This is a genomic window from Amphritea opalescens, from assembly GCF_003957515.1.
GTDB lineage: Bacteria > Pseudomonadota > Gammaproteobacteria > Pseudomonadales > Balneatricaceae > Amphritea > Amphritea opalescens.
The window spans coordinates 173,014-230,684 of the sequence record NZ_RQXW01000006.1; the positions used below are offsets into that span (position 1 = coordinate 173,014).

Below are 57,671 nucleotides of genomic sequence, written 5' to 3' on the forward strand. Positions count from 1 at the left end.
TCTTTGAGTATCTAGGCGAGGATAAATATGAGCTTGATTATGCCGCCGATGGTCTGACAGCACTCCACTTACTGGCGAGTCATACTTATGATGTGATCATTCTGGATATTATGCTGCCAGGGGTAAACGGATTAACGATTTGTCGCCGAATCAGAGAAGATTTGAACTCTTCGGTTCCCGTATTGATGCTCACGGCGAGAGACTCGATTGAGGATAAAACACAAGCCTTTGATAACGGCGCCGATGACTATTTGATCAAACCCTTTCATATGAAAGAGCTGGAACTGCGCATACAAGCGCTATGTCGTCGCCGGCAAACGAATAACGATTGTATAACCGCTAACAATATTCGCTATTACCCCGGCACCTTAACCGTCAAACGGCAGGATCAAAGCGAGCTACAGTTAATCGGTTATGCCGCAACCATCTTTGAAGCATTAATCAGAAAGTATCCCGACTATGTGACTTATCAACACCTCAGTACAGATATCTGGGGGCATCCAGATGGGGACATTAATGTCATTCGCACCCATATCTATGTGTTACGAAAAACGTTAAAAAATACTTATGGTCAAGACATGATCAAAACACTCCACGGACGCGGGTACTGCCTTGATCCCGCCTAGCACATAGGAAGTTATATGGAACGTTCGATCTCTAGCCGCATTAAAAAGCTGTTTTTCTGGACCTATACACTCAGCGTCCTAGTGGTACTCTTCTCAACGTGGCTCTTTCTGGAATTGATGGAAGATACCATGATGAGAATGGACAAGCAGTCGGAAATAGAGCACCTACTGAGCCGCCACGATACCGATCAAGTGATACACATTAAATCGGCGCTGTTAACCCTCACCTATCTACCAACCCATACTTCTGAAATAGAAAACCTCCCCATCATTTTTCGTAACCTATCCATCCCTTATGAAGGTGAAGTCGAATTTTTAGACAAAGAGTATATGGTTATTATCGATAAAGTCCCTGGAGGCACCTTCTTTCTTGCAAAAGACCAATCGTTATTTGGGCAATATGAAGAAATCATGTTAGGTGTATTATCGGCTCTGGTGGTCATCGCTATCCTATTGGGTTACGGACTATCGATATTGATTAGCCGCATGGTCTCGAGTCCCGTCACTCAACTGACAAAAGACATTCAGTCTATCGATAACCTCACCTGCCTGCCGGAAACCTATAAAGATGCAGAATTAAACCGTATCTCCGCTTGTTTCAATGCCTTCCTGAGCAAGATCGACGCTCTGATCAAGCGAGAGCGCTCCCTCATTACGATGGCCAGCCACGAGCTAAGAACCCCCGTCGCGGTTATTCTGGGGGCTGCTGAGGTCATTGAACATAGACAGCAGCTACAGGCTGACGACAAAAAGACACTGCAGAGAATCATCAGTTCAGCAGAGATAATGTCTGACAATATCAAAGCGCTATTAACTATCGTACGCCAAACAAAAGACACCTCAGCACATGAGCCTTTCTCGCTGCTAGCCATTGCGAAAGAGGTGACCACCAGTATCGTTGAGGCCACACCCGACGCACAAGAACGAATAGAGATTCAATCCCTGAAGGGTGAAATTTTAATCGAAGCCGACAGCAGTATTGTGAGGATTTTACTGAGTAACCTCATCAATAATGGGCTGAACCATAATGAAGGGAAAGTTATTGTCGTCATCTCTGACCGATTCATTGAGGTGTGGGATCAGGCAGAAAAACCAGCCGACAAACTAGATAGAGCGTTAGTGAGCGACGCCAAAGAAAGCCATGGATTGGGGTTATATATTGTCACACTGATCTGCGAACAACTGGAATGGACATTCACGCTGGAGCACACACCGACTCGAGGCACCTACGCCCGCATCTTATTTCAAGCACCAAATAAAGATTAAGTAACACGATACAAGCTGTACAGAGACAATCGACACAAAACAGATGATGTTAGAAAAATACAACGAGACACTTCTAACAATGGTTTCCCGTCTACATTTAGTCTGCAAAGAACGGCGAATATGGGTCTGAGGTATCAAGTGTCGTACTTGATCTGGAACACGAATACGGAAGTAATAAATTGAGTGTCGGGAGAGCGGCAAATAAGCTGAAGATCTAGCCATGTGTTCCACCTTATGTATCGTTTAGGCGAACAACAGAAAATCATGATAAAAAATCTTTAAAAAAATGAGATAAAACAAGATGCGATATTGGGTGGTAGCTCCACCAGCCGCATCCCGGCACACGAATCCACCGCTGTGGCTGCTCCCTTCCAGGCCTGACCAGGTTCACGGTTTATCGTTGCGGGAGGACCAATGGAGCCACCATAACGTGACCATTAAGGTCGTCTCGAACGAGACAGGCGGGCAGTATAACAGCCTGTTCAGAAGATGCAATAGATTACCGGCGTGACTAAAAACTAATGCGCCACTCGGGCACTCGTCCGTCAAAAGTGCGCAGAAAACAATCGGCAACAAGCCTGCAGAAACGCGCCGGTCAACGCTTCTCTCCTTTGCGAACCTCCCCGAACCTCATCGAAAAAATGCTTACACCAAACCATAAATACTTTGCATCGAGACTTAACATAGGCATTTCACTTAGGAATTTAACATAGGTATTTAACATAGAGACTTAGATAACCTTTCCGTCATTTGTCCGGTTTAATAAAACAGCATGCTAGAATCAACCAACAGCGGCAAACCAAGCCCGATTGATCAGAAACCTAAAGTGTCGTCCCAACAACAGGAGCATTATGAAACAGGATAACAGCCGACGCTTTATCGCTCGACTCTTCACCCACCTCACCTGGATTATCATACTGGGTCTGTTTTATCTCTTTTTTCAGGATAAGTGGCTACAGCAGAATGATCCGAATCATAGCTTGATGACCGCCTCGAGTAATGCCCCTGTTGTGTTACAGCGTAATCGTCAAGGGCACTACATTGCCCCCGGCACCATTAACGGTCTGCCGGTACGTTTTTTATTAGATACCGGCGCGACCGATATCAGTATCCCCGGCAGTCTCGCGGACAAATTACAGCTATCCCCAGGCAGAGCCTCCTACGCCAGCACCGCCAATGGCACGATCAAAGTCTATGCAACCCAGCTCGATTCAGTTGCGCTCGGCGGGCTTTCACTTAATCAGGTGGCAGCCCACATCAACCCTCATATGGCGGGTGATACGGTATTGCTGGGCATGAGCTTTTTGCAACACCTCGAATTGACCCAACGGGGCGACACTCTGACACTCAAACGCTAAAAATTTGCTTAATACTCCCGATCTTTTCCGGGGGTTCCTTGCGCCTAACGAACCATTACCTTAAACTTGTTGCTAAGTTCGTTTTTATACATTATTTCAACATCAAGAGAAGGGCTGACGTCCTCGCCAACCTGCCTGCCTGGTAAGGTGGCTGTTTTGCTGCTGATTATCGCAAAACGATGTGGTCATTACCGACAAAATCAGGGAACCCCCACGCACAACGTCAGCTCTCATGAAAATGGGAGCAGATCCATGTTTGAAGCACATATTTATACAGAAGCGGCAAGTCCCGAGGCAGACTTGAACCAGCGTTCTGTAAAACCGAACACTCCAGCAAATTGTTGGCACAATATTTACCAGTGTAATGTTCGTTACTGGATGGCTGAAGGTAAACGTCAGTCACGGGATACACTGTTTCTCTATATTGAATATTGCAATAAAGATAACAGTCACGGCTATAAGCTGATTGAGATCCCGCAAACCGCGTTAACGGTAGAGAGCGCTCAGAGCATTATTTCTCAAGCGTTACTCAGCCAAAAGCTCGATCCCATTAAAACGGAACAATGGTGTAAAACACTTTAACACCTAACAACTGCGCTGCCTGAATCATCCAACGGGCAGCCTTCTTGTTCATTTCCCGACGTCTCATCGCCACAAAAATAACTTTATAATCAACCCCTTTTGCCGATACTATTGATTATTCGCACAATAATTATCAGGCTGCCCATGCGCTCTATACGTAAACTGACGTACGCAATTCTCGAGATCGGTAGTAACCTCAACCGCCTTGGCGCAGCCATCCAAATTTTCCTGATCGCCCTGATATCACTCAATGTTCTCTGTGTCATTTTAGAATCGATGCCATCCAACAATATCCAAGAACACCGCTGGTTTAATCAGTTTGAAGTGTTCTCCGTCATCATATTCAGCATTGAATACCTCGCCCGAGTGTGGAGCAGCATCGAAAACGAAAATATTAAGCATGGCCACCCGGTGTGGAGCAGGATACGTTATATGCTGACGCCGCTAGCTTTGATCGATCTATTAGTGATCCTACCCTTTTATCTCAGCATGATGATGGTCGTTGATCTGCGCTTTATGCGAGTGCTGCGGCTACTACGGGTGTTCAAATTAACCCGTTATTCCTCCTCTATGTCCCTGCTGTTACAGGTATTACGTCGGGAAGCGCGCTCGATAGGGGCCGCCCTATTTATGATTTTGATGCTGATCATTCTCGCCTCCAGTCTGATCTTTTATGCCGAGCATCGCGCCCAGCCAGAGGCATTTAATAGCATCCCCGCCGCTATGTGGTGGGCCATTGTCACCATGACGACGCTAGGTTATGGCGATGTGATTCCCATCACCATTATGGGCAAGATCATGGCATCCATTATTAGCATTATGAGCCTCGGTATTGTCGCTCTCCCCGCCGGTATACTGGCATCCGGTTTTAACGAAGCGATCAGAGAACGGCGCAGAACCTACGAAAAGATGGTGCATATGGCCATTCAAGATGGTGTGGTTGATTCGATTGAGCAAAAGGCTCTGAATCAGATGCGTGAGACCTTAGGTATCAGCAAGGAAGATGCGGCTAATATTATGCATAATAGCGTTAACCGGAGTATGGAAAAGCATCTGGAACGGGATATGGATAAATTACGTAATGAGATCGATTCGGTGCTTCACGATCGCTGCCCCCACTGCCACTACAATGTGAAATGGTTGGAACGGCGTAAATCCAAAGACGACTCAAACGACAGCTCAGATCAATAAACGTTAAAACGGAGACAGGGCTCCGTTTTAACATCCTCTGCACCCGCTTAATCGAGCCCGTTAAACTCCGCCTCATGCAGCCATGCCGCATGCTGGGGTGCTTTTTTGGTCCGCGACCACTCCTCCAGCATCAGCGGCGCCACTCGTTTAAGCTCGGCCATCTGTGCATCGCTGCCTTTGGTATGGGTTAATTCAAGACGATGGCCATTGGGATCAAAAAAGTAGATTGAGCGAATAATGCCATGCTCTGTCGGCCCAATAACATCGATCCCTTTGGCTTCGATATCGGCTTTAGCCGCCAATAATGCCGCCTCGTCCTTCACGCGAAAGGCGATGTGTTGCACCCACGCAGGGGTATTATGATCACGGTCCATTTTTGGCTTAGTCGGCAGTTCAAAGAACGCTAGAATATTGCCATTACCCGCATCTAGAAATAGATGCATATAAGGATCGGGCTCTTTAGTCGAAGGCACACGATCTTCAGCAATCGCAACCAAAAACTCCATATTCAGAACGTCTTTATAAAACTCAACCGTTTCTTTGGCATCGTTGCAACGGTATGCAACGTGATGTATCTGTTCAATCTCGATCATGGGTTCGCCTATAGAATAACCATTATTATTGTTATCTTGCTGTTATCCCCAAAGTATCACTTCAATTTCATGTCGGCTATATCGGTCATATTCGTAAAGATGGCGACAAAAAATATATTACCTATAAGCTATTGTTTTAATTAATATATTTATAAAAATATCGATTATAAGGCAACTGGAAATTGTCTTTTTCACCCAGAAACGGATGACCTATAAATCATTTAATACAATATCACCCCAGTAAACGGGCGCCGTCATAGCAAAAAAACCGGATAACCCCAACCACAAAGGTGGAGCATCCGGTCAGTTCAGTTAATAGTGATACCTAATCTAAACTAAGCCTCGCTAAGCCAAGCTAAACAATTACTCGGTTAAACGCGTGACGATATTAATCTCGCCTTCCAAGGTTCTGTGCACAGGGCAGCGGTCGGCGATTTCCATTAAGCGTTGACGCTGGGCTTCGGTTAATTCGCCGATAAGGGTAATTCGGCGCTCAAACTGATCAACTTTACCGTTCTGCTGCTCGCAGGTCGCGCAATCTTGGGCATGTATTTTGTCATGGGTCACATCCACCTGCACATGCTCTAAAGGTAGCTTTTTCAGTCGCGCGTACATTCTAATCGTCATCGATGTACAGGCACCGAGTCCAGCAGCCACATATTGGTATGGGCTAGGACCTAGATTGCTACCACCGTAACTGACCATTTCATCGGCAATCAGGTGATGCCCTGCGGCGCTAATATCCTGAGTAAAGCTGTCGGGATCAGCCTCACTCACCCTAATCACCCCTTCGGGGGCATTCATGTATTTTGGTAAGAGCTGCACGTCGATATACCGTTGGGCCCAGGTCGATATCACTTCAGCGGCATAATCGGCATCCTCCTGTCGACTCAGTAAATGATCGGCAGAGTCGAGGGTTACAAAGCTCTTAGGGTGTTTAGCCATCTGAAAGATACGCGCGGCATTCTCCAATGGCACGGTGTCGTCCAACGGTGCATGCATCACCAATAAGGCCTTGCGCAGCCCTTTCACCGCTTTTTCCAGTGATGCCGACGAGATATCCTCAAGGAACTCACGCTTAATGGTAAACGCCCTTCCACCTAGGCTCACGCTAGCTTCACCATCGGCACAGATCGTATCGAGATGCTCATCAAATTTATGCAGTAGGTGTTTCGGATCAGCGGGCGCGCCAATGGTCACCACCGCTTTGGCCTCAGCCACCTGACCGGCAATGGCGAGCACCGCTGCACCACCTAATGAGTGACCAATTAACAATTGAGGGGCTGAATAATGTTCGCGCAGAAAATCCGCCGCCAGTAGCAGATCCTGCATATTCGAGCTAAAGCCGGTATTAGCAAACTCGCCCTGAGAATGCCCCAAGCCGGTAAAATCAAAACGCAACACGGCAATCCCTAAGGACGCTAGACGTTGCGCAATACGCCGTGAAGCCTGTAGGTCTTTTGAACAGGTAAAGCAGTGGGCAAACAGGGCATACGCCGCGGGCTTACCAACCGGCAGATCTAATCTCGCCGCTAATAGTGAACCATCATGGCCAGTAAACTCTAAACGTTCAGTTTTCATCCGATCCTCCTGACTTATATTCAGTACTGAGTATTGATCAGACGATGGTGATAGGCTATTTATTTTTGACTATGGGATGGATTGTTAGGCTAAATCAGACAAACAGTTGATCAGCGAATGAAGTCTTGCTGTGGAACAGAGTAAAACTCACACTCACACTCACACTTTCCCTTTCCCTTTTCGCTAGATCTAACAACTTAAGATACTTGAGCCTGCCAGCCATTCGGTTTCTACGGGAGCAAGGCTCCCTAGCTGTCCAAATGAGGCTGGCGTTTCTCGTTGATACTTAATGCTGGTGATTAATGGTGGTGACCACCTGCGCCGTGGGCATGACCATGGGCCACTTCTTCCGCGCTCGCGTCTCTGATATCCATAATTTCGATATCAAAGGTTAGCACCTTGCCCGCTAGAGGATGGTTGTTATCCACGGTGACCATAAACCGGCCAACCTTAACCACGGTTACCTGTCGCTGCCCTTGTTCAGTATGAACCGTACCCACCATACCCGGACGCCATTTTTTCGCCCCCTGCAGGTGTTTAACAGGAATACGCTGCTCAGAGTCAGGCAAGTATTCACCATAGGCGTCTTTTGCTTCTAGTGTAACGGAAAAAGTATCGCCCACGGCTTTGCCTTCCATCGCCTGTTCGAGACCTGCAATCATATTTTGATGGCCATGCAGATACGCCATCGGCGAACCGCCGCGAGTGGTTTCTTCGACGGTTTTATCGGCATCATGCAAAGCATAATGAAACTGAACAACCTTATCTTTGGTAATACTCATGCTTATTCCTTAGTTAACGGAGCGATTATCAGCTCTAAAGCGATGGCCGCAGATTATACGTCATCAACTAAGATCCGTAATCTCAAATCGTCCTTGGGGCAGCTCGATCTGATCACCCAGAAAGCGGCCTATCAGTGCAGCACCCAACGGCGCTTCCGGCGTAATAACGATAACGGTATAATCTTCTTCGACGATTTGCAGGCCACCGATAAACAGTCGTTTCTCCTGACCCTGGTTATCTTCAAGGGTGACCAAGGCCGATAACCCCACCGGTGCATCCTCATCAAACAGCTTCAGAGGCATCTGCTGGTACGCTGCGATATCCCCCTCTAACGCCTGTACCCGCATAGACTGGCCATGGGCGAGATAAGAGGCTTCTAACCCGAGGGTGTCGTATTGATTCTCTGCCACACTCTCTTCATGGGTCGCCGCCTCGTGCGCTTCGTTAGCCGCCGCCACGTTCACATTAAGATCCGCTTGAAGTCGGCCAATAATCTGCGCCACTAGCTGTTGTTTATCCATATATCCACCTGTTACTTAACCGCTGCAGTATCTCCATTTAATTACTAAAAAGAAACACTCGATTAGCACACTTTAATGCCGATTTGTGGGACAATATGCGGCTTATTTTTCACCTTAACATTTATACTGATGGATTCCTGTTTTGCTGACTACCGCTAATATCACTATGCAGTTTGGTGCCAAACCACTGTTCGAAAATATCTCTGTCAAGTTTGGTGAGGGTAACCGCTATGGCCTGATCGGAGCGAATGGTTGCGGCAAATCGACCCTGATGAAAATTCTCGGGGGCGACTTAGAACCCTCCGCAGGCAACGTCAGCAAAGACCCGAACGAGCGGATCGGTAAACTGCGGCAGGACCAGTTCGCTTTTGAAGCGTTCAGTGTTATCGATACGGTCATCATGGGCCATGCTGAACTCTGGGAGATCAAACAGGAACGGGATCGGATTTACAGCCTCCCCGATATGACCGAAGAGGAAGGCATTAAAGTCGCTGAACTGGAAGTGGAATTTGCCGAACTCGACGGCTATACCGCCGAATCCCGTGCCGGTGAACTGCTACTCGGCCTCGACATTCCTACCGCGCAACATTTTGGCCCTATGAGCGAGGTCGCACCCGGCTGGAAACTACGGGTACTACTAGCGCAGGCGCTGTTTGCCGATCCTGATATTCTGTTGTTGGACGAACCGACCAACAACCTCGATATCAACACCATCCGCTGGCTGGAAGGCGTGTTAAACGACCGTAACAGCACCATGGTTATCATCTCCCATGACCGTCACTTCCTGAATTCGGTCTGTACCCATATGGCCGACCTAGATTACGGTGAGCTGCGGCTTTATCCCGGCAACTATGACGATTACATGATCGCCTCGACCGCCTTGCAAGAACGCCTGCAATCGGACAATGCCAAGAAAAAGGCCCAAATTGCTGAACTTCGCAGCTTTGTCAGCCGCTTCTCGGCCAATGCTTCTAAAGCTAAGCAAGCAACGTCTCGGGCACGACAGATTGAAAAAATCGAACTTAACGATATCAAACCCTCTAGTCGCCAAAGCCCCTATATCCGCTTCGATCAAGAGAAAAAACTGCATCGCTTAGCGCTGGAAGTGGAAGGCCTGACCAAGGGTTATGACGCCGAGCCATTGATCAAAGACCTCAACATGATGGTTGAAGTCGGCGAGCGCATCGCCATTATCGGCCCTAACGGTATCGGTAAAACCACCCTACTGAAATGCCTGCAAGGTGAACTTGAACTCGACAGTGGTGAAGTTAAGTGGTCTGAAAATAGTAATATTGGTTACTACGCTCAGGACCATGCCCACGACTTTGCCGATGAGAGCAACCTGTTTGACTGGATGTCCCAGTGGACTAAATCCGGCTCAGATGAACAGGTGATCCGCGCTTCTTTGGGCCGTATGCTGTTTTCACAAAACGAGATCAAGAAATCCGTTAAAGTGCTTTCCGGTGGTGAAAAAGGTCGTATGTTGCTGGGTAAATTGATTCTGCAACAGCCGAATATTCTGCTGATGGATGAACCGACCAACCATATGGATATGGAGTCTATCGAAGCGTTGAACCTTGCGTTGGAAAACTTTGATGGCACGCTGATCTTTGTCAGCCATGACCGTGAGTTTGTCTCCTCGCTGGCCACTCGCATTATCGATATGAAAGAAGACGGCCTGACCGACTTCCATGGTGGTTATGAAGAGTATCTTAAGAAACAGGGTATTGCGGGCTGATCAACCGCTCGATTAGCTAAACATATGCCTCAGAGCTTAACCTCGAAGCCAGCCCCTAACAAGGCTGGCTTTTTTGGTTAAAGCCTGCCAAACACACTGATCGGTCTCACTCACAAGAGGCATCAGTCTTGGTCTATTAGGTGACTCGGTATCAACCACTGGTCGGAGAACTCCTTAGCAGGCATTGGTCGACCAAACAGATACCCTTGACAGTAATCACACTCAATCGCGGTTAATAGCTGTCGCTGCTCTTCGGTTTCCACGCCCTCGGCGATCACTCTAATACCCAGCTTGTGCGCCATCACAATGATCGCTTCGCAGAGCACGAGATCTTGAGAGGCCGGAGATAAGTTCGATACAAAACTTTGATCAATCTTAAGGTAATCAATATCAAACTGTTTCAGGTAGGAGAGCGACGAATAACCGGTACCAAAGTCATCCAACGCCACCTCGATGCCATGATCCCGAAACTGTAGCAACTTATCGGTGATACTACTGCCAGCCTCCATTAACAGGCTCTCGGTAATCTCGATACACAGGTTTGCCGGATTCAGACCGCTCGCTAAACCGTTACCCATAATATTGCCAAACCAATCCGGTTCGCAGAAGTTTTCATCCAGATACTGAGCCGGTGAGGTGTTAATACCCACCTGTAAATCGGTATCAAAATATCCCTTCCAAACGGATACCTGACGCACCACTTCGGCAAACACCCAGTTACCAATATCAACAATTAAACCGGTTTCTTCGGCTAAAGGGATAAAATCCAGCGGCGGCACCTGCCCCTTAGGGTGATTCCAGCGTAATAACGCTTCCGCTTTAACAATCTTGCCCGTACTCAGGTCAATAATCGGCTGATAATAGACTTCAAACTGCTGCAGTTTGATCGCCTCGCGCAGTTCATTCAGCATTCGCCTACGCCGTTGAGCCGCCGCCTCCATTTCAGGGGTAAAGTAATGGAACCGGTTACGCCCCTCAGCTTTAGCGGCATACATCGCCTGATCTGCATTTTTCATCAGCATTTCAAGCGACATCGCATCCACCGGATACAGCGTAATACCGATACTCGCTGACACAAAGGCGATATGATCATTTAACTCATAAGGATCGCTTAACTGTTTTAATATGGTTCTCGCCACCCGCTCAATCACGGCTATATCGCTGATATGGCCCAGAATCACAAGAAACTCATCGCCCCCTAAACGGGCAACCGTATCGGATTCTCGAATACAGGCGGTTAAACGATTCGCCGCTTCTTTAAGCAGCAAATCACCATAATCATGACCGAGGGTATCATTCACCTCTTTGAAGCGGTCGAGATCGATCATCATCACCGCCACCTGTTCACCCTCACGTTTGGAGCTTTGCATCATCTGCTGCAAACGATCCGTAAAGGTGCGCCGGTTCGGCAGCAGCGTCAGAGGATCATAGTGCGCCATCTGGGTTAATTCCGCACGGGCCTGCTTCTGCTCTATCAGGTTAACATCGATACAATACATATTCTGACTGCCATCAGCCGCTGTCAGCATCACATGACTAGAGAAAACCGGCACCATCGAACCATCTTTCCGTTGCAACTCCAACTCCGCAGCAGGAATAGGCACCCCCTCGTCCAACCAAGCCCGATGAAATTCAATGAGCCCTTCGCGCATCTGCCCGGGAATAATAAGATCTTCTAAACGCCGCCCCTGTACATCCTCACGGGTATAACCATAGAGGGTTTCACTGGCGTCGTTCCAATAGATCACGCGACGCTCTTCATCGTAGCCCTGCACCGCAATCGCCGGCAGACTTTCAATCAATTCACGGAACCGAGATTCACTTTCCTGCATCAGCAGCTCGGCCTTTTTCTGGTCGGTGATATCCAGCATTAACCCACGCAACCAACGGGGTTTGCCTTTTTCGGTGACCACCCTAACCATATCCCGAATCCAAACCGCATCACCGTTGACCGTTAAAAAACGGTACTCAGACAGGTAATCTCGCATCGCGGCCGCTTCTTTAGTGGCATAATTAACCACTCTATTACGATCATCGGGATGGATATGGTCTGGCCAAAAGCCTGGCTGCAACCAACTGTCGATCGGGTAGCCCAGAATCCTGACCGCGTTTTCGCTCATATAGATAATGTTATTGGTATGGTAATCGACCTCCCAAACCATACCATCGGAGGACTCGACTAGGTTTTTAAACCGCTGTTCACTGCGACGATAAGCCTCCTCTGAGCGGCGTAAGCGAAAATTCCAATAGATAAAAAACAACAAGATCAGCGTAATCACCACGCTAATCTTAACGATCTTAGCCAGTGCGATACTTTGAGGAAACTCCAAACCACTCCAGTGATCCAGGATTTGATTACGCTCACTTTCAGAAATATCATCCAGCGCTTTCTGAATAATGCCTGTCAGTAGTGTATTCTCCCGATAAACACCGATACGATAATCACTCTTATAATCGGTATGTCCCGAAAAACTAAGATTAAGAATCGATTCCTTTTTCATCACATAACTCGCCGCCGTCGCATCGCCGACAAACGCATCGGCTTGCCCCTCGGACACCAGGTGTAATGCAGAGCCTATATCGGCCGTATTGATGATATTGATGCCCGGATAATCGCGACGTAAAAGCTCATCGGTAAAATGCCCTTTGTGAATAGCAACGGTTTTTCCCTTGAGTTTATCCAAGGTGCCAACATAGGGGCCTTGTTGGCTCACAATCACCGCGGTACTAGCAAGATAAGATTGGCTAAATTCTAAATATACCTCCCGCTCATCGGTTTTAACTAAGCAGGAAATGAGGTCATATTCACCATCACGAGCGGCGTTAAGCACGGCGCTCCATGAGGTTTTGTCAGTGACAGGCTCAAAAGAAACCCCCAAGCGCTGTTCCAGCAAATGGAAGTAATCGGCGGCAATCCCTGTATAAACGCCCTCACTATCTATCCACTCGTAAGGGGCGAACTTAGAATCAATTCCCAACTTAAGAACAGGATGCTGCGCCAGCCAAGCGATCTCATCTGACGAAAGATGCTGTTCCTGCCAAGCAGCAGAGGTCTCTGCTAGTGCGTCATCGGCATAGACAGACACAGATGCAAAAGCACTGCAAACAAAGCTCATTACAAGGGCTAGCCACGGGGCTATTCTGAGCATCCAATTCTCCAACAGCAAAGACGATTCAACCTGTATTCCTAGACGAGTGATTAAGCCGATCACATGATCATACTTTATGTTCTTTCACCCAACCCATACGCTAGATTAAGAGTGTGCGTTTAAGATTTAGGCCAATACCGTTAAGCATAGATCTATTTTGCATAAAATGAGCCATCACACCGTTAATTTTTCATTAATCGCAGACATCTCAGCCGAGTTAAACGTTTAGGCTTAACAGAGTCGGTACTCTAGTTTTAACAGGGGGTCTCATGTATTACAAAGCGATCAGTCATCACTTTGAGAGGTCAAGGTTAATAAGGTACCGGCTCATCACTAAGCGATAACAACCAACTACCTGAAATCAAAACAAAAAAACCAGCACATGGCTGGTTTTTATGATGCGACAAGGCGTTAATCCGTTTTTTTCTTTTTCAACGGTGCCATACCGTCGTCAGAAACAATCTCTCGATTCGCCTGACGGCGATTTTTACGATCCTGAGGCGCTTTAACCACCCGCTTAGGACGACGTTCAGTCACCACTTTCTCAGACTTAGGCTTAGCAGCAGGCGCATCTTTAATGCCCTTAAACTTACCTTTCAGGCCATCCAGTTCACTGAAATTAACCGACTGCTGCAGAAAGCTCTCAACCCGTCGAAATGCATCCCAATCTTTCGGCCCCACCAATGAGACAGCTACCCCTTTCGCGCCGGCTCTGCCCGTACGGCCGATTCGATGAACATACTCTTCAGCCTGTTTAGGCATATCAAAGTTAATCACCAAGGAGACCTGTAACAGATCGAGCCCACGGGATGCCACATCGGTGGTAATTAGCACCTGTTGCTGCCCTCGGCTGAAGCTGTCCATAATCTTATTGCGATCAGACTGGCTCATATCGCCGCTCAAAGCAGCCGTTTTCAACCCTTTTGCCGACAGCAACTGCGACAAGCGCTCAGTATCTGTGCGGGTTGCGGTGAAGATAATCACCTGCTGATAGGTTTCAGTCTCGAGAATACGTTCAAGCAAGGCCTGCTTATGATCGAGGTGATCCGCGAGATAAAAGCGCTTTTCAATATCCGCATGTTCAGCATTCGCCGCACCGATTGCGATCCGCTTAGGCGCTTTCAGCAAGGTTTTAGCCATGCTATTCACTGCCGCGTGTTCCAGCGTGGCGGAAAACATCAGCGTCTGTCTGAGACGATGGCTAGCGGTTTGGTTGATCCGATTGAGCTGTTCGGTGAACCCTAGATCGAGCATCCGATCGGCTTCATCCAAAATCAACAGTTCTAAACCATCCAAAAACAGCGACCGTTCATCCAGATGGTTCACCAAGCGACCGGGAGTCGCCACCACCACATGGGGATTTTTCGCTAAGGCTTTAGCCTGATCGTTGAAGTTCTCACCACCTAGCACCAACGCCGCTTTATAGGGCGTACCGCTGATCAGGCTGCGTAACTGAGCATAAACCTGTTTCGCCAGTTCGCGCGTGGGCGCCAGAACCAGCGCCCGAGGATCCTTTTTACTCAGCGCTTTCTGCCGCATCAACCGCTGCATCGTCGGCAACAGGTAAGCCAGCGTTTTTCCAGAGCCGGTTTTCGATGAGGCGATTAGATCATGCCCCGTAATCGCCGTCGGTACTGCTCGCGCCTGAATTTCAGTGGGCTCGGAGATCCCCTGATGATCAAGAATAGTGCTGAGCCGAGGATCAAGCCCCAGATCGGTAAAGTTTTCAGCGTTGGACAAAGTCTGCTCCGGTTAGGCTAAATTCATCTGCATATCGTTAGCAATATTAGCAGACATCAAGTGGCAACAATCACACGGATTGCATCAAGCTTCAGTGAAGCACTCTCCAGATGATGCTCTAATGCCGCACGGTTCTCGGCCAGATAATCGATCTCTTCCTGCCGAATATTAGGATTCACCGCCGCCAGTGCAGTCAGGCGTTCCTGTTCTGCACCGAGGAGTTTCTCAACATTCTGCTTCGCCTCAAGCAACATCGCCGGCAACTGGGTTTCAGAAATACCCTCTACCCGCTTCACCATCTTATCGATATCAGGCCGTGTATGCTTCACAATTTCAACCGCCTGACGCCGCCCGACTCGCTCGGCCAGATTATTGATATGTGCTTCAGTTAAGATAGCGCTGAGGTCCGTACCATTGGTATCGACCACAATCCGACTCAGAGTCTGCGGCAGATAACGCTGCACCTGTAGCGGTTTTGGCGCGGCGCAGTGCAAGGTATAGATCGCTTCTAGCAACAGCGTACCGGGCTTCAACGGTGGCAGTTTGATCGAGCAAACCGCCGTATTACCAAAATCACCATTGACCACGATATCCATCGTGCCTAGCACCAGCGGGTGCTCCCAGGTCATAAACTGGATATCTTCCCGTCCTAGCGCCAAAGCACGGCTATAGGTCGCGGTCATTCCATCTTCAGGTAACCCCGGCAGGCTTTCATAGTGCATATGCTCGCCCGGACTCAGGATAATACTCTGACTACTGTGTACCTGTTGCTCGACGCCAAACTGATCGAACATCCGTTCCATATAACGGCTCAGCTCAATGCTATTGCCGGTGACTTCCATACTTTCGGCAATCGCTTGGGCTTTTTCCGGATGGCAGGAGTTCAGTTCTAACAATTGATCCCGGCCCTGCTGCAACTGTTCTAACAGACGATCGGCTTCTAAACGGGTACTGGCGATTAACGTTTCGATATTTGTTTCATCGTATTCATCAAACAGTGCGGGAATCAGCTGTTCAAGGAATTGATCGAATAATACTTGCCCTACCGGACAGGCACGCTCGAAACAGTTTAAGCCACGGTGGAACCAATCCAACAAGGTCGATTGAGCACTGAATTCATAGTGCGGTACATGGATCTGCACATCGTTACGCTGGCCAATCCGGTCCAGACGACCAATACGCTGCTCTAACAGATCAGGGTTGAGTGGCAGATCAAACAATACCAGATGGCTAGCAAACTGGAAGTTACGCCCTTCACTACCAATTTCGGAACAGATCAACACCTGAGCGCTTTCATCTTCATCGGCGAAATAGGCCGCCGCACGGTCGCGGTTAACCAGACTCATGCCTTCATGGAAGACCGATGAGCGAATCCCTTCATATAACCGCAGATGCGCTTCCAGCGATTTAGCCGTATTCGCATAGGCACAGATAACCAATGCTTTCTGGTCTCGGTTCTCTTTTAACCAATCCACCAGCCACTGCACTCGAGGGTCGGCTTCGAGCCAGCGATCGGCCAATATCAGTTCGGGATGCAGTCGCTCTTCCAGATCCGCTTGCGCCATCAACTGACGCTCGCTTTCCAGATAGAAATCCGGCTCGGACAGTGGATAGCTGTGCAGAATCCGTTTAGGGAAACCACTAACCCCATCACGGGTGTTCCGGAACAGGACTCGGCCCGTGCCATGCTGATCCAGCAGACTAGCCACCGCATCTTGAATAGCCTGATCGAGAGAATCGTTATACAGTTCATCCTGCAACTGCTGAACAATCTCATCACCCAGATAATGCCGCAACTGTGCAAAGACTTCCGGCGCATCCTTCAATTGTTCTCGGGCATCTTCGGCCAATAGTTGTGCCACCAGCTTGCTCACCGGCTGATAGCTCTCCTCTTCTGCACGGAACTGCTCGAGACTGTAGTAACGATCCGGATCGAGCAGACGCAGCCGAGCAAAGTGACTATCAACACCCAGCTGTTCGGGGGTTGCCGTCAGCAGCAATAATCCTTTGACCTCACGGGCCAGCGCTTCGATACAGATATATTCTGGGCTAGATAGCTCTTCTGACCACACCAGATGATGGGCTTCATCCACCACCAGCATATCCCAGCCGGCATCCAATGCTTGTACTAAGCGATCGGGGCTCGATTTAAGGAAGGATAGATTACATAACACCAACTGAGCCGTATCGAAGGGATTAACACCCTCATCGGACAGTTCTAACGCTTCACAACGTAGCTCATCGAGAATCGTGAAACGCAGGTTAAAGCGGCGAAGCATCTCGATCAGCCATTGATGCACTAAGCTGTCAGGCACCACAATCAAGGCACGGGAGGCCTTACCACTGATCAACTGCTGATGCAGGATCAATCCCGCTTCAATGGTTTTACCCAGCCCCACTTCATCGGCCAGCAATACCCTAGGGGCAAACCGCTGCGCTACCTGATGGGCAATATAGAGCTGATGGGGTAAAAGCTGCACCCGTGGGCCCAGCAAACCGTAGCTTTCTGATTGCAGGTGATTAAACTGATTTTTAAGGGTCTCAACCCGCAGCCTAAACTGCGACAGCTTATCAACCTGTCCAGCAAAGAGACGATCGTGGGGTTTACTGAAGTGTACCGCACTATCGAGATCGCGCTCTTCTAGCACCAGCACTTCACCCTGCGCATCTTCGGCCTGATAGACCATATAGCCATTCAGTTCCTGCTGGGCGGTAATCGTGACGTTAATACCCGCGGCATTACGTACTTTCTCACCAACCGGATAGACCACGCGACTCAGCGGTGCATTATCAACCGCATAGGTGCGTTCCTCTTCAACCGCAGGAAACAACATTTCAACACGACGATTCGATACGCTGGTTACCAACCCCAGCCCCAGATTTGATTCGGTATTACTGATCCAGCGTTGGCCGGGAATAAATTCAGACAAAAGACAGCTCTCAAACAGAAAACGATAGAAACGACACCCGTAAACGACGCTAGTGGAAATATAAATACCTATTTCACAACCATGGCCATTTTTAACCGGTCAGCGCGGAATGATAGGCGTTGTGGAGGCCTACCTCAAGGCGCAATCTCAATCACTGGCCAATATAGGAAAATATTCGTTAAATAGTCCCCATAAAGGCACTATTCACCATGCTGCCAAATATCAGAATTGACAAAAATAAGGTATGCTTGCGCCTTTAAATCTGTGAGTACTCTTCGATGTTCTTTATCGACCTAAACCTGGATCTTGAAATTCTGGGTCCACTGGCTGACAACAACTTCCTCAGCCCCCGTCCAATTCAGCAACAGGCGATCCCTGTCGCATTGGAAGGCTTCGATCTGTTGGCCTCTGCCCCCACAGGAACAGGTAAAACCCTTGCCTTTGTGTTGCCAGCACTACAGAAAGTGTTCGATTGTGATCAGGATCGCAGCAGTGCGCCACAGATATTGATTCTGGCTCCGACTCGAGAGCTGGCAAAACAGATCTATCAGGTGATTCAGCTACAAACCCAAACCAACCGTATCAAAAGCTGCCTGATTGTCGGTGGCGTACCCTTTGGTATGCAAAAAGGGATGCTGGCTGAACCGATCGATATCATGGTCGCCACTCCCGGGCGCCTTCTAGAGCTTAATGCTCAAGAATGGCTAGATCTCTCGTTGGTCGATATGTTGATCATCGATGAAGCCGACCGGATGTTAGATCTAGGCTTTATCCACGATATCAAACAGATTGCCGATGTTCTGCCTCTTGAACGTCAAACCCTGATGTTCTCGGCCACCCTCGAGGGTGAAAAGATTCAACAGTTCGCCGCCGATCTGCTCAATGAAGACTCCCAGATAGTCGCGGTTGAACAACCTCGGCAAATCCCGACCAATATCGAACAAACGGTCTACCGAGCCGATAACGAAAAACATAAAGAATACCTGCTGAAGGCACTGGTTCATCAGCCAGAACTGAAGCAAGGCATCATCTTTGTTAACAGCCGCAAACAGGTTGAACAGTGGGTGACCATTATCCGTAATGCGGGAATACTCTGCTACGGGTTGCATGGTGATATGCGTCAGAGCGAACGTAACCAACGCATCAAAGAGATGCGTCGCGGCCGGATCAAGCTGATCATCGCCACCGATGTGGTTGGCCGTGGCCTAGATCTGCCCGATCTCACCCATGTGATCAACCTCTATCTACCGATGAAAGCCGACAGCTATGTTCACCGCGCCGGACGCTCCGGTCGCGATGGCGCTAAAGGCACCGTCTGGTCGATTGTAGAACCACTCGACTGGGCAACACTTGGCAAGATCGAGCGTTTCATCGGCGATCAGATAACCCGCGCAACCTTCCCCGGCTTGGCACCGAAAAACCCTGAGCCCGGCAAAGGTAGCGGCAAAGCCAAACCGAAAAAGCCTAAAGTGAAGAACAAAAAAGCGGTGGCTAAAGCCGCTGCTAAAAAAGCCGCTTCGCAGAAGAAATCACCGAAGAAACGGGTTGGGCGCGGGCCGAAAAAGCCTAAGTCTTAAACCACATAAGACTTAAACCTCTTAAGGCTTAAACCACATAAGTCTTAAGCCATTTGAGTCTTAAGTCACTTAAGCCTTAACAGTGAACAATTCCTGCATGAAAAAGCCACCCGACGGTGGCTTTTGTCTATCTGGTGCTCTTTGACTCACGGATACCAGAGGCCAATAGATTAACCGCTTTGTCACTCTGCCCCACCACTTAGCTTGCCGCAGCGGCCACCTGATCATCCTCTTCATCCTGCTCGCGAATAATATGCGCCATCATCGAATCGATTTCGGTACGTTCAAGGTCATCGGCACCATCGACCAGCGCATCTAGCAGCATCGCATTGATCCGCTCTTTACGCAGCACAAAGAGATCACGCAATGAATAGGCGATCGCCAACCGATCATCCGGAAACAGCTGCACTAAGATGGTGATCAGTTCACCGGAGCGCTTCGGTAAGGCCAACACCATATGAATCGCTACGTCTTGCGGTTTCAAGGAAGAGCCTTCCAACGCGGTACTAATAAGAATGCCGGGATCTCTAGGCTGCTGCCCCAAGGCCACCAGCAGCAACTTAAGTTCCGGATCACCGATTTCAGCGAGGTTATAATTGAGTTGCGGTTCAAGCACCGAGGTACCAACCGAGTTCTGCATACTGATCTGATATTTTGAATGACTCTCGAGGGTTTCTGTTCGCACATAGAGCTTACGCACAATCAAGAACACACCCACTAACAGGTGCACCCCTACGAGATAGTAGTACAGCCAAATGCTGTCGAACTCTGTCATTAAGAACCCCGCAATGATGGGGCCCAACACACCGCCACAGCCCAATAAAATCTGCATGGTACTGGTGGCTGACATCGCCTCTTTAAGATCGATATGATCAAACACCTGAGTCACGGCCAACGGAAAGAGCGCTACCCCCGAGCCGCCGGAGATCAAAAAGAGTACCACCAGTATTTCGATCGGCATCGCGACAAAATTTTCGGCAATAATCAGTAAATTACTCACCACGCCCATCACCATTAAGCCCGCGGCGACCAAACGCTTATCATAGCGGTCCGCCAACCAGCCGACGGGATACTGCGTCAGCAACCCCCCTAGCTGATAAGAACCCAATACCAATGATAGCCAGATACCGGTAATGCCGTGATCGTAGGCGTAAAGCGAGATCAATGAGACACTCGCCGCACTGATTAATCCGGCACAAAAACAGGACAGGGTACCCGATGGCGAATAGCGCCATAAGCGTTTTGGCGACATTGCTCGGGGCCGACTCGGTAACTCGGGCAAAGGTAAGCGACTCATTGACATAATAATCAATGAAATACAGAGAAATACGCCGATCAAACCAAACAGGCGGGGGTCGTGTTCACTGGAGAGACTAAACAGAAAAGGCGCTGAACCAAAGCCAATGGCAAAACAGATCTGATAGGTACTAAACACCGTTCCTCGGTTGCGTTTATCGCTGAGGACATTTAGCCAACTTTCCAATGTGATAAAGCTTGTGACAAAACAAAATCCGGCCACCATCCGTAAAGCACCGGTAACCCAGATATTAAGAAAATAACTGTGACACACCGACACTATCGCTAACATCGCCGCCATTGAGGAAAACGCCCGAATATGCCCCGCTCTCAGCACCGCCCGTGAGCCAAAGATGCCCGCCATAATGGCTCCAACGGCAAACATACTCATCGCCATACCGATATCGGACGATGCAAAGCCTCCCTCTTTAAGCCGGATGGGTAACATCACAAAGAATAGATTATGACTCACCGCTACCGCAAAAATAGAAAAGAGAATCGGTTGAATCCGAAGCAAAATATTGGTTTGCATTACCCTATTAACCCCATATCATCCAACCATCCGAAAAGAGCTACGGTGGCTCCACTAAAATCAATCCACTACCGATAAGCTCAGTCTTAAAACTTACTATTAGAACTTACTATTAGAGCTTACTATTAAAACTTAGCCTTAAATCCAGCCTACCTAATTTGAACTGAATTTGAACTGACGCCAACATAGGCGAAGCCTTCGGCAGCGTTAAAATCTGTATCTACCCTATCAAAGAATTCGGGGGTCGGTGAAGTGGAAAAACACAACAAGGGTTCAGATTGGCTGAAAAAGTAAAAAAAGCGGCAAAATGAGAGGAGTATAGCGGGGAAAGGATAACAGCAGCATCGGCAAATAGTACTCAAATAATCGACCGTTGCCGCCGAGCATACGGCTAATACAACAAAGCCTGACGATCACCGCCAGGCTTTGCAATCAAACGAGAGCGAACATCACCTCAAGCGGCTTGCACCGCTTCAAGACCGGTACGACTAAAGGCCGTTAACATCGCTTGCAAGGTTGCCGCCGATGTATCGCCGGCCACCGCAACCGCAAAATAGGCTTCACCATTGATCTTAACGGCGATCGACGCCTGTGCCTTAGCATCCGTGCCACCGCTGATCGCATGCTGATCAAACTGCACCACTTCAATAGAGCAGTGAAACGCCGTGGTCAGTGCCGAGCACAAAGCCTCCAACGCTCCGGCCCCCTCACCGTTAAACGACTGATCGCCTATGCGAAAACGGGCGCTAACATGGTGCTCGTCGGTGTGCAGATCGTAGTCGTCCAACTGCCACTGTGTTGGCACCGCGATAAAGTGTTCATCAAACAGACGCTTAATATTGCTCGGTGATACCTCGACCCCGCTCTCTTCGGCGGCCGATTGCACCACGGTGCTCAGTGAAGTATGCATCCACTTCGGCAGATTAATGGCGTAATCACGCTCCAATACCAGTGCGACACCACCCTTACCACTCTGAGAGTTGATGCGCACGATCTCTTCATATTCGCGGCCAATATCACGAGGGTCAATCGGCAGATAAGCCACATCCCAATGCTGTTTATTATGCTCGCTGTGATAGTTCACTGATTTACGAATCGCATCCTGATGGCTACCGGAAAAAGCGGTATAGACCAATTCGCCAGCCCAAGGGTGACGCACCCCTACCGGAATCTCAGTGCAACTCTCTACCACCTCATTAATCTCCATGATATTGGAGAAATCCAGTTTTGGATCAATCCCCTGAGAATACAGGTTCATGCCCATGGTAATAACATCCATATTACCGGTACGTTCACCATTACCCATCAACGTGCCTTCAACACGATCGGCCCCAGCCAATACACCCAGCTCGGCAGCAGCAACGGCACAGCCCCGATCATTATGGGTATGCAAACTAATACGCACATAGGGACGATTGACTAAATGGCGGCAGAAATATTCCACCTGATCAGCAAAACGGTTAGGCGTCGACATCTCTACGGTTGCCGGCAAATTAATAATAATGTCGCGGCCGCTCTTAGGCTGCCACTGTTCAATCACCGCATCACAGACCTCTATGGCATAATCCATCTCAGTACCGCTAAAACTTTCCGGCGAATACTGAAACGACCACTGGGTATCGGGATGTTGCTCGGCATACTGCTGTACCCATTGGGCACCCTGTACCGCAATCGCCTTGATCCCTTCTCGTGACTGACCAAAAACCTGTTCACGCTGCACCGTTGAGGTAGAGTTATACACATGGATAACCGCTTTTTTAACACCGGCCATCGCCTCATAGGTACGCTTAATCAGCTCTTCCCGCGCCTGTGTCAGCACCTGAATGGTGACATCATCGGGAATCCGCTGTTCATCCACCAATTTACGCACAAAATCAAAATCGGGCTTCGAGGCCGATGGAAATCCCACCTCAATCTCTTTAAAACCCAGTTTAACCAGCAGGTCAAACAGGCGCGTTTTCTGTTCAACACTCATCGGATTCACAAGTGCCTGATTACCATCCCGAAGATCAACACTGCACCAGTCGGGTGCCTGTGTGAGCGTATTGTCCGGCCAAGTACGGTCAGTCAAATGGATCGGTTCAAATGCCTTGTATTTACGATGATCGAACATAGTCTCGTCCTGCTAAGTCTCTGCCAGCGGCAGTATCGGTTTATAATCGTTATGGGTCATTCATCTTTGATCTGGATTGAAGTCCCGCGCAACAAGGCGCGGGATCACATCACTCATTCGCATACTTTTGGTACGCCTCAATCAGTCCGGTAGACTGGCGCTTAAACCTGATTAAACACTTTTGATGTTGTCATCCACATCCGCTGATAACGGCATGCTTTGGTGGCTCTCAGCAAGCATTGATCACCTCAGCGATCAATAGAGCAAAGTTTAAAGCCTTTGTTGCGCAATAACCGATCTAAATAACAAAAAATAAACTCAATTGCGCAATTAAAATAAATAAAATACACTAAATCATTACATAAAATTGCGCCAAGCGAGCCAAGCATGGAATCAAACCATCATATTGATCATTTTGACTTAAAAATATTGCGCGAATTACAACGCGACGGCGGACTATCCAATCAAGATCTTGCCGAAAAAGTCGGCCTCACCGCCGCGCCCTGCTCCCGTCGAGTCAAAGCATTAGAAGATGACGGCATTATTCGTGAGCGAGTAGTGCGGCTGGACGAACGGGCAGTCGATCTCAACCTCATGGCGATCCTACATATCAGTATGGATAAGCATATTCCAGAACGGTTTGAGACCTTTGAAAACACCATCACGGGTTTTCCAGAAGTCATGGAGTGCTATTTGGTGACGGGGCACGATGCGGACTATCAACTTAAAGTCGCCGTGCCGGATATGGATCGTTATCACGATATTTTGTTGGGGAAAATCACCCGCATACACGGGGTTACCGGCGTTAAATCATCATTTATTATGCGTAAGATTGTTGATACGACCGCGGTGCCGCTCAATTATATCGAGGCATAAAGATCACTTTCATTGAAGCAACAATAATCCCCACTATAATGAACCGATCACCCGTTACCTATTCTAGGAAAGGATACACCCATGAAATACGCATTTATATTCGGCCTTACGTTGTTAACTGGCTGCAGCAGCCTCTTCAACCAGCCAGAATATCAACTGTCATATGACCTGTCAGATAAGATTATTCATCCCCTCTCCTGCAATCAGTATGATATCTGCAGCGCGCTCTATATTGATCACGACCGTCCAAAAACATTGAAGCTAGCAGTTAGCGGTGAATATCATTCAATCAACAGCGCCACCTTGTGGATCGACAATGCAGCTTACGCTCTGACACCGACCATCGCTTACACCCGTAACGGCCGGACCCATTCGGGTAACCGTATCGCCATGCGCCCGTTCACGTCAGAACAACCGTTGAAAGAAAAACTACAACAAGCGAACAAGGTTTTTCTCGAGATTCGCCAACAAAGCAACTCATTTACCACTCTCATGAAAGATGAAGGTGTTCTGCATACGGAATGGAAAGAGTTGCTAGCAGGCTTTAATTAAAAGCGGACTCAAGACCTGTTTTTCAGCCTACCATCAACCGCTCAATGGTTGCTGGTAGGCCGACCGCTAAACCACCATGACCGCTGATACGGCACTAAGACCGACGCCTTCACTTCAACGATCTCTGCTTAAAGAGTTCTGCTTAAAGATCTCTACTTAAAGATCACTGCTTAACGACATCAGGGTTTAAACAACACCGTTATCCTGTTTTTCTAATAACAATGCCATCTCTGCCGCCGGTAGTGGACGACTAAAATAGTAACCCTGTGCATAACGACACCCCATCGCGGTTAACATCGCTGCCTGTTCAGCATCTTCGATGCCTTCCGCAATGACATTAAGATTCAAGTTATTCGCTAGGGCGATAATTGATTTTGTAATCGCCTGATCGTTCTTGTCATTCACCAAATCGTTGATAAAGGCACGATCGATTTTCAAGGCATCTGTCGGCAGATGCTTCAGATAACTCAGACTTGAATACCCCGTACCAAAATCATCTATACTGATCGATACCCCCAAGGCTCTCAGCTGCGCTAACATCCGAATAGCCGCTTCAACATCCCCCATAATCATACTTTCTGTTATCTCAAAGTCGATTTTACAGCTAGCAATGTTCTGCTCACGTATCACTCCTTCGATCTGTCGGCAAAAATCTTTCTGCTGAAACTGCTTAACGGAGAGGTTAATGGCCATACTCCGTAACCAAGGAAACCGCCCTGACCATTGCTTCATCTGCCAGCAGGCTTCCTCTATGACCCAGGCTCCGATATCCATAATCAGCCCGGTTTCTTCCGCTAAGGGTATAAATTCAAGCGGTGATACGATCCCCATCTCAGGATGCTGCCAGCGAATCAAAGCTTCCATGCCATATATTTCGCCGGTGTTAAGATTCACCTTCGGCTGGTAGTAAAGTACAAACTGCTGCTCATCAAGCGCCTTACGTAACGCCTCTTCGAGCTGCAGCTTACGTAGCACTTGATCTCGAATATCTTTGGTATGAAACTGAAACGCGTTGCGCCCCAGCTTTTTAGACTCATACATCGCACTATCCGCATTTTGAATGAGAATTTCGGCCACATCTGAATCTTCAGGACAAACGCTGATGCCGATACTGCTGGTAATACTCAGATCATAACCGTCAATCATGTAAGGCTGTTTGATTATAAATAATAGTTTTTCCGCAATATTCGACAGATCAAGCATATGTTCGAAGTCGGAGATAACCACCACAAACTCATCACCGCCAAAGCGAGACACCACATCATCTTCTCTCAGCTGAAAAGAGATACGATCGGCGACCATCTGGAGTAACTTATCCCCCGTTGAGTGGCCCAGAGAATCATTAATAATCTTAAACTGATCTAAATCGAGAAACAGCACCGCCGCTTTGGTTTGATACCGCCGGGTATCCTGAATCACCTGTTCAAGACGATCATTCAGCAGGCTTCGATTAGGCAGTCCGGTCAAGTCATCATGGGTTGCCATAAAGGCCAATCGATTCGTTTCTCGCTCTAAATCATCATTCATCATATCGACCGCCAGCGCGAGCTCGGTTATTTCATAGCTCCCCCAATTGGCGATAGGCTCAGGCTTCTGACCAATGGCAAACAGGCGCGTGCGCAACACTAACTGCTCAATCGGTTTGGAAATCACTTTTCGCACAGCACTATTAATGACGATACTGATCGCTAGCGCCGTCAGCAGAAAAAATAGGGCCGCGACATAAACTACTTTCTGTAAGTTCTTTAACATCTCATCGGTAGGAATCAGATGTAAGTATTCCCAACCCATTGGCTGCAGTGATAAACCGATCGCCTGATAGGACTTTCCCTGCAGTGTCACCTCCCCCATTAGGCTTGCCGAATCGGTCATCGGCCGGGACAGCAAGGCTAACAACGCGGTTTCTTTGGGATCGATGGAGAACTGTTCCGCCATCCCCTCAAGCTCCTGTTGCCAGGGCCCCGCTAAAATAAAGCCTCCCTGACTATCCCTTAATATGTGTTGCTCTTCCGCAAACGGATCACCTATCCCCTGAATCAGTCTAAATAGCCGGTTTAACTGTACATCCTGCCCCAAAGTACCGACCCACTCCCCATCAACATCCAAAGGATGAATAGCACTCACTATCCAAGACCCCGGCACAGGATCAAACATAGGCGAAGTCCATCTTATATTTCGTTCAGGATTAAGTTCAGGGGATGCCAGTGTCATCCACTCGGTCTCGGTATAATCGGTTTCGGGACTCATCAAATAGATAAAATTTTGATAATACTGATCAAAAATCAGCTCACTACGCCCATGCCCTAAAAACCAGATATTACTGAAGGTTTTTTCACTGTGCGTCGCCACGCCGAAAGACTCGAAAATATCGAACAACCGGCCATAAAAACGCTTAGCTTCATCGGTCAGAGGGTAATTCGGTGGTAAAAAAAGCCCCGCATCGATACTGCCGTCGTAGGTTTCTTTGTTATTGCGCCACGCACCGTCGGCTGAAATAACCATGCGTTTATCGAATCGGGCGATATCTCTATTACCCGTCTCGACTAATTGTCGATTGATCAGTAGATCAAGTTTTTCCAAATTAGTCGCAAACATCGACAAATCAGAGGCAAAACCATCGGCGGCTACTTGAATATAGTCACGGTGTTCAGCCAATTCTGTGGCTAGTAGTTCTTTTTTAGCCGCATAATAAAAGATAATTAAGGCGGGCAGTAATACCGCTAATGAGCTTAAGACAACAATCCAGCTCATCTTTCTGGAGACATTCATTACTAGCGGTACTCTATTAGGTGTGAACCTTTCATCATAGACTAACATCCCCATGTTAGCGCATAAGAGATGCCCAATATGGTACCCGTACTTAAACTAAGCCCTGAATAAGCCAAGGGTTAATCTTCACGAGGTTGCTCAAACCCTAAAACGAGCGATCCTTAAAATGAGTCTGCAATCGCTAGGACGATAATAGCCAGAGCGATCATTCCATTATTCGCAATACAGTGATGTATATATATCAATATACGCAAGAACACTTTTTCTATAGAGTAACGCTATTAAATTTCAGTCGGGCTGTCTGTATAATGTTCGCCTGCCTGATTTTATGCCTTGCCGGAGATGTTGTACCTGCTAGGTAAATGAACAGAATTTTCAGTCATCGACCCTAGGCCGTGACTTAATTAACCGGAACTATCAGATATGTCTAATAACTACTTCAACACGTTGCCACTGCGTGAGCAACTGGAACAACTGGGTAAATGCCGCTTCATGTCGATGGACGAGTTCAGCGATGGCGTTGAAGCGCTGAAAGGTAAAAAAATAGTTGTTATCGGTTGTGGTGCTCAGGGCCTAAACCAAGGTCTAAACCTACGCGACAGTGGTCTAGATGTTTCTTACACATTGCGTGCTGAAGCCATTGCTGAAAAGCGTCAGTCTTGGAAAAATGCGACTGAAAACGGTTTTGTTGTGGGCACTTATGAAGAACTGATCCCTACCGCTGATGTAGTTCTTAACCTGACACCTGATAAGCAGCACACGCCGGTTGTTAACGCAGTGATGCCGTTGATGAAAGAAGGCGCTTGCCTGTCTTACTCTCACGGTTTCAACATCGTTGAAGAAGGCATGAAAATTCGTGAAGACCTGACCGTTATCATGGTTGCACCTAAATGCCCAGGTTCAGAAGTACGTGCTGAATACGTCCGTGGCTTCGGTGTTCCAACACTGATCGCTGTTCACGAAGATAACGATCCTCAAGGCGAAGGTTTGGCTCTAGCTAAAGCCTATGCCGTCGGTACCGGTGGTCATAAAGCGGGCGTATTGATGTCTTCTTTCATCGCTGAAGTTAAATCTGACCTGATGGGCGAGCAGACTATCCTATGCGGTATGCTGCAGACCGGTTCTCTACTGTGCTTCGACAAGATGGTTGCTGAAGGAATTGATGCCGGTTATGCCTCTAAGCTGATTCAGTACGGTTGGGAAACCATCACTGAAGCGCTGAAATACGGCGGCGTGACTAACATGCTGGATCGTCTTTCTAACCCAGCTAAAATCAAAGCATTCGATCTAGCTGAAGAGATGAAGCAGATCATGCGTCCGCTGTACAACAAGCATCAAGATGACATCATCGATGGCACCTTCTCTCGCACCATGATGGAAGACTGGGCTAATGATGATAAAAACCTGCTGGGCTGGCGTGCAGAAACCGCTGAAACAGCGTTCGAAAAAACCCCTGCTGGCGATGTAGAGATCTCTGAACAGGAATACTTCGATAACGGTATCCTAATGGTTGCCATGGTTAAAGCCGGTGTAGAACTCGCTTTTGAAACGATGACCGCTGCGGGCATCATCCCTGATTCTGCTTACTACGAATCACTGCATGAAACACCGTTGATCGCGAACACTATCGCCCGTAAGAAACTGTACGAGATGAATGCCACTATCTCTGATACAGCGGAATACGGCTGCTATCTGTACAACCACGCATGCTTGCCACTGCTGGCCGACTTCATGAAAGACATTAAAACCGACGTTATCGGTAAAGGTCTCGAACTGGACGACACTGGCGTCGACAACGCTCGCCTGATCGAAGTTAACGCTGCCCTGCGTTCTCATCCGGTTGAAGCGATCGGTGCGGTTCTACGTGGTCACATGGCTGACATGAAGAAGATCGTTTAATAACGCTCTCACCTGTGATGAATCATAGGTAGATGAAGGCCAGGACTCACCTCCTGGCCTTTTTTTTAGCATTCAAAAACAACCTAACACAGACTTCGGATCGCTATGAATATTCGCCTCGAAAACCTCACCGTCAACTTCGATGATCGCTTTCAGCTAGATGAGATCAACTGGCAACTGGATGATACCCAACACTGGGTGATTACCGGCACAAACGGTGCGGGTAAATCAGCGTTGGCTGCTATTTTGGCGGGGGCTGGCGACATTGTTAGCGGTTCGATGAGCGGCGTTCCAGCGAAGGTAGGCTTAGTATCCTTTGAAGCGCAGGCTGAACTCATTGAGCGGGAACGGAAAAAAGACGATGCCGATATTATGGATGTTATCTCCGAAGGCACTCCTGTGCATGAGATACTCCATGAGGGCGATCGCAATCCCGTACTGATCCAACAGCTGGTTTCAATGTTTAAATTGGAATCCCTGCTCGACCGTGCATTCCGTAAGTTATCCACCGGTGAATCTCGCAAGGTAATGCTGATCCGAGCATTAGCCAGTGAGCCAGACCTATTAGTGCTTGATGAGCCCTTCGATGGACTCGACGCCCATACCCTAGAGATGCTGCAACAGTATCTACTCAGCTTAGTCGAAACCGTCCCGATGATCTTGGTGCTTAACCGTTTCGATGAGTTTCCCGATTTCATTACCCATATCGCCTATGTCGATCAGGGCCGTTTACAACACCAGATCGACCGGCATGATTCACAGGCCTATAACGAGCTATATCATCTGTTACACCTGAAAACCACCGAACTTCAAGTGCCGCCCACTGACAGTGATACCGCCCTGCCACCGCTTGATCCAACCCAGCCCTTAGTACGACTGAATAAGATCAATGTGACTTACGATGGTCATCGCATTATCGATTCACTCGACTGGACCATCGAGCCCAATCAACATTGGCAACTCAGCGGCCCTAACGGCAGCGGTAAAACCTGCCTGCTGTCACTCATTACTGGCGACCATCCGCAGTGTTATGTGAATGATATTTTTGTCTTCGGTTTTCAGCGGGGTAACGGTGAAAGCATCTGGCAGATTAAACAATTTATTGGCTATGTGTCTACCGCTTTGCAATGGGAATACAAAGTGGGCACCGGCCTACGAAATGTCATTATTTCGGGTTTTTATGACAGCATTGGTCTATACACCAAAGCCACCGATCGACAGAAGCAGATCGCCGATCAGTGGCTGGCGCTGTTAGGCATGTCTGACCGAGCCGATACCCCGTTCAACAAACTATCCTATGGTGACCAGCGCCTATTGCTGATCGCTAGAGCCATGGTAAAACATCCTCCCTTGTTAATTTTGGATGAACCCTGCCTTGGACTAGATGATATGAACCGCCAACTGGTGCTCGCTTTGATCGAAAAGATCTGCGCTGCCAGCGAAACCGCCGTGCTCTATGTGAACCATCATGCGGAAGATAAAATCAAAGGGATCGATCACTATTTAGCATTGGAAAAACGCGAGCCTGACAGTAGCCAATAGCCTTTAGCCTGAGCACCCATAAACAATCAGTATAAAAAAGCCCAGCAACTAGCTGGGCTTTTAATGGCATAACATTCCCACACTAGAAAATGATCAATACAGTTGTAAGAAGAGTGTATCTTCTCTTCATCAATAAAGACTTGGTCAATAAAGACTGGGGATAAGAAAAACCTTATTCATACCCAACAACCTTCACCATCTTAATCCTCAATGACTCGATTATCATCTAACTGTAAATAATCGACTATTTTACCGATAGGTTCAGGCGTTTGGAAAAAGAACCCTTGAACGAAATCGCAGTTATGTTTCGCGACAAAATCAAACTGCTCTTTTGTTTCGACCCCTTCAGCCACCGTTTTTAAGCCTAATGCTCTAGCAATGGAAATAGTTGCCTTCACAACCTCTTCCGATTTATCGACCTCTCCGATTCTAGAAATAAACGAACGATCTATTTTCAATATATCGAAAGGCTTATTAATCAAATAACCTAAGTTTGAATACCCCGTACCAAAGTCATCCATTGAAAAAGCTACGTTTAACTTTTTATAGCGGTCTAAATGCTTCTGGTTTTTATCATTCGACAGAATAACCTTTCTTTCGGTAATCTCTAACGAAATACAACTACCATCAATTTTGAACTGCTGCAGATAATTTTTAAACGTATAAAACAACGAATCTGATTCTAAATCCTTCAAAGAAAAGTTAATCGCAATTTTACATTGATAATGATTAATCATTTTCAAATCATTAATGGTCGTCATCACTTTAAAGACGACATACTTGGTAATCTCAGTAATCAGATCAGATTCTTCAGCCAGAGGAATAAACTTATTCGGCAGTACTAAGCCAAGTTTAGGGTGATTCCATCTAATTAACGCTTCAAGGTGTGAAACCTTCATCGTTTCTAAATCGATAATTGGCTGATAATACACTTCAAACTCATCATTGCTTAAGCCTTCTCTGATGGAGCTTTCCATAGAAGCCTTTTCAAACGCAAAAGAGGAAAGCTCTTGCGAAATATAGCGATACATATTTCGACCATTCTCTTTTGCATCATACATGGCAATATCAGCTTGACGAATCAATTCGTCGGCGGAATGACCATCGTTGGGATAGATGCTGATACCAATACTCGCACCAATGGTAATTTTATGTTCGTCGACAGTGATCTCTTCTTTCACCGACTGAATGAGATTAAGCGCCACTTTCGAGGCATTCAAGGCAGAATCTAAATCCTGAATAACAATAATGAATTCATCCCCACCCACTCGAGCAACGGTGTCCCCTGAACGTAAAACACTCGACAATCGCTTAGAGACTTCGATTAAGACCGAATCACCAACATTATGGCCCATGCCGTCGTTAACCACCTTGAAACGATCCAAATCAACAAACAAAACCGCAATTTGCTTTTTAGAGCGACGCGACTCCTGCAATGCATGCTCAAGCCGATCAGCTAATAGCGTACGATTAGGTAAGCCCGTGAGCGAGTCATGATTAGCGAGATACTGTATCTTATCCTGTGATTGCTTGATGACCGAGATATCGGTGATGACACCAATATATTGGACGATATACCCTCTTTCGTCCTTAACGGCGCTGATATTGAGAAAAACAGGAAACAGATCACCGTTTTTAGCTTTATTAATGACTTCGCCGGACCAAAACCCACTCTGCTTGTATGACCGTTCCATCTCACTATAGAACTCGGAACTGTGTTGATCAGATTTTAATAGGCCAATTTTTTTCCCTTTTACTTCATCAAAGGTATAGCCTGTAATATTTTCAAATGCAGGGTTAACATTAATAATTCTTGTTGTTTTATCGGTGATAACAATACTTTCTTGAGTGGTATTGAAAACCATTCTGGCTTGAGCACTATCTAAGGTTGATTGCTTCTGACTGTTAATATCCTCGATCACTGAGATAAAATATAAGGGTTCGTTTTTATCTCTAACAATAGCGACATACAGCATTGCCCAGAAAAGCTCACCATCTTTTTTGTAATAGCGCTTTTCCATTTTATATGAATTACGTTTACCACTGATCAACTCTTTCACGAGTTCTAAATCTTGTTTTAGATCTTCGGCATACGTAATATCTTGGAAAGTGAGAGGCAACAACTCTTCCTGGGTATATCCCAACATGTGAGATAACGCGTTGTTGACGGAAATCCAGGTACCATCTAAAGAAACATGACCGATACCAATATTGGCATTATCGAAGGTTGCTTTATACTTCTGCTGACTCAATGATAGTTCAGCAAGCGCTTGTCTCTCTTTCGATATATCTGAGGCAAAAGACCATATTTGCGTATGACCTAATTCATCACGACTGAGATAATCTTCTACATTGAGTATCGTCGTAACGCCTTCATCAGATGTGAGTTCTATAATGTAAGGGCCAAAGGTGCCCTTCTCAGTCAGCTCCTTCTGCCGATTTAAAAAGCGGGTACTATCTTCAATAGGGTATAAATCAAACCAGTTTTTAACTAACAGTTGTTCTCTTGTGAGTCCGGTATAGGTTTGCATCGCATGATTCGTTTTCAGAATCATACCCTGTAAGTTAGTGATAATGACACCGTCATGTATATTTTCTAAAACAGATTCATAACGACGATTGAGAGCACCGTGTTTCTCTTTAATGGTGGTATTCTCATTAAACATCTCTTTAAGCTCTGCGTATGCCGTCTGAAGTTCTTCATTGGTCGATTGAAGCTCTTCATTACTGGTTTCCATCTCTTCATTGGTCGCCTGTAACTCTTCATTGGCACTTTGTAGCTCTTCGTTGGATGATTGCAGCTCTTCGTTTGAAGTTTCTAACTCCTCAACCAACGTCTGCATATGTTCTTTGGTACGTTGCAATTCAAACTCTAACTCGTGGGTTGAGGAAGACACCACGACATCATCAGTATTTGAATTAATTAATGGCAAATCTAGAACCGAAATACTCTGAAAATAAAACAGGTACATCTGGTTACGCCCATTTAAAATAGGCACTAAATGAACCTTGATCAATCTTGCCTCGCCATTTTTTTGCGGCAACGGTATATAGCTACTCGAGTTAACACCCGAGCCTCGTTTAGCTTCACTAAACAGTTTTCTTAAATCGATCGCTAAACGAGAATCCACTATTTTGTATAGGTTATATGAAACATAGCCTTCGGGAATCGATACAAAATCAAGGTTGCCCTTTTTATACACCACATCCAATTGCTCATTAGTCACAATGATGTTGGGCATTAAAAGCTTTGCAGCTTCCGTAACAATGGTTTCTTGTAACGGGGTATCTTCCGATGTCTTAGACTGCTCTTCGGCAGGGTAATTAACATATTTAGGAGGCCTAACCGTAATAGCAGAATAGTTTTTCTTTGAATAGGAGACTGTTTTGAAAATCTTATTAGGCTTATCGACCGGCGCGAACAGATGCTCAAAGTTAGTCGCGTTTTCAGATTTCCCTAAAAATAACAACGCATTTTCTTTGAGAGCATAATGGAATGCGGGCATAATCCATTTTTGCGCATCTAGATTGAAATAAATAAGTAGGTTACGGCAAACAATTAGATCTAAGTCTTTAAAGGGTGGGTCAGACAACAGGTTATGATATGAGAAAACAATATTTTGTCTTAGGGTTTTCTTAACCTCAAATTCGTTATCCGTAATCGTAAAATAATCTTTTATATACGCATCAGATACTTCAGTCATTGAGGCTTGGCTATAAATCCCTCGACGTGCAATTTTTAAAGCATGTTCATCAATATCGGTAGCAAAAATCTTTAAATCAAGCGAATGCTGTCGATCATTCAATAGCTCATTGACAATAATAGCAACAGAATAGGCTTCTTCACCCGTCGATGACCCCGGCATCCAGATTCTTAATTCTTTTGCATCGGCACGCTCATCAAGATATTGATCTAGGAGATTCTCCAATGAGTCATAAGCATCTCTGTCGCGAAAGAAACTGGTGACGCCAATGAGAATATCTTTATAAAGCAACTCAACTTCTTGCTCATCCCTTTCAATTAACGCGACATATTCACTCAATGTGGTCACTTTAAGCGCAACCATTCTCCGCTCAATACGTCGGCCGATCGTCGCTTTTTTGTAAACAGAGAAATCTACATGCTTAATTTTATGCAGCAAAGCGAAGATGATCGATATATGGTCATTAGCCGGTGTAACTTGATGCTTCTTCAGCACCTTGTTTCTTGGAAAGTTGGATAGAGCGACTAACTCCTCACCAATCTTGTCTGCCTCAATTAAAATATCAACAACTGAGCCGTTGATAGAAGCCATCGGCATACCGTCGTACTTTGCCGTGCTAGGCTCCTGTACGATGGTTATCCCGCCTTCCGAGTTGATGGCCCGCATACCTTGGCAACCATCAGAACCGGTTCCTGACAATATAATGCCAACAGACTTTTCTTTTTTATATTTAGCGATGGATATAAAAAGCTGATTGACTGAAGGCTTAGGTAAAAAAGAGTGTTTTTCTGGGGCAGATAAAATAATCTGATTATTATTGTTTATTTCAACATTTTTATTGGGCGGTGTTATATAAAAAACATCACTTGCAAGCGTTTCATTATGCTCTGCTTCTTTGATCATTAAAGTACTTTCTCTCGAAAGCAACTCAACGAGCATCGTATTATGCTTGGGACTTAGATGTTGGGCAATAATATAAGCCGTATTATTATTTCGCGGCAACCCTTTTATCAGCGTAGTCAGTGCCTCTAAACCACCAGCACTCGATCCAATACCTACGACCATCAAACCATTAGGATCTTGGGCATGGTCTTCTTCTGGGTCATAAGACCCTGTTAAACTATCCCCTAATATTTTAGCTTTGCCTACCGACTCTTCATGTTTTCCAACCGATAAAACTTGATCGATGACTTGTGCTAATTTTTTATTATCGGTGGGTTTACTAATAAATCCATTAATCTGATCTTTAATCGTATCTAAGATAAAATCTTCGTCAATGTATGCACTAAAGACAATAATGGGGGTCTTACTGTCCGTTTTTCTAATTTCTTGTATCAGCTCAGGTCCATTCATGCTAGGCAGCTGAATTTCTGTTATAACCAGACTCGGCCTGTGGGTAATAAACTTGGATATTCCTTCACGACCATTTGACGCTTCTAAAACGGTTGAAAATATTCCACGAAAAAGGTCAGCGTAAATTTTGCGAGTGTCATCATCATTCTCTATGTACAGAATAGTTGAATCGTACTTCATGCATCTTCACCAGTTAAATTTACAATGTTTAAGGCTATTCCGCCAAATGACAGGTATATCTCTCGATCATCATCAACGACTACCCATAGAACATAGTCAACAAATATGAAAATCACAACTTTTACCAGCATGCATTGTCCCAGAACGAGTCTATATAAGATCTGCGACCTTTGGTTATGATTCAGCCAACATCGAGGGCTGAGAATTCAACACTAAAGCCGACTCTGTTGATTGATTCGAGCTCAAGATAACTAAATCACCTCCTCAGCTTGGCTCTAGCAGGCGCTTTATGCCCACAGCTAGGCGGAATCATCTATGACATATATAAATACTGAATATACCTATCAAAACTGACTTCATTGCATTTATCTAAAAGTTGATTAAAATAAAAGCGATACATTTTTAGATACTAAAAACAAACCTCTCGATACGGATTAGTCAGAGAGTTATTTGGCTCTATAGTTGGAATAGTAAGGAATACACATGTCGACAATTCATCCAAAACTGATTAAAATTGTTATTGACCAAACACCCAGAGCCATGATTGCGATGCTTATCGTATCCTCTGCTTATTCCATTATATTTTTCAGATACATTCCTACTATTACTTTAAGCATCTGGTTTTCGCTGCAAATACTGTTAGCCCTGTTTCGTTTTCATAATATAAAGATGTTTAAAAAATACTTAACATCGAAATACAGCATTGGCATAAAAAACAATAGATCTCTTTTTATAGCTTTAAACCTATTTCAAGCATTGATGTGGACTATCTCTTCAATTTTAGTGTCTATTTATGCTCCCCAGCCATTCGAGTTAGTTAGCTTCATCATGATCATAGGCATTATTACCGCGGCAGCTTTGTCCATGTCGTCTCTTTATACCGCCTATCTTACTTTTTTCTTTGCTATGATCATCCCTCAGTTAATAATTATGCTTTATTATGGTCAGCATCAGCATCTAGGCATAATAATACTCACCATTATCTATATACCCGCGACCATATTACTATCCAAAGCAATACTCAATAGCCGCCTATCGAGTATTGAAGCACATGATTATTTAGAAGATAAGACCGACGAATTATACAAACTATCAACCCTCGATAGTTTAACCAACATATATAATAGAGGATATTTCTTTGCAGTTTCCCAAGATATAATTTCAATAACAACAAGGGAATAAAATAAGGCCTCTTTATTAATGATCGACATTGACCACTTCAAAGAGATAAATGATAATTATGGACACCAATCGGGAGACTATGTTTTAAAGAAACTATCTGAAAAAATAACCAATAGAATCCGGAAAAGCGATATATTTGCCCGTATCGGTGGCGAAGAGTTTACTATTTTACTGAATAACACACCTATGGATAGCGCGAAGGTCATCGCCGAAAAACTACGTAAATTAATCGAGGGTACTGTGTTTGTTCTCAACAACACACCGATTAAGATAACCATTAGCATTGGTATCGCCGAACTCAACGAAGAAAACCGCTCAATTGAAGACTTATATAAAAAAGCGGACAAACAGCTTTATGCCGCTAAACATGGTGGTAGAAACCGGGTCTGCCCATAACAATCAACTAGGCCATCAACTTATCACACGAACTTATCACTAAGTTATCCCACCAAAAAGAAGAGCTTACTTTCTTTGCCAAAGGCCCTGCCTAGCTCCTTGCCCGTCATGAAAGTTTCGCACAGATACCCTATAATGCAGCTTCAGAGATTTTCAGGATACTCGCTTTGATTGGACGGCTAATCGACAAATTCATCTTCGGCCTCACTCTACTTTTTGCGCTGCAGGTGCCACAACTAGCAGATCAATATCAACAGTTTCTCTCTGGCCTCTATCAAGCAACCCGCTGGCAAGTCGAGGGCTATCAACAAACAGCTCAAGCCTTTGGTTATACCGATGCCCACGCGATGATTCAGCATCATCGACAAAATAGTGTTGCCAGTGTGCGCGCCGATGCCGAGCAAAAACTAGCGACACTCGCTCAAAATCAACAGTTGCAACAGGGCGTGACCCTGTTTGAAACAGCGAGTCTTATCCGTAAAGCCCTTTATATGGCGAACCCCACGCGATACCGCTATCTTGAAACTACGTTACACCACTTTAGCCCAGGTATCCCACTTACCATTGAAGGTATAGCCTTTGGCGTTATCGTCGGCCTATTACTCAACCTAATAATAACCCTACCCATGAGCTTTTTCTTCCGACGAATAGGGCTTATGTTCAAACCAACCAAGCCTAACAGCACATCAATCGCTCTTACCGGGTTAGATCATTGATCTCTTCGCCCAAAATAATTAATATATTAACAATTCTAGGAGATCTCAATGAGTATAAAACTGTCAGTTGTTGACCAGTCACCCGTCCATGGCTCTCATGCCGCCATCGATGCCCCGCGCCTCACCATCGAACTGGCTCAACTGTGCGATACCTTAGGCTACTATCGTTATTGGGTCGCCGAACATCACGACAGTATTCATTTCGCCAATCCCTGCCCTGAAATCATGATCGCCGCGATCGCCAGTGTGACGCAAAATATCCGAGTCGGTAGCGGTGGCGTGATGCTTAGTCATTACAGTCCATTAAAGGTGGCTGAAAGCTTTAAAATGATGGCGACGTTATTTCCCGATCGAATCGACCTCGGTATTGGCCGCGCCCCCGGTGGCACCGGCCTCACCTCACAGGCGCTTGCTTATCCGCATCAACCTCATCACGGTGACCTCTATGCTAATCAGGCGCAGCTGTTAAAAGGCTTCATCGAAGGTAATCTGCCAGATAACAATCCGTTCAGCACAATTAAGGTATTGCCCGATAGCAGCCCACAGCCCGAACTTTGGATGTTAGGCTCTAGCGGAGGCAGTGCCGGTTTAGCTGGACACCTAGGGTATAACATTGCGCTAGCGCGCTTTATCGACCCAGATAACTGCCACCCATCGATTTTCAGTGAATACCTACAACAGTGGCAGCAGGCCGGACATCCACAAAAGCCGAATAAAATGGTCGCTATTGCCTGCATCTGCGCTGAGACTGAAGCTGAAGCCAAACTGCGTGCGGGTACTGCTGTTTATCGTAAATTAGCAGCACAGCTCGGTATGCGTGAAGCGTTTTTAACCCCTTCTGAGGTACAGGACCGTTACCGCGAATTTCCTGCCAGCCATCAGGCACAATATGATCATATTCTCAACGGCTACACCGTCGGCACACCCGAACAGTGCAGCGAAGAGATTAACCAACTGGCACAGGATTTTGATTGTGATGAGATCGCTACCGTGGCCGTCACCCACAGCCAAGCGGATCGCTTAGACAGTTACACACAACTGATTAAAGGCTTCTAAGCCGATATCTTAAGGCGTCTCCATCTCGAATCTGGCCTTTGAGTTTAGCGGCCATCGAGCGTCTCAAAACCCAGTTCGACATCCATTACCCATTCTGGGTAATGGATGTCCCCCGCTTCATTGTAAACAACAGGCTTTTTTGGCACTATCCCGTTCGCGGGTTGGATAATCTACGATCTTCTTGAAACTCTACTTCAGTCCCCCCGACTTTGTTTTGAGTATTAATCGTTTTATCCAGCCTGCAACATCTCCTCTTACCCTCTCTCAGTTAGTAGCCATAATCAAACATCTAAATTAAAAACAGCATTATCACAGCGAATCTGTCGTTATTCTCAGCGCTTAACTATTGCCACTCCCTGCCTTTTGCTAGACTTGCCTGATGAAAAGAAACTACCTCCCCATCGTCATATTTATCCCGCTATTGGGGCTATCCTATTATGCCGGTTTCACGCCATTACTCCTGCCTGCACTGTTTATCATTATCAGCCTGCTGACTATGGCCCTCTATTACAAAGATAAATCAGCAGCGGTAACGGGAGCTTGGCGCACCCCGGAAAACCGACTGCATCTGTTAGCACTTCTGGGCGGTTGGCCAGGGGCGATTATCGCGCAACAAAAATTGCGTCATAAAACCCAGAAGAAAAGCTTCCGCTATGTCTTTTGGCTTACGGTTATGTTGAATCTATCGGCTTTTAGTTGGTTGCACACGCCAACCGGCATCAGCCAACTGCACTCAACGATATTTAAACTAGACAGTTATATTGCTTACTCAGATATGTCATATACGACGAGGCAATACCTGCGTTATTTCACTGGGTTCCGCGTTAAACGTCCGGGGCAGCTGTTTTAACCCTAGTTGTTAGTAACAACCTCAGCACATCTGCTCAAGCGATCCAGCGGTGTATTGCCCCTAATACACCTCAGAACTTAGATAAGAAAAAGCTCTTTCAAAGCGACTTACAACCGATCTTCCTAATAATGAGGGCATAAAAAAACGGGGCGCATGGCCCCATTTATTTGTTAAATACATTTACATATTAGGATAGTTTGGACCACCGCCACCTTCAGGTGTCACCCAGGTGATATTCTGGGCGGGATCTTTAATATCACAGGTTTTACAGTGAACACAGTTCTGACTGTTTATCTGGAATACTTTTTCACCCGCAGCATCATCCAATATTTCATACACTCCCGCAGGGCAATAACGCTGCGCCGGTTCATCGAACTTAGGCAGGTTTTGCATCAGCGGAATGCTACTATCTTTTAACTTGAGGTGGCAGGGCTGATTTTCCTCGTGATTGGTATTAGACAAAAATACCGACGAAGGCTTATCAAAGCTCAACACACCATCCGGCTTAGGATAGTTGATGGTTGCACATTCTGAAGCCAGTTTCATCTGTGCATAATCTTCATGATTATCACGCAGTGTAAACGGCAAACCGAATAGGTTCTGGTCAATAAAGTTAACCGCACCACCGATAAAGGTGCCGTATTTATGCAACGCAGGGCCGAAGTTACGGGTGCGATACAACTCTTCATAAACCCATGAGTTTTTGAAGTTATCGCCATAGGCGGTTAGATCTTTGCCGCCCTCATCGCCACTGGTTAACGCAGCAAATATGGTCTCAGCCGCGATCATGCCGGTTTTCATAGCGGTGTGCGTGCCTTTGATCTTCGCAAAGTTCAACGTACCCGCATCACAACCTAGCAACAACCCACCAGGCATGCTCATCTTAGGCAATGCATTGAAGCCGCCTTTGGTGATTGCACGGGCGCCGTAAGAGACCCGCTTACCCCCTTCCAAGTATTGAGCAATCAATGGATGGTGTTTCGAACGCTGGAACTCATCAAACGGGCTTAGATGTGGATTTGAATAGTTCAAATCGGTAATCAAACCCAGCATAACCTGACAATCTTCCGCATGATAAAGGAAGAATCCACCGCTAGCATTCGCTTCAGACAGCGGCCAACCCGCACCGTGCACCACCAAACCAGGCTGATGTTTATCGGCAGGGACATCCCACAACTCTTTGATACCGATACCGTAATGCTGAGCATCGGCGTCTTTATCGAGTTCGAACTTAGCTAACAGTTCTTTTCCTAGATGACCACGGCAACCTTCGGAGAAAATCGTGTACTTGGCCAACAGATCCATACCCGGCATATAGGTATCTTTCTGTTCACCTTTTTCATCCAAGCCCATATCACCCGTACCGATACCAGCCACCTGACCATCATCGCCATAGATAATATGAGACGCAGCAAACCCTGGGAATATCTCAACACCCAGTTGCTCAGCCTGCTCACCTAACCAACGGCTTAGATTGGCCACACTGGCAATATAGTTACCGTGGTTATGCATGGTTTTTGGCACGATGAGATTAGGCAGTTTAATAGCCTTTTCCGCACTGGTCATCAGATAGACCTGATCTTCGGTGACCGCCGTTTTCAACGGTGCACCCTGCTCTTTCCAGTCGGGGAACAGCTCATCCAAGGCGCGGGATTCAATCACCGCGCCAGAAAGAATGTGACCACCGACTTCAGCGCTTTTTTCAACCACGCAGACCATCAACTCTTGGCCCGCTTCATTCGCCTGTTGCATCAGGCGACAGGCGGTCGACAATCCGGCAGGTCCGGCGCCGACGATGACGACGTCAAACTCCATCGATTCTCTTTGCATTATTCTTATCCTCGATTACCGGTATTAAAACAGCTCTTCATCCAGTGCCATAATACTCTCACCACCGGCAATAACAGAAGCGAGAAGAGACTGGGTGCGGGGCATCATGTGCTCACAATAGAACCGCGCACTGATCAGCTTAGCTTGTAAAAACTTCGGATCTCCTTCACCAGCCGCCAGCTTAGCTTGCGCCTGTACTGCGCTCTTAGCCATCAACCAACCACCGCAAAGGAAACCAAACAGCATCATAAAGTTAACACAGGCACTCGCCGATGCATTTCGATCCGCTTTAGTATCCAGCAACCATTGACGGGCTGCAATACCGTTATCGAGTGAAGTGCGGCACTGCTGCGCAGCCAGTGTAAAATCACCGCCTAGGGCTTCAAAAGCACTGATGTCAGCGGCCATTTCGTCCAGGAGTGACTGCAGTGATTCACCACCATTCATCAGCGTTTTACGGCCGACCAAGTCGAGTGCTTGAACCGCTGTAGTACCTTCATAAATTGGCAGAATACGGGCATCACGATAATACTGAGCAGCACCGGTTTCTTCGATAAAGCCCATACCACCGTGGATCTGAATACCCAACGAAGTAAGTTCTTGAGCAAATTCGGTCACCCAACCTTTAACAATCGGGGTCAAAAGCTCCTGCCGAGCCGTATTTTCCCGGTCGGCTTCAGCGGCAGCGACAAGACATAGCGCGCGCATCGCTTCAGTACCGGATTTCATTTGCATCAACATCCGACGTACATCGGCAAAACGGATAATAGGATAACGACTGCCGTCTTTTTTGGTGCCCTGAATACGGTCTTTAGCAAATTGTACTGCCAGTTGATAAGCCGCTTCAGAAACACCTAAACCCTGCAGACCAACACCCTGACGGGCATGGTTCATCATGGTAAACATGTAAGCGAGGCCGTTATGCTCTTCACCCACCAGATAACCCACTGCACCACCGTTGTCGCCGAAGCTCATAACGCAGGTAGGGCTACCGTGGATACCCATTTTGTGTTCCAACGATACCGCATAGACATCGTTACGATCAGCTGGGTTACCGTTTTCATCCAACAGGAACTTAGGCACGATAAACAGCGAGATACCCTTCACACCAGCCGGCGCACCCGGTAGACGAGCCAACACCAGATGGATAACATTATCTGTCATCTGGTGATCGCCCCAAGTGATAAAGATCTTCTGACCAGTAATCAGATAATGGTCACCATTAGGCACTGCTTTAGTGCTAACAGCGGCCAGATCCGTACCCGCACCCGCCTCGGTGAGGTTCATGGTGCCGGTCCATTCACCGCTCACCAGTTTTGGCAGAAAATGTTTTTTCAGTTCATCACTACCGTGATGGCTGATTGATTCAATCGCCCCCTGACTTAACAGTGGGCAGAGCGCAAACGACAGGTTAGATGTTTGCCACACTTCATTGACGGCAGTACCCAAAACATTGGGTAGATTTTGTCCACCAAATTCTTCGGCCGCCGTGAGTGTAGCCCAGCCCCCCTCAACGTATGCCTGGTAAGCATCAGAGAAACCCTTTGTCTCTTGAACACCGTTATCAACAATCACCGGATGAACTTCATCACCGGTGCGGTTGAGTGGCGCGAGGACGCCCGTGCCGAGTTTACCGGCTTCGGTCAAAATCACTGACGCTAATTCAGTGTTAACATCTTCCAGCCCGGCGGCGGCACAAAGCTCATCAAACTTAACCAATTCATTCAGTACAAATTCGGCGTCGGCAAGGGGGTGCTTATAATCATTCATGATCGTTACCTGTAGTTTCCATTTTTCAGATCTGGGCAGACAGTTCCGGCAGCGCCTCAAATAGATCGGCGACCAGTCCATAATCAGCAACTGAGAAGATTGGCGCTTCTTCATCCTTGTTGATTGCCACTATTACTTTTGAATCTTTCATACCCGCTAGATGCTGGATAGCACCGGAGATACCAACTGCGATGTACAGATCCGGTGCAACCACTTTACCGGTTTGACCCACTTGCAGATCGTTAGGAACAAAGCCAGCATCAACCGCTGCACGGGATGCGCCAACAGCGGCTCCCATTTTATCAGCCAAGCCATAAAGCATATCGAAGTTTTCGGTGTTACCCATACCCCGACCACCGGCAACAACCACTGATGCAGTCGTCAACTCAGGACGGTCAGACTTAGCTAGCTCTTCTTTAACAAAGCGCACATTGCTGTTATCACATACTTCAGAAACCGCTTCAATGGCTGCGCTGCCACCTTCTGCAACAACCGCATCAAATGCAGTGCCACGGATCGTCAGTAGCTTCACCACATCATCGGTTTTAACGGTTGCAATCGCATTACCGGCATAGATTGGACGTTGGAAAGTATCCGCCGATTCAACCGCGGTTACATCGGATAGCTGGTTCACATCCAACAATGCTGCTACCCGTGGTAGGTAGTTTTTACCATTAGTTGTTGCCGGAGCCAAAATATGACTGTGGCCACTAACTAGCGCGACAATCAGCTTACTCATATTCTCAGCCAGCTCATGTTCATAAGCGGCGTTATCAGCCAATAACACTTTAGTCACGGCAGGAATGGCGGCAGCCGCATCGGCCACTGCTTGACAGTTATAACCCGCCACCAGCAGTTCAATATCGCCACCAATCTGCTGCGCTGCAGCGAGGGTGTTCAGCGTAGCAGACTTAAGTGCTACATTATCGTGTTCTGCAATTACCAGAATAGTCATCAGTCGTCTCCTTAAAGAACCTTCGCTTCGTTTTTCAGCTTATCTACCAGCTCCGATACGGAGGCCACTTTAACACCGGCCTGACGTTCGGCTGGCGGATTTACTGCCACTAAGGTCACTTTATTATTCAGTTCAACGCCCAAATCAGCGGGAGTTTTAACCGCTAATGGCTTACGCTTCGCCTTCATGATATTCGGCAGTGAAGCATAACGCGGATCATTCAGTCGCAAATCAACGGTCACAATGGCAGGCAGGTCCAACTCGAGGGTTTGCAAACCACCATCAATTTCACGGGTGATCTGCACCTTATCGTTTTCAACACTCATTTCAGAGACAAAGGTGCCCTGTGGATAATCCAACAGTGCCGCCAGCATCTGGCCAGTCTGGTTGTTATCCGTATCGATAGACTGTTTGCCCATAATCACTAGCTGTGGCTGCTCTTCTTGTACCAAAGCTTTCAATAACTTAGCGGCCGACAGTGAATCTGGAGCCGTTTCTGTTTCGACCTGAATACCGCGGTCTGCACCCAGTGCCAAGGCGGTACGAATCTGTTCCTGACAGCTCTTATCGCCCATTGAAACGACGATCACTTCACTGGCGATACCCGCTTCTTTCAGACGAACCGCTTGTTCAACTGCGATCTCACAGAACGGGTTCATCGCCATTTTAACATTTGCCAGATCAACATCGCTGTTATCTGACTTAACACGTACTTTAACGTTGTAGTCGATTACACGTTTTACCGGGACAAGTATTTTCATAGCACTCACTGTTTATGTTGAGGTTTTATTGTCATCTAGTTTGCCTCTGCAAGCTGATAACAACAATAACAAAAAAAGCCTTAAATTTGATATTTTCGGACACATACACCCGTTCAATTTCGGACAAGTCTGTTAATATCGGAAAAACAAAACCATTATAGGACATCCATTACAATGATACTGGTATATTGAGATGAGCTATAGCCACCATTCAGTTTCAATCCACTTTGCCAATGCCATGCTTAAAGGGGCACGCCTTAAAGGGCTTAATGAGCAACAGTTGATGCTGGAATCCGGCCTCAACCGCGAACTCTTGAGCAACCATGAGGTGCGCATTACTCCGATGCAGTTGAGCCGACTGGTACAGTCTATCCAACGCCACGGCGATGATGACTATATCTGCCTCGGTAGCCAACCCTCCCGTCACGGGGTATTCGGCGTCATGGCCAAACTCGTCATCCACAGTACCAACCTTAGAGAGGTATATAAGCATGCGGTTCACTTTTACAATCTGGTGGTACCCGCCTCTCATCTGAGTTTTACTGAGTCCGGTGACACCGCCACCTTCACGCTAACACTGACAGACCCCGACAAAGACCCCGATTTTGCCCTACTGGATTACCTATTGCTGCTTTGGCACCGCTTTCCCAGCTGGCTAATCGGCCAACGCATACCGCTGAAACAGGTTAGCTTTCGCCACTCAAAACCGGCTCATTTTGAAGAATATCGATTGATGTTTCCCTGCCCGGCGGTCTACAACCAGCCCGTCAACAGCTTTTCATTCGACCGTTCGATTCTCAGTGCACCGGTGGTACAAACACAACAAAACCTTAGTAGCTATCTGCGCCGTGCGCCTTTGGATTGGTTCAAGCGACAATCTTACTATCCAGTTTACACGCGAAAGGTGATCGATTATCTGGAAAGTTCCGATTCAATGGCCGATACCAGCATGGAAGATATCGCCGGACAAATTCACACCACCACCCGTACCCTGCGACGCAAACTGGATGAAGAGGGCACCAGTTTTCAAGATCTTAAAGACAGTGTGCGACGCGATGAAGCGATTCACTTGCTCAGCCAACCTAACCTACCCATCTCCCGTATCGCCAGAATGCTAGGCTTTGCCGAATCGGCCGCCTTTACCCGGGCCTTTAAACACTGGACAGGAATCTCACCCAGCACTTATCGCAAATCAAAAAGCTAGCCTTAAGTCTACACCTCAAGCATTAATCAGCATTGATGCTGGTCATTAATATACTTCAGTGCCGACTGTCCGATTAGAGCAACACACTGACTCTAAATGCTATCGCCAAATTCACTGTTAGAAATCATAATCTATTGCACCCTAAGCAGACCACTCGAGTTTTGGTCTGTTGTTAGCGAGTTGGTTCCTACCCTGCGAACCGATATTTCCGACCGGTTCTGTTAAACATCAGAGCCGGTTTTTTTTAAAATCACGTCGCAGTACAAGACAATAGATATCGCACTCTGGCAACGGCTCATCATAGCCACAAAGGCCACCACCATTAAAACCTAAAAACAGAATAGAACGTTTCGTCCTTCTGCTTCAAGCCATTTCCAAATCACCTATTCAGAAAAAATTCCCACTAATAGCAGGAATATGCGGACGTATTATTGGCACTAGGCAAGGCTGACAAACAGACCGCCTGCATACCACTTCCGATTTCACGAATCACCAACGTCCGGTTATCACCATCATTGCTTAACTCATGATCCGCTTGCCTAAACTCTAGTAGCTCAGCCAACAGATGGGCTAAGGGACTCTGAGACTCCGCATCACCATGGGCAACAAACATCAGATCCGGCCGATCAGCACCGATAATATCGACACATAATTCAGCCAATTCCATCGCATCAGGCTTTCGTTCACCGGTTTGAACATAACGATAAACGACGCCCTCCTGCTGTAACCCTAGTCTTTCTGAATCCTGTAACGGTTGTCCCATTACAACAATTTTGATACTGGCCGCTTGTCCACTGCGCTGTAATTTAAGCGCTTCGCGGATGCTATCCTGCGCCTGCTGACTTAATAGCCGACAAGCAACACCACCGGAGGTATCCGGTGTTAATATGACGACGATCTTCATTATTATTATCCCGTCTCACTTAGCTGTTCAGGGGTTAAGGGTGGCCTTTAACCCCTGATAATTCAATGGCTATTTCAGGTCCTTCGCCTTATTCCGCAATAAAAACTTCTGAATTTTGCCGGTAGAGGTTTTCGGCAGATCCCCCACAACGACCCGTTTAGGTGTTTTAAAGTGGGCCATATTTTCCCGACAGAAATCGATGATCTCCTGTTCGGTCACGGTTTCCCCTTCGCTGGTGGTAATAAACGCACAAGGCGTTTCGCCCCACTTCTCATCGGGCCGAGCCACGACAGCCGCATCTTGAATTTTTGGATGGCGATAAAGCACATCTTCAATCTCAATACTGGAGATATTTTCACCGCCGGAAATGATGACATCTTTAGAACGATCTTTAATCTCGATATAACCATCCGCATGCCACACCGCCAGATCACCGGAATGGAACCAGCCCCCTTTGAATGCCTCATCGGTTGTAGACGGGTTTTTCAGATACCCTTTCATCACCAGGTTACCTTGCATAAAGATTTCACCGATGGTTTCACCATCCTGCGGCACCGGCTCAAGCGTATCGGGATCAGCCACCATCAAGCCATCAAGCATCGGTGCGCGCACCCCCTGTCGAGATTTCAGGCGGGCTTTTTTCTCTTCATCATATTGATCCCACTCTTCATGCCAAGCGCATAGCACCGATGGACCATAGGTTTCGGTCAACCCGTACACATGGGTAACTTTAAAGCCGAGCTCTTCCATGCCTTGAATAACAGACGCCGGTGGCGCTGCACCCGCCACCATCACTTTCACCTGATGATCAATCCCCGCCTTCATCTCTTCAGGCGCCGAGTTCAGCATATTCAATACGATCGGCGCACCACAGAAATGGTTGACCTGCTGTGTTTTAATCTGATCAAAAATCATATCCGCCCGGACATGACGCAAACTCACACTGGTGCCGGCAGCCGCAGCGATAGTCCAAGGGAAACACCAGCCATTGCAATGAAACATCGGCAGGGTCCACAGATAAACCGGGTGCTGGCCCATATCCCAAGAAACAATATTACTCACCGCATTCAGGTAGGCGCCACGGTGGTGATACACCACACCCTTAGGATCGCCAGTAGTACCCGATGTATAGTTGAGTGTGATCGCATCCCATTCATTTTCAGGCTTCAAACCGGTAAAGCTCGCATCACCTTCGGAGAGAAAGGCTTCGTAGGTCATATCACCCACCAATTCACCGCCTTCATAGGTCGGATCATCGATATCAATAACCAGAATTTTTTTACCGATCATTTTCAGGGCCTTCTTCACCACCCCAGAAAATTCACGTTCGGTAATCAACACTTTAGTCTCGGCATGTTGCAACACAAAGGCAACCGCTTCTGAATCTAATCGAGTATTGATTGAATTCAAGACCGCGCCACTCATCGGCACACCAAAATGGGATTCAAAATGTTCAGGCAAATTAGGCGCAATAATAGAAACGGTATCCCCTCGGCCAATCCCCCGTTTACCCAGCGCACTCGCTAGTTGGCAGCAACGTTGATACGTTTCTGACCAGTTTCGAGACACCTCGCCATAGACCGTTGCCGTACGGTTAGGATATATCTTGGCGGTACGCTCAAGAAAACTCAGCGGACTCAATGCGACAAAGTTCGCCTGATTCTGCTCGAGTGACTGGTTATAAACGTTAGATTGTTCAGACATGGTAATTCCCTGTACTTATTATCGACTGACTACCTAGCGGCAGCCTAGCTCGCACTCTGATAAAGTATTCAATGAGCCTGAATCAGCCCATTCCGTTTAAATCTAGCAATAGTGAATTAAACCGATACCGCCATAACGGGAAGGATAGATAATACGAAACTACAGGAGCAGGACCCAGAAACAGAACAGCATGACGAATATCAGAACGGCAACGTTCGATATGACCATGGTTCTGTGGATGTAGAGGAGGTATCTTTACTCTCATTCGACCTTAGCTTATCGGTCAGCATTATAATTGTTATATATCACAGTATTTTTTCTGCGTTTAAAGCATAGTAGAGTCCTTAAATATTGCTGTAATTTGTCTGAATTATTACAAAATGTAACAGAGCAAGCCTCAGCTGACATTGCTGGGAATGATGACACAACATAAACACACCCATGAGATCGCTTGATATGCTTTTCCGATCTAAATTAATGCAACGCTTCTTTATAACGCTACTGCTGATCATCTCGATGATTTTTGTCACTGTATATTTTTACTCTGTACCGATGATCAAGCAGAAAGTCTTTGATATTGAACGCAACGCGAGTGGTATCGCGCTTAATAGTGTGTTTTCTCTGGCCAATAAAATGTATGCCGATACTGAAAAATATCGTGCTCAAGCACTGGAATCACATAAGAAACGCTTACAAACGGTTGTTGGTCTCGCGGGCTCTTTCTTTGGCAGTTCGTTACAGCAAGCCATGGATCGCGGTATGAGCGAACCACAAGCACGCCAATACGTCCTTGAACAATTGAGAAATTTCAAATATGGCGATAATGACTATATCTGGGTCGCAGATTATAACGGCATCTTAATCTCCCACCCTGACCCCCGCTACCAAGGCCAAGATACCGCCGATATTCGCCATAATGACGGCACCTCAGAGGTGCATGAGGTGATCAACCGAGCGTTAAAACAAGGTGAAGGCTTTTACCAATACCCTTGGAACCGTTTCGACTCACAAAAGCCATTAGACAAAATTTCATTTGTTAAAAACTACCCTCAATGGGGGTTCGTCATCGGTTCAGGTGTCTATCTCGATGATTTAGATGAGGATATCCAACAGCTGCGCCAAGAAGCCTTGAAAGAACTGCGTGAAGGCATCCAAGAGATTAAAATCGCCTCAACGGGCTATTTATATATCTTCGACGCCAAAACCAAAATGCTGATCCACCCCAACGCGAATATCGCCGGCAGTAACTTTCCTGAGTTGATCAATCCGGTTACCGGTAATGCCATTGCAAAAGACTTAATTCAGGTAGCCGATACCGGTAAAGAGCTGTACTACAAATGGGATCGGCCAGACGATCCCGGCAACTATCAATATGAAAAATTATCGCTGGTCCGCTATCTACCCGGCTTCGACTGGTACATCTGCTCATCGGTTTATGTCGATGAACTTCGCAGTAGCGCCGAACTACTCGCCGAGCGCATTATCACCATTGCCGCGATAGCCCTATTTGTCGCGCTCCTGCTGATGCTACTGTTTAGCCAGTGGATTAGCCAACCGATTAAACGGCTAGCAGATACCGCCGTACGGGTATCTAAGGGCGACCTATCCGCTCAAACCGGCATTCAACGGGATGACGAAGTCGGCGTACTGGCCCATGCTTTCGATACCATGGTTGAACGACTGCGCGATTCCATCCACAACCTCGATAGCAAGGTAACAGAGCGCACCCAAGCCCTCGCCGATAAAAACCAACAGCTCGTACGGGCCTCAGAGTCGATGCATCTTGCCCAAGAAGCACTGACACAATCAGAACAACGCCAACGTCAGATTCTCGACGCCCTTCCCGCGCAAATCGCTTACCTCGACTCTCAGTTCAACACCCTGTTTGTCAATCAACTGCTAGCCGACCTTTATCAACAGAATAAAGCCAGCATGATTAACAAAGCATTCGCGGATGTTATCGGAGCAGCACAATTCACCCAACTCAGCTGGCAACTACAGGCGGCCTTACGCGGCCAAACCACCGTCGGCGAATATAGCGAGCATTACCAACAACACCCGATGATCTGCAAGCGCACCTTGATCCCCTGTTTTAACCAAAACGAGGAGGTGAACGGCATTCTTATGCTCACATTGGATATCACCTCGGAAAAAAACGCCGAACGACAGTTAAACGAAGCCCAACGCATGAACGCCGTCGGTCAAATGGCGGGCGGACTCGCCCATGACTTTAATAATCTACTGACGATTATTCTCGGCAACTTACATTCCGTCGGCGACCGTTATGCCGATGACGACCAACTGCAGCACTACCTTGAACCGGCCATTCGTGCCACCCGCCGCGGCGCGGACATCACTAGCCGACTGCTCTCGTTCGCACGGAGACAACCGCTATCGCCGATGCTCATCGATCTCGAACAACTGCTATCGAACACCATTGAACTACTGGCCAGCTCGCTACCGGATAAGATCACCATTCAGCACCATAACCACACCCTGGAGTGGTGGCCCTTTGCCGACCCCGGCCGGCTCGAAGATGCGTTAGTTAACCTTGCATTCAATGCCCGCAATGCCATGCCTCACGGCGGCACCCTTAGCTTTACCACACAACATATAACGGTCACAAAGCACCTGATGCTGGATGAACCCGTGCAACCCGGTGAGTATTGTCAAATCCGTATCAGCGACAGCGGATCGGGCTTCAGCGACCAAGCACTTGAGCAATGTTTTGAGCCCTTTTTTACGAGTAAAACCAACGGCGCGGGCTCCGGCCTCGGTCTGAGTATGGTGTACGGTTTTGTTAAACAGTCGCAGGGGTATATCAATATTCAAAACAATGCCGATCAGGGGGCCAGCATTACCCTTCTACTGCCCGCCCAAAAAGCGTCAGAAGCCGCACCAACACCGCCACAGCAAAGCGATAGCGAACCACCTTTATTAGATGATCAGCGCAAACTGATCTGCTTAGTCGAAGATGACCCTGATGTCCGCTCGCTTGTCCGACAGCAACTGATAGAGCTGGGCTTTGATGTCATCGATACCCATAGCGGCGACGAAGCCCAGCGCCTGATCCCCTTGCTACCCTCTATCTATGGGCTGGTATCCGATGTGATGTTACCCGGTGATCTCAATGGCATTGAGCTTGCCAACTGGTTGTATCAGCAAAATAGTCATTGCAGGATCATACTGATCAGTGGATATTCCTACCCTAAAAGCAAAGAAAGACCGATTAATCCCGCTTTCTCTTTATTACATAAACCCTTTGATTTAGCCGCCTTGAAGAAGGAATTTCAGGATAGTGAAAAGAGATAAGCGGAATGCTATCCGCAACACCCTCTTTTCCGAATACGGAGACATTTGTGAGCAACCATAAAATCATCTACGTTATTGATGACGAAAAAGACATTTGCCAACTGGTCAGCCAAGAGCTAGAGCAGTTTGGCTACCATGTGCGTAGCTTCACCACCGGCGCACAAGCATGCCACGCCATACGTACCCGACCACCGGTACTCTGCATTATTGATCTAGGCCTACCCGATATGGATGGCATGGAACTGGTTAAGCAACTCTGTGAGCTACACAGCATCGGCGTCATGATACTCTCGGGCCGTAACAGCGTACCCGACAAAGTATTAGGATTAGAACTCGGTGCCGATGACTATATTGTTAAACCCTTTGTCCCTCGAGAACTGGTTGCCCGAGTGAACAGCTTAGTTCGCCGTATCACCAACAGCGAAACGCAGGCCAAGCATGAAACCCGTACCGCTCGATTTGCTAATCTAAGTTATGACCCTAAAACACTCAGCTTAAGCAGCACCGATGGGCGCCAGGCCGAACTCAGCTCCGCGGAACATGACCTACTCATCAAACTACTGAAAACACCTAAAACGATCCTATCTCGCGATCAATTAATGGGGGACAGTACCGGCCCCTTTGACCGCAGCATTGACGTCCGAATGTCCCGTGTACGTAAAAAAGTGGAACAGGACCCGAAAAACCCAGAAATCATCAAAACCATTTATGGTGTCGGCTATATCCTCACGACCGATGTCAGTTGGCACAACTGACCCATCATCAACGAGATAACAGGCCTCGACTTCCTGAGGCCCTCTCTTTGCGCTTACCCCTTGTACCAGGGCAAGTGTCTGCCTCGAAATAATCCCGCCTGCCCCTCTATCAACCACTGACTTTATAACAACCGTAGCAAAATCCAAAAACAACCCGCCACGCCCAAGAGCAAAACCCTTAAGCACCAAACCAGTGCGTTTAATAAAAAATTTCATCTAAAAATAATACTCAGCTCAAAAAACAACCAAATATTACCCTATAGCCTTAAAACAGTCCCTTTCAAGCCTCTTCAGAATCAATAACTTCCGCTATAGGTTAAAAAAACTAATCATTTAGGTGAAAAACAATACTTTGCTAGCGCGTTCGATTCTCGATAATCTGCGCGCATATACAGAAACGCCCTAACGAGATGCAACAAAGAAACATACGCATCTAAAAAGCACTAACTTAGTGCATTAATTGGAATAGAACCATGTTAACCACTTACTACTACATCGACCTTTACAACAAACAGACTCAAAACCGTCCTGAATCCGAGCGTGAATACTTTATGCGCATGGCTTATGAAATGGAACAAACACGCATTACTGAAAAACGCGCTGCACGTAAGCAAAAAATGAGCTCTTTGTTTGCTGCCGTTGCACGTCTGTTCAAGGTTAAACGCACGCCAAGCCTTGAATCACTTTACGGACATTAAAACGATGCCTGTTATTATGCGGCAGAGCCTGATCACAGCACCCAGTCAGGCCGCGCTGCATAAACCCACTACAACTTTATTGCCACTCGCATAAACACCTGCACCAACCTCTGCTTTATCGCCGACCCGAGTTCACCTTCTTCACCGTTCCCAAACACACAGCTTTAGCAACCTTGTCGATCTATATTAACGGGCTTAATTTGTAGTCTAAATTAACGACCTAAATTAATGACCTAAATTAACCTTTACCGCGACACTGTAAGCTGACGCTATCAATATTACTTTTTTGATAAAGACACGCCGATAGCGCCTGTCATAACCATCGCAGCATCCACAAACTGAGTAGCGATTACACCACTCAACAGGTATTGTTCAGTATTAAACCTGCTCTTCTATGTAAATTTTAGCTAGACTGAAACCATAATAATCATTAATAGTGCCAGACTCGATCTCTATATAGTGACTATATAGCGACGACAACTCACTATGTCAGATGTCATCTAGGCTTGTTTCTTGCTTTCAACTTAGCCTTTAATGCTTAACCTCTGACTCTACATAGGCCACAACTGCCATGGATTTACTCTGGATACTGTTTGGCGCCATGCTGGTATTTATGATGCAAGCAGGGTTTTTATGCCTTGAAAGCGGCCTCGTTCGCAGCAAAAACAGTATCAACGTTGCCGCCAAAAACATCACCGACTTCATTATATCCAGCACCCTCTTTTGGGCCTTCGGCTTTGCCTTTATGTTTGGCGATAGTTATGCCGGTCTTATCGGTACCAATGGTTTTTTCTTTGGCGACGATGCCCCACCACTCGATTTGAGTATTTTCCTGTTTCAGATGATGTTTTGTGGCACCGCAGCCACACTCGTATCGGGCGCGGTCGCTGAGCGCATGAGCTATCACGGCTACATTATTACCTCTATTATTATCAGCTTACTGATCTACCCCATTGTGGGACACTGGGCTTGGGGAGGTATCGTATCGGGGACAACGTCCGGTTGGTTAGCCTTAGCGGGGTTTGTTGATTTTGCCGGTTCCACCATGGTGCACTCCGTTGGCGGCTGGGTTGCGCTCGCGGCAATCATTGTGATTGGTCCTCGTATTGGCCGTTTTAATGACGAGAAAAGACATATTCCCGGCAGCAACATTCCCATTGCCATGTTGGGCGCTTTACTGGTCTGGTTTGGTTGGTTTGGCTTTAATGGAGGCAGCACCCTCGCATGGACCGATGCGGTGCCTGGCATATTGTTAAACACCTGCCTTGCCGCATTTTGGGGCGGCATCGCCGCCATTGTGATCAAATACTTAACCGATGGTTATATTGATATCTCGCAAATCATCAACGGTGTCCTCGGTGGCTTAGTGGCGATTACCGCGAACTGCCATGCGGTGTCGGTGGTCGAAGCGGCCTTTATTGGAGGCATTGCCGGTTTTATTGTTGTGTATAGCAGCAACTTTCTGGTTTACCTAAAACTAGATGATGCCATTGGTGTTATCCCCGTCCATCTGTTTGCCGGTATTTGGGGCACCATCGCCGTCGCTCTATTTGGCGATCCGGCCGTTCTCGGCACCGGCTTATCGAAGCCGGATCAACTCGCGTCTCAATTAACCGGTATTGCCGCCATCGGCCTGTATAGTTTTTCGGTCGCCTACCTACTGCTGAGTTTGATCAATAAGAAGTTCCCTTTGAGAGTCTCCGCAGAGGCCGAACTCAATGGTTTGAATGTTTCTGAGCACCGGGTGACTACCGAAGTATTTGACCTATTATCGGCGATGAATCAGCAACAGGCTCGCTCGGATTACTCCTCCCCCGTCCCCGTTGAACCCTTTACCGAAGTGGGCCAGATCGCTCAAGAATACAACCGCGTCATCGATAAGGTGCAGCAAGAGATCCAAGAAAGAGACCGTGCGTTTAATGCCTTCAAAGAGAGTGAGTACCGTAACGGTGCCATCCTTGAAGCCGCTATGGACTGTATTATCACCATCAATCAACAGGCACAGATAGTCACCTTTAATCCGGCGGCTGAACAATGCTTTGGCATTACCGCGGGCATCGTCCTTGGTGAAGATTTTTTCCAACTCTTCATGGAAGAGGAATCACGTAAACTCGCCGCTAAAAACCTAGCGAAGGGATTTACCATGGGAGAAGGTTTAGTCCTTAAACGGCAAAACATCGCCAACTTAACCCGTTATGATAAAGAAACCTTTCCCGCCGAGATTGTTGTGACGCAAACGACCGATCTCAACGCCTTTAAAAAACAGTATACGCTGCATATCCGAGACATTACTAAGCAGGTAAAACTGCAAAATCGATTAAAACTGCTCGCATATAATGATCCGCTCACGGGGCTATATAACCGTACCTACCTGATGCGCACCCTAGAACGACTGATCGTCAAATATACAGAAACCCCCGGCACCGTGGTGTTAATGTTTTTGGATCTCGACCAATTTAAAAGGATCAATGACACCTTAGGGCACAATGCCGGTGATATCTTGCTGCGGGAAGTGGCTAAACGGCTCAAAAGGGTTATCCGCGATTCGGATTTAGTCGCCCGCTGGGGTGGTGATGAGTTTGTCATCGTCTTATCCGGCCAACTCGATGAATCATTAGCCACCAAGAAAGCCAACGAAATTCTAACGGTGATGCGCGACCCGATCACCCTGCTCAATAATGAATTAACCGTACTCACCAGTATCGGCATCGCCATGTCTATCAACGGTGAGGTGAATGCCGATCGTTTGTTACAACATGCCGACTTAGCCATGTATCAAGCGAAAAATAACGGCCGCAACACCTTTAGCTTATTCCTTCCTCAGATGGAGAAGGAAGCTCAACTGCATTCTTGGATTGAAAACGAGCTACCCAATGCGATGCAACAGCATCAGTTATATCTGCAATATCAGCCGAAGGTCTGTTGTGTCACTAATAACATTGTCGGTTTTGAAGCACTGCTCAGATGGCAGCATCCGGAACATGGCTTTGTGTCGCCCGGCGAATTTATCCCTGTCATCGAAAACACGAACCTCATCATCACCGTTGGCGAGTGGGTGCTCTCAGAAGTCACTCAGCAGCTCGCCAATTGGCGCGATGAAGGCTTACCGCTACTGCCTATCGCCGTT

General features: G+C 47.0%; 38 protein-coding genes, 1 other RNA gene, 1 pseudogene and 1 riboswitch (2 of these 41 only partly in view). Of the genes and pseudogenes, 21 read left to right on the plus strand and 19 right to left on the minus strand.

The window, feature by feature from the left end; all coding sequences use genetic code 11:
• On the plus strand, positions 1–626 hold the 3' portion of the coding sequence (locus EH243_RS08740) for a response regulator transcription factor (RefSeq protein WP_206441569.1). Its footprint begins 73 nt before the window's first position; the window shows 626 of its 699 coding nt (coding positions 74–699); the start codon falls outside the window, past its left edge; the stop codon is at positions 624–626.
• Between the two features lie 15 nt (positions 627–641).
• Positions 642–1,892, plus strand: a complete 1,251-nt coding sequence (locus tag EH243_RS08745; protein WP_126158267.1) for a HAMP domain-containing sensor histidine kinase — start codon at positions 642–644, stop codon at positions 1,890–1,892.
• On the opposite strand, the gene EH243_RS18885 is transcribed toward EH243_RS08745, so the two are convergent.
• Complete coding sequence (locus tag EH243_RS18885) at positions 1,866–2,114, minus strand: DUF6538 domain-containing protein (protein ID WP_420897532.1); 249 nt, start codon at positions 2,112–2,114, stop codon at positions 1,866–1,868. The two genes, EH243_RS08745 and EH243_RS18885, sit on opposite strands and share 27 nt — an antisense overlap.
• A gap of 98 nt (positions 2,115–2,212) precedes the next feature.
• An RNA gene (gene ffs, locus EH243_RS08750) (signal recognition particle sRNA small type) lies at positions 2,213–2,309 on the minus strand.
• Positions 2,310–2,743: 434 nt separating this feature from the next.
• Between ffs and EH243_RS08755 the strand changes: the two genes are divergently transcribed.
• The 3 genes from EH243_RS08755 (at position 2,744) to EH243_RS08765 (ending at position 5,023) form a co-directional block, all read left to right on the plus strand.
• Positions 2,744–3,250: a retropepsin-like aspartic protease family protein gene (locus EH243_RS08755; RefSeq protein ID WP_126158268.1), complete on the plus strand. Its 507-nt coding sequence runs from the start codon at positions 2,744–2,746 to the stop codon at positions 3,248–3,250.
• 94 nt (positions 3,251–3,344) lie between these two features.
• Positions 3,345–3,462, plus strand: a riboswitch (SAM-I-IV-variant riboswitch).
• A 40-nt stretch (positions 3,463–3,502) separates the two neighbouring features.
• The gene (locus EH243_RS08760; RefSeq protein ID WP_126158269.1) at positions 3,503–3,832 is read left to right on the plus strand and encodes a hypothetical protein; all 330 of its coding nucleotides are present in this window, start codon (positions 3,503–3,505) and stop codon (positions 3,830–3,832) included.
• A gap of 144 nt (positions 3,833–3,976) precedes the next feature.
• On the plus strand, positions 3,977–5,023 hold the full coding sequence (locus EH243_RS08765; protein WP_126158270.1) for an ion transporter: 1,047 nt from the start codon (positions 3,977–3,979) through the stop codon (positions 5,021–5,023).
• 47 nt (positions 5,024–5,070) lie between these two features.
• Here the strand turns inward: EH243_RS08765 and EH243_RS08770 are convergent, their stop codons facing one another.
• The 4 genes from EH243_RS08770 to EH243_RS08785 all read right to left on the minus strand — a co-directional run bounded on the left by EH243_RS08770 (position 5,071) and on the right by EH243_RS08785 (position 8,501).
• Complete coding sequence (locus EH243_RS08770) at positions 5,071–5,616, minus strand: VOC family protein (RefSeq protein ID WP_126158271.1); 546 nt, start codon at positions 5,614–5,616, stop codon at positions 5,071–5,073.
• A 363-nt stretch (positions 5,617–5,979) separates the two neighbouring features.
• Positions 5,980–7,197, minus strand: coding sequence for a bifunctional alpha/beta hydrolase/OsmC family protein (locus EH243_RS08775; RefSeq protein WP_126158272.1), 1,218 nt, complete (start codon positions 7,195–7,197; stop codon positions 5,980–5,982).
• 299 nt (positions 7,198–7,496) lie between these two features.
• The gene (locus tag EH243_RS08780) at positions 7,497–7,979 is read right to left on the minus strand and encodes an FKBP-type peptidyl-prolyl cis-trans isomerase (protein WP_126158273.1); all 483 of its coding nucleotides are present in this window, start codon (positions 7,977–7,979) and stop codon (positions 7,497–7,499) included.
• 63 nt (positions 7,980–8,042) lie between these two features.
• Positions 8,043–8,501 carry a GreA/GreB family elongation factor gene (locus EH243_RS08785; protein WP_126158274.1) on the minus strand — a complete coding sequence of 153 codons (459 nt, stop codon included), beginning with the start codon at positions 8,499–8,501 and terminating at the stop codon, positions 8,043–8,045.
• Between the two features lie 142 nt (positions 8,502–8,643).
• Here EH243_RS08785 and EH243_RS08790 point away from each other — a divergent pair, with 142 nt between their 5' ends.
• The gene (locus EH243_RS08790) at positions 8,644–10,239 is read left to right on the plus strand and encodes an ABC-F family ATPase (RefSeq protein ID WP_126158275.1); all 1,596 of its coding nucleotides are present in this window, start codon (positions 8,644–8,646) and stop codon (positions 10,237–10,239) included.
• Positions 10,240–10,361: 122 nt separating this feature from the next.
• Here the strand turns inward: EH243_RS08790 and EH243_RS08795 are convergent, their stop codons facing one another.
• From EH243_RS08795 to rapA, 3 genes are all read right to left on the minus strand, one after another.
• Complete coding sequence (locus EH243_RS08795; protein ID WP_126158276.1) at positions 10,362–13,388, minus strand: EAL domain-containing protein; 3,027 nt, start codon at positions 13,386–13,388, stop codon at positions 10,362–10,364.
• Between the two features lie 411 nt (positions 13,389–13,799).
• On the minus strand, positions 13,800–15,128 hold the full coding sequence (locus tag EH243_RS08800; RefSeq protein ID WP_126158277.1) for a DEAD/DEAH box helicase: 1,329 nt from the start codon (positions 15,126–15,128) through the stop codon (positions 13,800–13,802).
• Positions 15,129–15,184: 56 nt separating this feature from the next.
• Positions 15,185–18,058 (minus strand): RNA polymerase-associated protein RapA, encoded by a 2,874-nt coding sequence (rapA, locus tag EH243_RS08805; RefSeq protein WP_126158278.1) that lies wholly within the window; start codon positions 18,056–18,058, stop codon positions 15,185–15,187.
• Positions 18,059–18,336: 278 nt separating this feature from the next.
• Between rapA and EH243_RS08810 the strand changes: the two genes are divergently transcribed.
• Positions 18,337–19,635 carry a DEAD/DEAH box helicase gene (locus tag EH243_RS08810; RefSeq protein ID WP_126158279.1) on the plus strand — a complete coding sequence of 433 codons (1,299 nt, stop codon included), beginning with the start codon at positions 18,337–18,339 and terminating at the stop codon, positions 19,633–19,635.
• Between the two features lie 199 nt (positions 19,636–19,834).
• On the opposite strand, the gene EH243_RS08815 is transcribed toward EH243_RS08810, so the two are convergent.
• Positions 19,835–21,463, minus strand: coding sequence for an MFS transporter (locus tag EH243_RS08815; protein ID WP_126158280.1), 1,629 nt, complete (start codon positions 21,461–21,463; stop codon positions 19,835–19,837).
• Positions 21,464–21,917: 454 nt separating this feature from the next.
• Positions 21,918–23,576 (minus strand): 2-isopropylmalate synthase, encoded by a 1,659-nt coding sequence (gene leuA / locus EH243_RS08820; RefSeq protein ID WP_126158281.1) that lies wholly within the window; start codon positions 23,574–23,576, stop codon positions 21,918–21,920.
• A 387-nt stretch (positions 23,577–23,963) separates the two neighbouring features.
• On the opposite strand from leuA, the gene EH243_RS08825 reads away from it, so the two are divergent.
• Positions 23,964–24,452 carry an Lrp/AsnC family transcriptional regulator gene (locus tag EH243_RS08825; protein WP_126158282.1) on the plus strand — a complete coding sequence of 163 codons (489 nt, stop codon included), beginning with the start codon at positions 23,964–23,966 and terminating at the stop codon, positions 24,450–24,452.
• A gap of 81 nt (positions 24,453–24,533) precedes the next feature.
• The gene (locus EH243_RS08830) at positions 24,534–25,004 is read left to right on the plus strand and encodes a hypothetical protein (protein ID WP_126158283.1); all 471 of its coding nucleotides are present in this window, start codon (positions 24,534–24,536) and stop codon (positions 25,002–25,004) included.
• 186 nt (positions 25,005–25,190) lie between these two features.
• Here EH243_RS08830 and EH243_RS08835 read toward each other — a convergent pair whose 3' ends face one another.
• Positions 25,191–27,773: an EAL domain-containing protein gene (locus EH243_RS08835; protein WP_164549078.1), complete on the minus strand. Its 2,583-nt coding sequence runs from the start codon at positions 27,771–27,773 to the stop codon at positions 25,191–25,193.
• A 423-nt stretch (positions 27,774–28,196) separates the two neighbouring features.
• Here EH243_RS08835 and ilvC point away from each other — a divergent pair, with 423 nt between their 5' ends.
• Both ilvC and modF read left to right on the plus strand, forming a co-directional pair.
• Positions 28,197–29,672: a ketol-acid reductoisomerase gene (ilvC, locus tag EH243_RS08840; protein ID WP_126158285.1), complete on the plus strand. Its 1,476-nt coding sequence runs from the start codon at positions 28,197–28,199 to the stop codon at positions 29,670–29,672.
• A gap of 105 nt (positions 29,673–29,777) precedes the next feature.
• Positions 29,778–31,214, plus strand: coding sequence for a molybdate ABC transporter ATP-binding protein ModF (modF, locus tag EH243_RS08845; protein WP_126158286.1), 1,437 nt, complete (start codon positions 29,778–29,780; stop codon positions 31,212–31,214).
• Positions 31,215–31,414: 200 nt separating this feature from the next.
• Here the strand turns inward: modF and EH243_RS08850 are convergent, their stop codons facing one another.
• The gene (locus EH243_RS08850) at positions 31,415–36,451 is read right to left on the minus strand and encodes an EAL domain-containing protein (protein ID WP_126158287.1); all 5,037 of its coding nucleotides are present in this window, start codon (positions 36,449–36,451) and stop codon (positions 31,415–31,417) included.
• 483 nt (positions 36,452–36,934) lie between these two features.
• Here EH243_RS08850 and EH243_RS08855 point away from each other — a divergent pair, with 483 nt between their 5' ends.
• The 5 genes and pseudogenes from EH243_RS08855 to EH243_RS08875 all read left to right on the plus strand — a co-directional run bounded on the left by EH243_RS08855 (position 36,935) and on the right by EH243_RS08875 (position 40,651).
• Positions 36,935–37,633 carry a hypothetical protein gene (locus tag EH243_RS08855; RefSeq protein WP_126158288.1) on the plus strand — a complete coding sequence of 233 codons (699 nt, stop codon included), beginning with the start codon at positions 36,935–36,937 and terminating at the stop codon, positions 37,631–37,633.
• Positions 37,634–37,648: 15 nt separating this feature from the next.
• Positions 37,649–38,029 (plus strand): annotated as a pseudogene (locus EH243_RS08860) (GGDEF domain-containing protein); the annotation flags it as partial.
• 167 nt (positions 38,030–38,196) lie between these two features.
• Positions 38,197–38,745 (plus strand): DUF2937 family protein, encoded by a 549-nt coding sequence (locus EH243_RS08865; protein WP_126158290.1) that lies wholly within the window; start codon positions 38,197–38,199, stop codon positions 38,743–38,745.
• A gap of 48 nt (positions 38,746–38,793) precedes the next feature.
• Entirely contained in the window at positions 38,794–39,801 is a 1,008-nt protein-coding gene (locus tag EH243_RS08870) for an MsnO8 family LLM class oxidoreductase (protein WP_126158291.1), read from the plus strand.
• Between the two features lie 379 nt (positions 39,802–40,180).
• Entirely contained in the window at positions 40,181–40,651 is a 471-nt protein-coding gene (locus EH243_RS08875) for a DUF1294 domain-containing protein (RefSeq protein WP_126158292.1), read from the plus strand.
• Between the two features lie 180 nt (positions 40,652–40,831).
• Here the strand turns inward: EH243_RS08875 and EH243_RS08880 are convergent, their stop codons facing one another.
• The 4 genes from EH243_RS08880 to EH243_RS08895 are packed head-to-tail and all read right to left on the minus strand — an operon-like array spanning position 40,832 to position 45,967.
• Complete coding sequence (locus tag EH243_RS08880; RefSeq protein ID WP_126158293.1) at positions 40,832–42,481, minus strand: electron transfer flavoprotein-ubiquinone oxidoreductase; 1,650 nt, start codon at positions 42,479–42,481, stop codon at positions 40,832–40,834.
• A gap of 24 nt (positions 42,482–42,505) precedes the next feature.
• Complete coding sequence (locus tag EH243_RS08885; RefSeq protein ID WP_126158294.1) at positions 42,506–44,251, minus strand: acyl-CoA dehydrogenase; 1,746 nt, start codon at positions 44,249–44,251, stop codon at positions 42,506–42,508.
• 25 nt (positions 44,252–44,276) lie between these two features.
• On the minus strand, positions 44,277–45,206 hold the full coding sequence (locus tag EH243_RS08890) for an electron transfer flavoprotein subunit alpha/FixB family protein (RefSeq protein WP_126158295.1): 930 nt from the start codon (positions 45,204–45,206) through the stop codon (positions 44,277–44,279).
• Positions 45,207–45,217: 11 nt separating this feature from the next.
• Positions 45,218–45,967, minus strand: coding sequence for an electron transfer flavoprotein subunit beta/FixA family protein (locus EH243_RS08895; protein WP_126158296.1), 750 nt, complete (start codon positions 45,965–45,967; stop codon positions 45,218–45,220).
• A 193-nt stretch (positions 45,968–46,160) separates the two neighbouring features.
• Here EH243_RS08895 and EH243_RS08900 point away from each other — a divergent pair, with 193 nt between their 5' ends.
• Positions 46,161–47,171, plus strand: coding sequence for an AraC family transcriptional regulator (locus EH243_RS08900; protein WP_126158297.1), 1,011 nt, complete (start codon positions 46,161–46,163; stop codon positions 47,169–47,171).
• A 403-nt stretch (positions 47,172–47,574) separates the two neighbouring features.
• Here the strand turns inward: EH243_RS08900 and EH243_RS08905 are convergent, their stop codons facing one another.
• Together EH243_RS08905 and EH243_RS08910 are read right to left on the minus strand one after the other, a co-directional pair.
• Positions 47,575–48,075 carry a hypothetical protein gene (locus EH243_RS08905; protein WP_126158298.1) on the minus strand — a complete coding sequence of 167 codons (501 nt, stop codon included), beginning with the start codon at positions 48,073–48,075 and terminating at the stop codon, positions 47,575–47,577.
• Between the two features lie 69 nt (positions 48,076–48,144).
• Positions 48,145–49,779 carry an acyl-CoA synthetase gene (locus tag EH243_RS08910; RefSeq protein WP_126158299.1) on the minus strand — a complete coding sequence of 545 codons (1,635 nt, stop codon included), beginning with the start codon at positions 49,777–49,779 and terminating at the stop codon, positions 48,145–48,147.
• A gap of 477 nt (positions 49,780–50,256) precedes the next feature.
• Here EH243_RS08910 and EH243_RS08915 point away from each other — a divergent pair, with 477 nt between their 5' ends.
• The 4 genes from EH243_RS08915 to amt all read left to right on the plus strand — a co-directional run.
• On the plus strand, positions 50,257–53,091 hold the full coding sequence (locus tag EH243_RS08915) for a cache domain-containing protein (RefSeq protein ID WP_126158330.1): 2,835 nt from the start codon (positions 50,257–50,259) through the stop codon (positions 53,089–53,091).
• Positions 53,092–53,138: 47 nt separating this feature from the next.
• Positions 53,139–53,846, plus strand: a complete 708-nt coding sequence (locus EH243_RS08920; protein WP_241235027.1) for a response regulator transcription factor — start codon at positions 53,139–53,141, stop codon at positions 53,844–53,846.
• A gap of 473 nt (positions 53,847–54,319) precedes the next feature.
• Positions 54,320–54,544, plus strand: coding sequence for a hypothetical protein (locus EH243_RS08925; protein ID WP_126158300.1), 225 nt, complete (start codon positions 54,320–54,322; stop codon positions 54,542–54,544).
• Positions 54,545–55,115: 571 nt separating this feature from the next.
• A protein-coding gene (gene amt, locus EH243_RS08930; RefSeq protein ID WP_126158301.1) for an ammonium transporter crosses the window boundary here: on the plus strand, positions 55,116–57,671 show its 5' portion. Its footprint extends 498 nt past the window's final position; 2,556 of the gene's 3,054 nt are visible here — the first part of the coding sequence; the start codon lies at positions 55,116–55,118; its stop codon lies off the right edge, out of view.

Bases quoted from the DNA above. Each gene is read 5' to 3' on its own strand.
- EH243_RS08875 (WP_126158292.1), top strand. From the start codon at position 40,181: ATGAAAAGAAACTACCTCCCCATCGTCATATTTATCCCGCTATTGGGG.
- EH243_RS08810 (WP_126158279.1), top strand. From the start codon at position 18,337: ATGTTCTTTATCGACCTAAACCTGGATCTTGAAATTCTGGGTCCACTG.
- EH243_RS08855 (WP_126158288.1), top strand. From the start codon at position 36,935: ATGTCGACAATTCATCCAAAACTGATTAAAATTGTTATTGACCAAACA.
- EH243_RS08880 (WP_126158293.1), bottom strand. From the start codon at position 42,481: ATGCAAAGAGAATCGATGGAGTTTGACGTCGTCATCGTCGGCGCCGGA.
- EH243_RS08780 (WP_126158273.1), bottom strand. From the start codon at position 7,979: ATGAGTATTACCAAAGATAAGGTTGTTCAGTTTCATTATGCTTTGCAT.
- EH243_RS08885 (WP_126158294.1), bottom strand. From the start codon at position 44,251: ATGAATGATTATAAGCACCCCCTTGCCGACGCCGAATTTGTACTGAAT.
- EH243_RS08910 (WP_126158299.1), bottom strand. From the start codon at position 49,779: ATGTCTGAACAATCTAACGTTTATAACCAGTCACTCGAGCAGAATCAG.
- EH243_RS08870 (WP_126158291.1), top strand. From the start codon at position 38,794: ATGAGTATAAAACTGTCAGTTGTTGACCAGTCACCCGTCCATGGCTCT.
- EH243_RS08775 (WP_126158272.1), bottom strand. From the start codon at position 7,197: ATGAAAACTGAACGTTTAGAGTTTACTGGCCATGATGGTTCACTATTA.
- EH243_RS08905 (WP_126158298.1), bottom strand. From the start codon at position 48,075: ATGAAGATCGTCGTCATATTAACACCGGATACCTCCGGTGGTGTTGCT.
- ilvC (WP_126158285.1), top strand. From the start codon at position 28,197: ATGTCTAATAACTACTTCAACACGTTGCCACTGCGTGAGCAACTGGAA.
- EH243_RS08925 (WP_126158300.1), top strand. From the start codon at position 54,320: ATGTTAACCACTTACTACTACATCGACCTTTACAACAAACAGACTCAA.
- EH243_RS08890 (WP_126158295.1), bottom strand. From the start codon at position 45,206: ATGACTATTCTGGTAATTGCAGAACACGATAATGTAGCACTTAAGTCT.
- EH243_RS08835 (WP_164549078.1), bottom strand. From the start codon at position 27,773: ATGAATGTCTCCAGAAAGATGAGCTGGATTGTTGTCTTAAGCTCATTA.
- EH243_RS08760 (WP_126158269.1), top strand. From the start codon at position 3,503: ATGTTTGAAGCACATATTTATACAGAAGCGGCAAGTCCCGAGGCAGAC.
- EH243_RS08745 (WP_126158267.1), top strand. From the start codon at position 642: ATGGAACGTTCGATCTCTAGCCGCATTAAAAAGCTGTTTTTCTGGACC.
- EH243_RS08895 (WP_126158296.1), bottom strand. From the start codon at position 45,967: ATGAAAATACTTGTCCCGGTAAAACGTGTAATCGACTACAACGTTAAA.
- EH243_RS08815 (WP_126158280.1), bottom strand. From the start codon at position 21,463: ATGCAAACCAATATTTTGCTTCGGATTCAACCGATTCTCTTTTCTATT.
- EH243_RS08770 (WP_126158271.1), bottom strand. From the start codon at position 5,616: ATGATCGAGATTGAACAGATACATCACGTTGCATACCGTTGCAACGAT.
- EH243_RS08850 (WP_126158287.1), bottom strand. From the start codon at position 36,451: ATGAAGTACGATTCAACTATTCTGTACATAGAGAATGATGATGACACT.
- EH243_RS18885 (WP_420897532.1), bottom strand. From the start codon at position 2,114: ATGGCTAGATCTTCAGCTTATTTGCCGCTCTCCCGACACTCAATTTAT.
- EH243_RS08785 (WP_126158274.1), bottom strand. From the start codon at position 8,501: ATGGATAAACAACAGCTAGTGGCGCAGATTATTGGCCGACTTCAAGCG.
- EH243_RS08830 (WP_126158283.1), top strand. From the start codon at position 24,534: ATGAAATACGCATTTATATTCGGCCTTACGTTGTTAACTGGCTGCAGC.
- EH243_RS08915 (WP_126158330.1), top strand. From the start codon at position 50,257: ATGCAACGCTTCTTTATAACGCTACTGCTGATCATCTCGATGATTTTT.
- EH243_RS08900 (WP_126158297.1), top strand. From the start codon at position 46,161: ATGAGCTATAGCCACCATTCAGTTTCAATCCACTTTGCCAATGCCATG.
- EH243_RS08795 (WP_126158276.1), bottom strand. From the start codon at position 13,388: ATGCTCAGAATAGCCCCGTGGCTAGCCCTTGTAATGAGCTTTGTTTGC.
- EH243_RS08765 (WP_126158270.1), top strand. From the start codon at position 3,977: ATGCGCTCTATACGTAAACTGACGTACGCAATTCTCGAGATCGGTAGT.
- EH243_RS08755 (WP_126158268.1), top strand. From the start codon at position 2,744: ATGAAACAGGATAACAGCCGACGCTTTATCGCTCGACTCTTCACCCAC.
- leuA (WP_126158281.1), bottom strand. From the start codon at position 23,576: ATGTTCGATCATCGTAAATACAAGGCATTTGAACCGATCCATTTGACT.
- modF (WP_126158286.1), top strand. From the start codon at position 29,778: ATGAATATTCGCCTCGAAAACCTCACCGTCAACTTCGATGATCGCTTT.
- EH243_RS08825 (WP_126158282.1), top strand. From the start codon at position 23,964: ATGGAATCAAACCATCATATTGATCATTTTGACTTAAAAATATTGCGC.